54 protein-coding genes and 3 tRNA genes (1 of these 57 only partly in view) are annotated in these 55,614 nt (G+C 66.2%); 30 read left to right on the forward strand and 27 right to left on the reverse strand.

What is annotated here, in order from left to right:
- The 3 genes from AX018_RS08945 to gudD all read left to right on the forward strand — a co-directional run.
- Window positions 1-306: dihydrodipicolinate synthase family protein (locus AX018_RS08945; protein ID WP_211322405.1), on the forward strand; the 306-nt coding region annotated here is incomplete at its 5' end.
- 56 nt (window positions 307-362) lie between these two features.
- Window positions 363-1,349: a Bug family tripartite tricarboxylate transporter substrate binding protein gene (locus AX018_RS08950; protein ID WP_111876954.1), complete on the forward strand. Its 987-nt coding sequence runs from the start codon at window positions 363-365 to the stop codon at window positions 1,347-1,349.
- A gap of 240 nt (window positions 1,350-1,589) precedes the next feature.
- Window positions 1,590-2,945 carry a glucarate dehydratase gene (gene gudD / locus AX018_RS08960; RefSeq protein WP_111876955.1) on the forward strand — a complete coding sequence of 452 codons (1,356 nt, stop codon included), beginning with the start codon at window positions 1,590-1,592 and terminating at the stop codon, window positions 2,943-2,945.
- A 182-nt stretch (window positions 2,946-3,127) separates the two neighbouring features.
- Here the strand turns inward: gudD and pdxR are convergent, their stop codons facing one another.
- Complete coding sequence (gene pdxR, locus AX018_RS08965; RefSeq protein WP_111876956.1) at window positions 3,128-4,597, reverse strand: MocR-like pyridoxine biosynthesis transcription factor PdxR; 1,470 nt, start codon at window positions 4,595-4,597, stop codon at window positions 3,128-3,130.
- A 109-nt stretch (window positions 4,598-4,706) separates the two neighbouring features.
- Between pdxR and gabT the strand changes: the two genes are divergently transcribed.
- From gabT to yjjJ, 7 genes are all read left to right on the forward strand, one after another.
- Complete coding sequence (gene gabT / locus AX018_RS08970; protein ID WP_111876957.1) at window positions 4,707-5,975, forward strand: 4-aminobutyrate--2-oxoglutarate transaminase; 1,269 nt, start codon at window positions 4,707-4,709, stop codon at window positions 5,973-5,975.
- Window positions 5,976-5,986: 11 nt separating this feature from the next.
- Entirely contained in the window at window positions 5,987-7,096 is a 1,110-nt protein-coding gene (locus tag AX018_RS08975; RefSeq protein WP_111876958.1) for an ABC transporter ATP-binding protein, read from the forward strand.
- A 125-nt stretch (window positions 7,097-7,221) separates the two neighbouring features.
- Window positions 7,222-8,214, forward strand: a complete 993-nt coding sequence (locus AX018_RS08980) for an ABC transporter substrate-binding protein (RefSeq protein WP_415841977.1) — start codon at window positions 7,222-7,224, stop codon at window positions 8,212-8,214.
- Between the two features lie 40 nt (window positions 8,215-8,254).
- On the forward strand, window positions 8,255-9,532 hold the full coding sequence (locus AX018_RS08985; RefSeq protein ID WP_111877032.1) for an ABC transporter permease: 1,278 nt from the start codon (window positions 8,255-8,257) through the stop codon (window positions 9,530-9,532).
- Window positions 9,533-9,538: 6 nt separating this feature from the next.
- Window positions 9,539-10,384, forward strand: coding sequence for an ABC transporter permease (locus AX018_RS08990; protein ID WP_415841974.1), 846 nt, complete (start codon window positions 9,539-9,541; stop codon window positions 10,382-10,384).
- A gap of 121 nt (window positions 10,385-10,505) precedes the next feature.
- Window positions 10,506-11,966 carry an NADP-dependent succinate-semialdehyde dehydrogenase gene (gabD, locus tag AX018_RS08995; protein WP_111876960.1) on the forward strand — a complete coding sequence of 487 codons (1,461 nt, stop codon included), beginning with the start codon at window positions 10,506-10,508 and terminating at the stop codon, window positions 11,964-11,966.
- A 176-nt stretch (window positions 11,967-12,142) separates the two neighbouring features.
- A complete protein-coding gene (yjjJ, locus tag AX018_RS09000) occupies window positions 12,143-13,486 on the forward strand; it encodes a type II toxin-antitoxin system HipA family toxin YjjJ (RefSeq protein ID WP_111876961.1) in 1,344 nt (447 codons plus the stop codon).
- A 57-nt stretch (window positions 13,487-13,543) separates the two neighbouring features.
- On the opposite strand, the gene AX018_RS09005 is transcribed toward yjjJ, so the two are convergent.
- The 9 genes from AX018_RS09005 to AX018_RS09045 form a co-directional block, all read right to left on the reverse strand.
- Window positions 13,544-14,149, reverse strand: a complete 606-nt coding sequence (locus tag AX018_RS09005; protein WP_111876962.1) for a hypothetical protein — start codon at window positions 14,147-14,149, stop codon at window positions 13,544-13,546.
- Window positions 14,150-14,192: 43 nt separating this feature from the next.
- Window positions 14,193-15,614 (reverse strand): amidase, encoded by a 1,422-nt coding sequence (locus AX018_RS09010; RefSeq protein ID WP_111876963.1) that lies wholly within the window; start codon window positions 15,612-15,614, stop codon window positions 14,193-14,195.
- On the reverse strand, window positions 15,611-17,104 hold the full coding sequence (locus tag AX018_RS09015) for an ABC transporter substrate-binding protein (protein ID WP_111876964.1): 1,494 nt from the start codon (window positions 17,102-17,104) through the stop codon (window positions 15,611-15,613). The genes AX018_RS09010 and AX018_RS09015 overlap by 4 nt, the downstream gene beginning before the upstream one ends.
- 152 nt (window positions 17,105-17,256) lie before the next feature.
- Window positions 17,257-18,516 (reverse strand): type II toxin-antitoxin system HipA family toxin, encoded by a 1,260-nt coding sequence (locus tag AX018_RS09020; RefSeq protein ID WP_111876965.1) that lies wholly within the window; start codon window positions 18,514-18,516, stop codon window positions 17,257-17,259.
- Window positions 18,513-19,085, reverse strand: a complete 573-nt coding sequence (locus AX018_RS25640) for a helix-turn-helix transcriptional regulator (protein WP_245951488.1) — start codon at window positions 19,083-19,085, stop codon at window positions 18,513-18,515. Before AX018_RS25640 ends, AX018_RS09020 begins: the two co-directional genes overlap by 4 nt.
- Before the next feature lie 221 nt (window positions 19,086-19,306).
- Window positions 19,307-20,185, reverse strand: coding sequence for an ATP-binding cassette domain-containing protein (locus AX018_RS09030; RefSeq protein WP_111876966.1), 879 nt, complete (start codon window positions 20,183-20,185; stop codon window positions 19,307-19,309).
- Window positions 20,182-21,240 (reverse strand): ABC transporter ATP-binding protein, encoded by a 1,059-nt coding sequence (locus AX018_RS09035; protein ID WP_111876967.1) that lies wholly within the window; start codon window positions 21,238-21,240, stop codon window positions 20,182-20,184. The genes AX018_RS09030 and AX018_RS09035 overlap by 4 nt, the downstream gene beginning before the upstream one ends.
- Window positions 21,241-21,249: 9 nt before the next feature.
- Window positions 21,250-22,116: an ABC transporter permease gene (locus AX018_RS09040; protein ID WP_111876968.1), complete on the reverse strand. Its 867-nt coding sequence runs from the start codon at window positions 22,114-22,116 to the stop codon at window positions 21,250-21,252.
- Between the two features lies 1 nt (window position 22,117).
- Window positions 22,118-23,080, reverse strand: coding sequence for an ABC transporter permease (locus AX018_RS09045; protein ID WP_111877034.1), 963 nt, complete (start codon window positions 23,078-23,080; stop codon window positions 22,118-22,120).
- A gap of 187 nt (window positions 23,081-23,267) precedes the next feature.
- Between AX018_RS09045 and AX018_RS09050 the strand changes: the two genes are divergently transcribed.
- Window positions 23,268-23,537, forward strand: coding sequence for a YfhL family 4Fe-4S dicluster ferredoxin (locus AX018_RS09050; RefSeq protein ID WP_111877035.1), 270 nt, complete (start codon window positions 23,268-23,270; stop codon window positions 23,535-23,537).
- Window positions 23,538-23,655: 118 nt separating this feature from the next.
- On the opposite strand, the gene pth is transcribed toward AX018_RS09050, so the two are convergent.
- The 7 genes from pth to AX018_RS09085 all read right to left on the reverse strand — a co-directional run bounded on the left by pth (window position 23,656) and on the right by AX018_RS09085 (window position 29,551).
- Entirely contained in the window at window positions 23,656-24,288 is a 633-nt protein-coding gene (gene pth / locus AX018_RS09055) for an aminoacyl-tRNA hydrolase (protein ID WP_111876969.1), read from the reverse strand.
- Window positions 24,289-24,426: 138 nt separating this feature from the next.
- Window positions 24,427-25,062, reverse strand: coding sequence for a 50S ribosomal protein L25/general stress protein Ctc (locus tag AX018_RS09060; protein WP_111876970.1), 636 nt, complete (start codon window positions 25,060-25,062; stop codon window positions 24,427-24,429).
- A 167-nt stretch (window positions 25,063-25,229) separates the two neighbouring features.
- Window positions 25,230-26,189 carry a ribose-phosphate pyrophosphokinase gene (locus tag AX018_RS09065; protein WP_111876971.1) on the reverse strand — a complete coding sequence of 320 codons (960 nt, stop codon included), beginning with the start codon at window positions 26,187-26,189 and terminating at the stop codon, window positions 25,230-25,232.
- A gap of 47 nt (window positions 26,190-26,236) precedes the next feature.
- Window positions 26,237-26,313: transfer RNA gene (locus AX018_RS09070), tRNA-Gln, on the reverse strand.
- Between the two features lie 25 nt (window positions 26,314-26,338).
- On the reverse strand, window positions 26,339-27,205 hold the full coding sequence (ispE, locus tag AX018_RS09075; protein WP_111876972.1) for a 4-(cytidine 5'-diphospho)-2-C-methyl-D-erythritol kinase: 867 nt from the start codon (window positions 27,203-27,205) through the stop codon (window positions 26,339-26,341).
- A 10-nt stretch (window positions 27,206-27,215) separates the two neighbouring features.
- Window positions 27,216-27,749: a lipoprotein insertase outer membrane protein LolB gene (locus AX018_RS09080; protein ID WP_111876973.1), complete on the reverse strand. Its 534-nt coding sequence runs from the start codon at window positions 27,747-27,749 to the stop codon at window positions 27,216-27,218.
- Entirely contained in the window at window positions 27,749-29,551 is a 1,803-nt protein-coding gene (locus tag AX018_RS09085) for a tetratricopeptide repeat protein (RefSeq protein ID WP_111876974.1), read from the reverse strand. Before AX018_RS09085 ends, AX018_RS09080 begins: the two co-directional genes overlap by 1 nt.
- A gap of 29 nt (window positions 29,552-29,580) precedes the next feature.
- Here AX018_RS09085 and mutM point away from each other — a divergent pair, with 29 nt between their 5' ends.
- The 3 genes from mutM (at window position 29,581) to mutY (ending at window position 33,523) form a co-directional block, all read left to right on the forward strand.
- Window positions 29,581-30,396 carry a bifunctional DNA-formamidopyrimidine glycosylase/DNA-(apurinic or apyrimidinic site) lyase gene (mutM, locus tag AX018_RS09090; protein WP_111876975.1) on the forward strand — a complete coding sequence of 272 codons (816 nt, stop codon included), beginning with the start codon at window positions 29,581-29,583 and terminating at the stop codon, window positions 30,394-30,396.
- Window positions 30,397-30,476: 80 nt separating this feature from the next.
- Entirely contained in the window at window positions 30,477-32,438 is a 1,962-nt protein-coding gene (locus tag AX018_RS09095; protein WP_111876976.1) for a dynamin family protein, read from the forward strand.
- The gene (gene mutY, locus AX018_RS09100) at window positions 32,435-33,523 is read left to right on the forward strand and encodes an A/G-specific adenine glycosylase (RefSeq protein WP_111876977.1); all 1,089 of its coding nucleotides are present in this window, start codon (window positions 32,435-32,437) and stop codon (window positions 33,521-33,523) included. Before AX018_RS09095 ends, mutY begins: the two co-directional genes overlap by 4 nt.
- On the opposite strand, the gene rapZ is transcribed toward mutY, so the two are convergent.
- Genes rapZ through AX018_RS09120 form a run of 4 tightly spaced genes read right to left on the reverse strand, consistent with a single transcriptional unit; the run spans window position 33,520 to window position 37,268 of the window.
- Entirely contained in the window at window positions 33,520-34,383 is an 864-nt protein-coding gene (gene rapZ, locus AX018_RS09105) for an RNase adapter RapZ (protein WP_111877036.1), read from the reverse strand. The genes mutY and rapZ overlap by 4 nt on opposite strands.
- 2 nt (window positions 34,384-34,385) lie before the next feature.
- A complete protein-coding gene (gene recN / locus AX018_RS09110) occupies window positions 34,386-36,059 on the reverse strand; it encodes a DNA repair protein RecN (protein ID WP_111876978.1) in 1,674 nt (557 codons plus the stop codon).
- Window positions 36,060-36,061: 2 nt separating this feature from the next.
- Window positions 36,062-36,958 (reverse strand): NAD kinase, encoded by an 897-nt coding sequence (locus AX018_RS09115; protein WP_111876979.1) that lies wholly within the window; start codon window positions 36,956-36,958, stop codon window positions 36,062-36,064.
- Between the two features lie 16 nt (window positions 36,959-36,974).
- Complete coding sequence (locus AX018_RS09120) at window positions 36,975-37,268, reverse strand: helix-turn-helix domain-containing protein (RefSeq protein ID WP_111876980.1); 294 nt, start codon at window positions 37,266-37,268, stop codon at window positions 36,975-36,977.
- A 93-nt stretch (window positions 37,269-37,361) separates the two neighbouring features.
- Here AX018_RS09120 and AX018_RS24725 point away from each other — a divergent pair, with 93 nt between their 5' ends.
- The 12 genes from AX018_RS24725 to greB all read left to right on the forward strand — a co-directional run bounded on the left by AX018_RS24725 (window position 37,362) and on the right by greB (window position 46,868).
- Entirely contained in the window at window positions 37,362-37,790 is a 429-nt protein-coding gene (locus AX018_RS24725; protein WP_146749270.1) for a hypothetical protein, read from the forward strand.
- Window positions 37,791-38,101: 311 nt separating this feature from the next.
- Complete coding sequence (locus AX018_RS09125) at window positions 38,102-38,428, forward strand: hypothetical protein (protein ID WP_111876981.1); 327 nt, start codon at window positions 38,102-38,104, stop codon at window positions 38,426-38,428.
- Window positions 38,429-39,038: 610 nt separating this feature from the next.
- Entirely contained in the window at window positions 39,039-39,299 is a 261-nt protein-coding gene (locus tag AX018_RS09130; protein ID WP_111876982.1) for a major capsid protein, read from the forward strand.
- A gap of 1,649 nt (window positions 39,300-40,948) precedes the next feature.
- On the forward strand, window positions 40,949-41,134 hold the full coding sequence (locus AX018_RS25210; RefSeq protein ID WP_170146219.1) for a virulence factor TspB C-terminal domain-related protein: 186 nt from the start codon (window positions 40,949-40,951) through the stop codon (window positions 41,132-41,134).
- 4 nt (window positions 41,135-41,138) lie between these two features.
- On the forward strand, window positions 41,139-41,438 hold the full coding sequence (locus AX018_RS09140; protein WP_111876983.1) for a DUF2523 domain-containing protein: 300 nt from the start codon (window positions 41,139-41,141) through the stop codon (window positions 41,436-41,438).
- Window positions 41,439-41,443: 5 nt separating this feature from the next.
- On the forward strand, window positions 41,444-42,652 hold the full coding sequence (locus AX018_RS09145; RefSeq protein WP_170146220.1) for a zonular occludens toxin domain-containing protein: 1,209 nt from the start codon (window positions 41,444-41,446) through the stop codon (window positions 42,650-42,652).
- Window positions 42,653-43,012: 360 nt separating this feature from the next.
- Window positions 43,013-43,906 carry a rolling circle replication-associated protein gene (locus AX018_RS09150; RefSeq protein ID WP_146749271.1) on the forward strand — a complete coding sequence of 298 codons (894 nt, stop codon included), beginning with the start codon at window positions 43,013-43,015 and terminating at the stop codon, window positions 43,904-43,906.
- 435 nt (window positions 43,907-44,341) lie between these two features.
- Complete coding sequence (locus tag AX018_RS09155) at window positions 44,342-44,881, forward strand: recombinase family protein (RefSeq protein WP_245951489.1); 540 nt, start codon at window positions 44,342-44,344, stop codon at window positions 44,879-44,881.
- Between the two features lie 9 nt (window positions 44,882-44,890).
- On the forward strand, window positions 44,891-45,895 hold the full coding sequence (gene hrcA / locus AX018_RS09160; protein ID WP_111876987.1) for a heat-inducible transcriptional repressor HrcA: 1,005 nt from the start codon (window positions 44,891-44,893) through the stop codon (window positions 45,893-45,895).
- Between the two features lie 21 nt (window positions 45,896-45,916).
- Window positions 45,917-45,993, forward strand: a tRNA-Ile gene (locus tag AX018_RS09165).
- Between the two features lie 148 nt (window positions 45,994-46,141).
- Window positions 46,142-46,218, forward strand: a tRNA-Arg gene (locus AX018_RS09170).
- 80 nt (window positions 46,219-46,298) lie between these two features.
- Window positions 46,299-46,868 carry a transcription elongation factor GreB gene (greB, locus tag AX018_RS09175; protein ID WP_111876988.1) on the forward strand — a complete coding sequence of 190 codons (570 nt, stop codon included), beginning with the start codon at window positions 46,299-46,301 and terminating at the stop codon, window positions 46,866-46,868.
- 54 nt (window positions 46,869-46,922) lie between these two features.
- Here greB and AX018_RS09180 read toward each other — a convergent pair whose 3' ends face one another.
- The 6 genes from AX018_RS09180 to AX018_RS09200 form a co-directional block, all read right to left on the reverse strand.
- Window positions 46,923-49,190 (reverse strand): RelA/SpoT family protein, encoded by a 2,268-nt coding sequence (locus AX018_RS09180; protein WP_111876989.1) that lies wholly within the window; start codon window positions 49,188-49,190, stop codon window positions 46,923-46,925.
- Window positions 49,191-49,290: 100 nt separating this feature from the next.
- Entirely contained in the window at window positions 49,291-49,494 is a 204-nt protein-coding gene (gene rpoZ / locus AX018_RS09185; RefSeq protein ID WP_011796632.1) for a DNA-directed RNA polymerase subunit omega, read from the reverse strand.
- Window positions 49,495-49,512: 18 nt separating this feature from the next.
- Window positions 49,513-50,133 (reverse strand): guanylate kinase, encoded by a 621-nt coding sequence (gmk, locus tag AX018_RS09190; protein WP_111876990.1) that lies wholly within the window; start codon window positions 50,131-50,133, stop codon window positions 49,513-49,515.
- A 43-nt stretch (window positions 50,134-50,176) separates the two neighbouring features.
- Complete coding sequence (locus AX018_RS24730; protein ID WP_146749272.1) at window positions 50,177-50,386, reverse strand: hypothetical protein; 210 nt, start codon at window positions 50,384-50,386, stop codon at window positions 50,177-50,179.
- Window positions 50,373-51,245, reverse strand: a complete 873-nt coding sequence (locus AX018_RS09195; protein ID WP_111876991.1) for a nucleotidyl transferase AbiEii/AbiGii toxin family protein — start codon at window positions 51,243-51,245, stop codon at window positions 50,373-50,375. The genes AX018_RS24730 and AX018_RS09195 overlap by 14 nt, the downstream gene beginning before the upstream one ends.
- Window positions 51,242-51,862, reverse strand: coding sequence for a type IV toxin-antitoxin system AbiEi family antitoxin domain-containing protein (locus AX018_RS09200; protein WP_111876992.1), 621 nt, complete (start codon window positions 51,860-51,862; stop codon window positions 51,242-51,244). The genes AX018_RS09195 and AX018_RS09200 overlap by 4 nt, the downstream gene beginning before the upstream one ends.
- Before the next feature lie 79 nt (window positions 51,863-51,941).
- Here AX018_RS09200 and AX018_RS09205 point away from each other — a divergent pair, with 79 nt between their 5' ends.
- The 4 genes from AX018_RS09205 to AX018_RS09220 form a co-directional block, all read left to right on the forward strand.
- Complete coding sequence (locus tag AX018_RS09205) at window positions 51,942-53,321, forward strand: hypothetical protein (protein WP_111876993.1); 1,380 nt, start codon at window positions 51,942-51,944, stop codon at window positions 53,319-53,321.
- Window positions 53,322-53,332: 11 nt separating this feature from the next.
- Window positions 53,333-54,598, forward strand: coding sequence for a hypothetical protein (locus tag AX018_RS09210; protein WP_146749273.1), 1,266 nt, complete (start codon window positions 53,333-53,335; stop codon window positions 54,596-54,598).
- 518 nt (window positions 54,599-55,116) lie between these two features.
- Window positions 55,117-55,362 carry a helix-turn-helix transcriptional regulator gene (locus AX018_RS09215; protein ID WP_111876995.1) on the forward strand — a complete coding sequence of 82 codons (246 nt, stop codon included), beginning with the start codon at window positions 55,117-55,119 and terminating at the stop codon, window positions 55,360-55,362.
- Between the two features lie 173 nt (window positions 55,363-55,535).
- Window positions 55,536-55,614, forward strand: partial view of a type IV toxin-antitoxin system AbiEi family antitoxin gene (locus AX018_RS09220; RefSeq protein ID WP_111876996.1) — the 5' end (the start) only. 1,010 nt of this gene lie beyond the right edge of the window; only the first 79 of its 1,089 coding nucleotides appear in the window; it begins with the start codon at window positions 55,536-55,538; the stop codon falls past the right edge of the window.

A 55,614-nucleotide genomic window follows, 5' to 3' on the forward strand; every position in this document is an offset into this window, starting at 1 on the left:
TACAAGGCGCTGGGCACGCCGGTGTATTCGTCGGCGGTGTTCAACTTCATCCCGAAGACGGCGATGGACTTCTACCACGCGGTGGCGGCGGACGACCAGGCCACGCAGCACCGGCTGCTGCGCGATTTCTTCATGCCGTACCTGGAGCTGCGCAACCGGGTGCAGGGCTATGCGGTGAGCATCGTGAAGGCGGGCGCGAAGATCGTGGGCCACGACGCGGGGCTGGTGCGCGCGCCGCTCAGCGACCTCAAGCCCGCCGAGATGGACGACCTCAAGGCGCTCATCGACAAGCTTGGCCCGCAATGACCCGGGGGCCTTCCGCGGCCCACCCCGATCCACAGAAAAAACCTAGGAGACAAGCCATGCCCCGAAACCTCTGGCGCGCGCTGGGCGCCGCCCTTTCCCTGACCGCCTCGCTGGGCGCCGTGCCCCAGGCCCATGCCCAGGGCGCCTGGCCCGACAAGCCGGTCACCATCGTCGTGCCGTTCCCGGCGGGCGGCTCCACCGACATGGTGGCGCGCGCCATGGCCCAGTTCATGGGCGACAAGCTGGGCCAGAACTTCGTGGTGGACAACCGCCCCGGCGCCACCGGCACCATCGGCGCGGGTTTCGTGAAGCGCTCCGCGCCCGACGGCTACACGCTGCTGGTGTCGTCGCTGGGGGCCTTCGTGGTCACGCCGCACCTGCAAAAGACCGTGCCCTACGACGCCACCAAGGACTTCGACTACCTCTCCGTGCCCGTGCAGGCGCCCAACGTGCTCGTGGCCAACGTGGCGCAGACGGCCCGCACGGTGCCCGATGTGATCGCGCTGCTCAAGGCGCAGCCCGGCAAGGTGAGCTTCGCGAGTTCGGGCAACGGCTCCTCCGACCATCTGGCGGCCGAGGTGTTCTGGCAGCAAAGCGGCACGCAGGGCCTGCACATCCCCTACAAGGGCGGCGCGCCGGCCATCAACGACCTGCTGGGCAACCAGGTGGAGTTCTCGTTCCAGAACGTGAACGCCGTGCTGCCGCACATCCGCGCGGGCAAGCTGCACGCGATCGCCGTGACGGGCGCCAAGCGCTCGCCCGTGCTGCCCGACGTGCCCACGCTGGCCGAGGCCGGCGTGGCGGGTGCCGAGGTGTATTCGTGGCAGGGCCTGGCCGCGCCCAAGGGCCTGCCCGCCGCCGTGAAGGAAAAGATCGCGGCCGCTGCCATCGCGTCGATGAAGGACCCCGCCGTGCGCAAGCGCATGGAAGAGCAGGGCCTGGAGATCGTCGCGAGCACGCCGGCCGAGTTCACGGCCTTCCAGGCGCGCGAGTGGACCCGCTGGAAGCAGCTCATCGACACCCGCAAGATCACGGCTGATTGATGGACGGCACCCCCCTGAGCGGCTTCGCCGCTTCCCCCCGCTCTCGCCGTGCTGCGCACGGCGGGCAGGGGGACGACGCCGGTGGCCCGGCAAAGCCGGTTCCACGGCGTCCGCTGGCTTGGCCTGCTCCGCGGCCATCGGACGGGGGAGGGAGCGCTGGTTTCATGGCTATGCACTCTTGACATCGCACCGCATCCGGGAACGGGCGCAGCGGACTTTCCTTCTTCTCATTTTTTCACCATGACCTCTTCCGAGAACCTCCAGGCCCCCGGGGCCACGCCCGTCATCACCGACCTGCGCGTCGTGCCCGTGGCGGGCCACGACAGCATGCTGCTGAACCTGAGCGGCGCGCATGGGCCGTTCTTCACGCGCAACCTGCTGATCCTGCGCGACAGCGCGGGCCGCACCGGCGTGGGCGAGGTGCCCGGCGGCGAGAAGATCCGCCAGACGCTCGAAGACGCGCGCCCGCTGATCGTGGGGCAGGGGGTGGGCAACCACCGGGCGGTGCTGAACGCCATGCGCGCGCGCTTCGCCGACCGCGACAGCGGCGGCCGGGGCCAGCAGACGTTCGACCTGCGCGTGACCATCCATGCGCTGACGGCCGTGGAGTCGTGCTTCCTGGACCTGCTGGGCCAGCACCTGGGCGTGCCCGTGGCCGCGCTGCTCGGCGATGGGCAGCAGCGCGAGGCCGTGCAGGTGCTGGGCTACCTGTTCTACGTGGGCGACCGCCGCAAGACCGGCCTGGCCTACCGCGACGAATCCGGCGCGGCGGACGACTGGTTCCGCCTGCGCAACGAGGAAGCGCTCACGCCCGAGGCCATCGTGCGCCTGGCCGAGGCCACGCACGCGCGCTACGGCTTCGTGGATTTCAAGCTCAAGGGCGGCGTGCTGCGCGGCGAGGACGAGGTGCTGGCGATCCGCGCGCTGCACGAGCGCTTTCCGCAGGCGCGCGTCACGCTCGACCCCAACGGCGGCTGGCTGCTCAAGGACGCGGTGCGCATCACGCGCGATCTGCACGGCGTGATGGCCTATGCCGAGGACCCGTGCGGCGCCGAGGGCGTCTATTCGGGCCGCGAGGTGATGGCCGAGTTCCGCCGCGCCACGGGCCTGCCCACGGCCACCAACATGGTCGCCACCGACTGGCGCGAGATGTCGCACAGCCTGTCGCTGCAGTCGGTGGACATCCCGCTGGCCGACCCGCATTTCTGGACCATGGCCGGCTCGGTGCGCGTGGCGCAGGTGTGCGAGGCCTTCGGCCTCACCTGGGGCTCGCATTCCAACAACCACTTCGACGTCTCGCTCGCCATGTTCACCCACGTGGCGGCCGCCGCGCCCGGCAAGGTCACGGCCATCGACACGCACTGGATCTGGCAGGACGGCGAGCACCTCACGCGGGAGCCCTACCGCATCGAAGGCGGCCAGATCCAGGTGCCGAAGCGCCCGGGCCTGGGCCTGGAGCTGGACATGGACGCGGTGGAAGCCGCGCACCGCCTCTACCTGCAGCACGGCCTGGGCGCGCGCGACGACGCGGTGGCGATGCAGTACCTCGTGCCGGGCTGGCGCTTCGACAACAAGCGGCCTTGTATGGTGCGGTAACCCCCTGAGTCGCCTTCGGCGCCTTCCCCCTGAAGGGGGACAACGCCGGTGGCCGGGCGGAGCCCGCTCCACGGCGTTCGCTGGCGTGGCCTGCTCCGCGGCCATCGGAGGGGCGGGGCCGCACGGGTTCGTGGGCCGCAGATGATGCGCGTGTCGGAGGCGCGGAAGCGACGCCCTTTTTTTTATTCCCCGATGGCGCGGGCCAGCAGGCCGAAGGCGGGGGCGATGCGCGCGTCGGGCACGCAGCCGTAACCCATGAGCAGGCCGGCGCGGCTCTGGCGGGCGACGGCGTAGTAGGTGCTGAGCGGCTTGGCGAGGATGCCCAGGTCCGCCGCCCGCGCGCACACGGCCCAGTCGTCGCGCAGGTGCGGCAGCTCCAGCACCAGGTGCAGGCCCGCCTCGTCGCCCAGGATGGGCAGCGCATCGCCATAGTGGCGGTGGATGGCCTCGATCAGCAGCTCGCGCCGCTGCGCGTACAGGCCGCGCATGCGGCGGATGTGCGAAGCGAGGTAGCCCTCGTCGATGAACTCCGCCAGCACGGCGTGCAGCATCATCTGGCCCTCGCGGTACAGCTCCGCGATGCCCTGCGCGAACAGGTCGGCCATGGCCCCCGGCACCAGCATGTAGCCCACGCGCAGGCCCGGGAACAGCACCTTGCTGAAGCTGCCCACGTAGATCACCTGCCCATAGGTGTCCAGCCCCTGCAGTGACGCCAGCGGCCGGATGCCGAAGCGGAATTCGCTGTCGTAGTCGTCCTCGATGATCCAGCAGCCGTGCTGGCGCGCGTATTCCAGCAGCATGCGGCGGCGCGCGAGGCTCATCACGCAGCCCAGCGGGTATTGGTGCGAGGGCGTGCAGATGATGATGCGCGGCGGCCGCGCGAGGTGGCGCGGCGCGGGGTTCATGCCCTCGGCGTCCACCGGGATCGGCACGGGCTTGAGCCCAGAGGACAGCAGCAGGTTGCGCACGCCCCAGTAGCAGGGCTCCTCCACCCACGCCTCGTCGCCCACGTCGCACAGCAGGCGGATGGAGAGGTCCACCGATTGGTGGATGCCGTTGGTGACGATGACCTGCTCCGTCTGGCAGTTGGCCGCGCGCGACACGCGCAGGTAGTCGGCGAGCGCGCGGCGCAGCGGCCGGTAGCCGCCGCCCTGGGCGTAGGTCATGAGTTCGGGCCGGTGCTGGCGCCACACGCGGTTGTGCAGGCGGTTCCATGCCTTGAGCGGGAATTCGGTCACGTCGGGCACGCCGGGCATGAAGGCGCCCCACTGGTGCCGGCCCACGCCGGCCATCTCGATGGTGCGGCGCCCGCGCTTGGACAGGCGCTGGTGGTCGCGCTGCACGCGCCGGCCGCCGCGCACGTCGCCGTCCAGCACGCGCTCGGGGCTGGTGTCGGCCACGTAGGTGCCGCTGCCGCTCTGCGCATGCACGTAGCCCTCGGCCAGCAGTTGCTCATAGACGTGCAGCACGGTGTTGCGGGCGATGCCCAGCGCCTGGCCCAGCGCGCGCGAGGAGGGCAGCTTGGCGCCCGCGGGCACCTGCCCCGACAGGATCGCCTGCTGGAAGAGGCGGTAGAGCCGGAGGTACGCCGGCTCGGGCGAGGTTTCTTCGAGCCGCGACTGCAGCCACTCGGAAAGGATGTCGGTATTCAGGATTTACCCCTACGAAGTGGTTCCATGAAATTTCACTGAATGGCTCTTCAGTGTAGGGCCGTGACTGCTGATACTGCGATCCAACCGAGAACCGCATCCAGGAGATTCCATGAGCAACCAGTCCCTTCAGGAACGCAGAGCCGCCGCCACGCCGCGCGGGGTGGGCGTGATGTGTTCGTTCTACGCCGACAAGGCCGTCAATGCCGAGCTGTGGGACGTGGAAGGCCGCCGCGTGATCGATTTCGCGGCGGGCATCGCGGTGCTCAACACGGGCCACCGCCATCCCAAGGTGGTCGCCGCCATCGAGCAGCAGCTCCAGCGCTTCACGCACACGGCCTACCAGATCGTGCCCTACGAATCGTACGTGGCGCTGGCCGAGCGCATCAACCGCCTCTCCCCCGGTACGCACGCCAAGAAGACGGCGTTCTTCTCCACGGGCGCCGAGGCCGTGGAGAACGCGGTGAAGATCGCGCGCGCCGCCACCGGCCGCCCTGGCGTGATCGCCTTCAGCGGCGCCTTCCACGGCCGCACGCTGATGACCATGGCGCTCACGGGCAAGGTGGCGCCCTACAAGCTGGGCTTCGGCCCCTTCCCGGGCGACGTGCACCACCTGCCGTTCCCCAACGCGCTGCACGGTGTGTCGGAGGCGCAGGCCCTGGCCGCGCTGCAGGGCCTCTTCAAGGCCGACATCGAGCCGCGCCGCGTGGCGGCCATCATCATCGAGCCGGTGCAGGGCGAGGGCGGCTTCAACCCCGTGCCACCGGGCTTCATGCACGCGCTGCGGCAGGTGTGCGACGAGCACGGCATCCTGCTCGTCGCCGACGAGGTGCAGACCGGCTTCGCGCGCACCGGCAAGGTGTTCGCGATGGAGCACTTCGACGTGCTGCCCGACCTCACCACCTTCGCCAAGAGCCTCGCGGGCGGCATGCCGCTGTCGGGCGTGTGCGGCCGCGCCGAGGTGATGGACGCGCCCGCGCCCGGCGGCCTGGGCGGCACCTACGCGGGCAATCCGCTGGCCGTGGCGGCCGCGCACGCGGTGCTCGACGCCATCGAGGAAGAGGGCCTGTGCGAGCGCGCCGACGCGCTGGGCGGCCGGCTGCGCGAGCGCCTGCAGGGCCTGCGCGCCGCGGTGCCGCGCATCGCGGAGGTGCGCGGCCTGGGGGGCATGATCGCGGTGGAGTTCAGCGACCCCGCCACCGGCCAGCCCGACGCGGCCTTCGCCCAGCGCGTGCAGGCGCGCGCGCTGGAGCGCGGCCTGCTGCTGCTCAGCTGCGGCGTGCACGGCAACGTGATCCGCTTCCTGTTCCCGCTCACGATCGGGGATGCGCTCTTCGATGAGGCGCTCGACGTGCTGGAGGCCGCGTTGCGCGGCGAGTGAGGAGCCCGCCCATGCCGAGCGATGACGACAACCCGGTCCTGGTCAGCTTCCGGGGCGTGAAGAAGACCTATGACGGCGAGCACCTCGTCGTCAAGCACCTCGACCTGGACATCCACCGGGGCGAGTTCCTGACGCTGCTGGGCCCCTCGGGCTCGGGCAAGACCACCTGCCTCATGATGCTCGCGGGCTTCGAGTTCCCCACGGGCGGCGAGATCCGGCTGGGCGGCCAGTTGCTCAACCGCGTGCCACCGCACCGCCGCGACATCGGCATGGTGTTCCAGAACTACGCGCTCTTCCCGCACATGACGGTGGCGCAGAACGTGGGCTACCCGCTCAGCGTGCGCGGCGTGAAGGGCGCGGAGCGCCAGCGCCGCGTGCACGAGGCGCTGGAGATGGTGCGCATGCAGGATTTCGGCGCGCGCTACCCGGCCCAGCTCTCGGGCGGCCAGCAGCAGCGCATCGCGCTGGCGCGGGCCCTGGTCTTCAAGCCCCGGCTGGTGCTGATGGACGAGCCGCTGGGCGCGCTCGACAAGCAGTTGCGCGAGCACATGCAGATCGAGCTGAAGGCGCTGCACCGCCAGCTCGGCCTCACCTTCGTCTATGTGACGCACGACCAGGGCGAGGCGCTCACGATGAGCGACCGCGTGGCCGTGTTCGACCAGGGCGTGATCCAGCAGATCGACCCCGTGGGGGCGCTCTACGAGACGCCGCGCAATCCGTTCGTCGCGGGCTTCATCGGCGACAGCAACCGGCTGCGCGGCAGCGCGGGCGCGGGGGAGGGCGGCCGCTGCCGCTTCGAGATGCCCGGCGGCCAGTGGGTGGCGGGCGTGGGCGTGGACGCCGTGGCCCCGGGCCAGCCCGTGGTGGCCAGCATCCGTCCCGAGCGCATGCGCCTCGTGGCCGACGAGGCGCCGTCCCCCGCGCATGCCAACCGCCTGCGCGCCCGCGCGGCCGGCGTCATCTACTTCGGCGACCACGTGCGCCTGCAGTGCGACCTGGAGCAGCAGGCGCAGTGCTTCGTGAAGGTGCCGCTCGACACGCCCGCGCTCGCACGGCTCGCGCCGGGTCAGGACGTCACGCTGGAGTTCGCGCCCGAGCACCTGCGCGTCTTCGCGGCCTGATCCTGCCGCGCGCCCCTGGCCCATCCCTGCGCGCCTCGTTCCGTTTCCCCCTCACCCGTTCCTTCCTCACTGAAAGGCATCCCATGCGACACCTCCGCACCCTCTGCGCCACGGCCGCCCTGTCCATGCTGGCGCTCGGCGCCCACGCCCGCGACCTCACGGTCGTCAACTTCGGCGGCGCCAACGGCAACGCCCAGAAAGTGGCCTTCGTCCAGCCTTTCGAGAAATCCACCGGCCACCGCATCGTGGGCGTGGAATACAACGGCGAGCAGGCCAAGGTGAAGGCTATGGTGGAGGCGCGCAAGGTCACCTGGGACCTGGTGGAGGTGGAGACGGGCGACCTGGCGCGCGGCTGCGACGAGGGCCTCTACGAGAAGATCGACTGGTCCAAGGTGGGCCCGAAGGCCGACTTCATCCCCGAGGCCGTGCAGGAATGCGGCGTGGGCATTTTCGTGTGGTCCACGGCGCTGGCCTACGATGCATCGCGCCTGAAGACCGCGCCCACGGGCTGGAAGGATTTCTGGGACGTGAAGAAATTCCCCGGCAAGCGCGGCATGCGCAAGACCGCGCTCTACAACCTCGAATTCGCCCTCATGGCCGACGGCGTGCCCGCGAAGGAGGTGTACAAGCTGCTGGCCACCAAGGCCGGCGTGGACCGCGCGTTCCGCAAGCTCGACGAGATCAAGCCCCACATCCAGTGGTGGGAGGCCGGCGCGCAGCCGCCGCAGTTCCTCGTGGCCGGCGACGTGGTGATGTCCACCGCGTTCAGCGGCCGCATCGACGCCGCGCAGCGCGAGGGCAAGAAGCTGGCCGTGGTGTGGGACGGCAGCATCTACGACCTCGACTACTGGGCCATCCCCAAGGGCGCGCCCAACAAGGATCTGGCGCTGCAGTACGTGGCCCACAGCGTGGGCCCCGCCGCGCAGGCCGCCTATGCGAAGGAGATCGCCTACGGCCCCGTGAACGTGCAGGCCCCCGCGAAGCTGGACGCCAGGACCCTGGCCGGGCTGCCCAACGCGCCCGCCAACACCACCAACGCCGTGCTCATGAACGGCAGCTTCTGGACCGACCATGGCGAGGAGCTGCAGCAGCGCTTCGCCGCCTGGGCCGCGCGCTGACCGGAGCCCCCCCGCCGTGCCCGCCGCGATCGCGATGACCATGACGACCTCCCTGGAGACCGCGCCCCCGCCGGCGCCCGGCGATGCGGCGCAGGAGACACGGCGCCTGAAGGCCGCGCTGCGCCGCGCCGAGCGCCGCCGCAAGGCCTGGGCGCTGGCGCTGATCGCGCCGCTGGCGCTCTTCCTGCTGGCCGTCTTCGCCGTGCCCATCGGCGCGCTGCTGCAGCGCGCGGTGGACAACCCCGAGGTGCCCGCCGCGCTGCCGCGCACGGTGCAGGCCCTGGCCGGCTGGGACCGCGCGGCGCTGCCGGGCGAGGGTGCCTACGCCGCGCTGGCCGCCGACCTGCAGGCCGCGCGCTCGGGCGACGGCGTGGGCAGCCTCGCGCGGCGGCTCAACCAGGAGATCAGCGGCTTCCGCTCGCTGGTCACCAAGACGGCGCGGGCGCTGCCGGGCGAAGGCGCGGGCGGGGCGGCATCGCGCGAGGCGCTGCTGGCCATCGACGCGCGCTGGGGCGAACTGCCGTACTGGCAGGCCATCGCGGCCAACGGCGGGCGCTTCACCGATGCCTACCTGCTCGCCGCGCTGGACCACCAGCGCGACGCGCAGGGCCATATCCAGCCCGCACCGGCCGATTCGGCCATCTACCTGGACATCTTCGGCCGCACGCTGTGGATCGGCGCGCTGGCCACGCTGCTGTGCCTGGTGATCGCCTTCCCGCTCGCCTACTGGGCTAGCACGCTGCCCGCGCGCGGCGCCAACCTGGTGATGATCGCCGTGCTGATCCCGTTCTGGACCTCGGTGCTGGTGCGCATCGCCGCGTGGATCGTGCTGCTGCAGCAGTCCGGGCTGGTGAACGCGGGTCTGCAGTCGCTGGGCCTCGTGGACGGGCCGCTCGCGCTGCTGTTCAACCGCACGGGCGTGCTCATCGCGATGGTGCACATCATGCTGCCCTTCATGATCCTGCCGCTCTACAGCGTGATGAAGGCCATCCCGTCCACCTACCAGCGCGCGGCCGTCTCGCTGGGCAGCCATCCGTTCGCGGCGTTCTGGCGCGTCTATGTGCCGCAGACCTACGCGGGCATCGCGGCCGGCGTGCTGCTGGTCTTCATCACCGCCATCGGCTACTACATCACGCCCGCGCTGCTCGGCGGCCCGGGCGACCAGATGGTGAGCTACTACATCGCCTATTTCACCAACCAGACCGTGAACTGGGGCATGGCCTGCGCGCTGGGCGCGCTGCTGCTCGCGGCCACGCTGGTGCTCTACGCGCTCTACCAGCGCATCGCCCAGCCCGGCGCATCCGCGGCCGTGAGGTGACCCGCCATGAAGCCCCTGATCCTGCGCCTGCTGCCCACCTTCGCCCCCTGCACCTCGCTGGCCGAGCGGGTGTGGCACGTCGCGCTGCGCCTCTTCTGCGCGCTGGTGCTGCTCTACCTGGTGCTGCCCGTGCTGGCGATCGTGCCGCTGTCGTTCAGCGACAGCAGCTTCCTGGCCTACCCCATCCACGGTTTCTCGCTGCGCTGGTACCGGCAGCTCTTCGAGGCCGAGGAATGGCTGCGCGCCGCGCGCAACAGCTTCATCGTCGCGCCGGCCGCGACGCTCATCGCCACCGTGCTGGGCACGCTCGCGGCCACGGGGCTCGCGCAGGCCGAGTTCCGCGGCAAGGGCCTGCTGATGGCGGTGCTGATCTCGCCCATGGTGGTGCCGGTGATCGTGGTGGGCGTGGGCATGTACCTGTTCTTCGCGCCGCTGGGCCTGTCGGACAGCTACACCGCGCTGATCCTCGCGCACGCGGCGCTGGGCGCGCCCTTCGTGGTGACCACGGTGCTGGCCACGTTGCAGGGCTTCAACCACAACCTGGTGCGCGCCAGCCTTTCGCTGGGCGCGGGGCGGGTCGCCACGTTCTTCCGCGTCACGCTGCCGCTGATCGCGCCGGGCGTGATCAGCGGGGCGCTCTTCGCCTTCGCGACCAGTTTCGACGAGGTGGTGGTGACGCTGTTCCTCGCGGGCGCCGAGCAGGTCACGCTGCCGCGCCAGATGTTCACCGGCATTCGCGAGAACATCAGCCCCACCATCGCCGCGCTGGCGACCATCCTCACGCTGCTCTCGACCGCGCTGCTGCTCACGCTCGAATGGCTGCGCGGCCGCACGCGCCAGCGCGCCGACTGACTGGCCGGCCGGCTGCGCGCATTCGCGCCGATGTCCTGCAGCCGGCCCGCTCCGGGCCGGCCAGCATGAGCCCCTTGCGGCCATGGCACCGCCATGGACAGTTTTCCCAGGAGACCCTTGCATGCTGAATCTCAAGAACCCCGGCCTGCTGCGTGAGCAGGCCTATGTGGATGGCCGCTGGGTGGGCGCCGACGACGGCGGCACCATCGCGGTGACCAACCCCGCCACCGGCGAGACCGTCGCCCGCGTGCCGCGCATGGGCGCGGCCGAGACCCGCCGCGCCATCGAGGCCGCGAACCGCGCCTGGGCCCCCTGGCGCCGGCGCACCGCCAAGGAGCGCGCCGCCATCCTGCGCCGCTGGAACGACCTCATGCTGGCGAACGCCGACGACCTCGCCGCGATTATGACGGCCGAGCAGGGCAAGCCGCTGGCCGAGGCGAAGGGCGAGATCGCCTACGCCGCCTCGTTCATCGAATGGTTCGCGGAAGAGGGCAAGCGCGTGCAGGGCGACACGCTGGCCTCGCCGGCGGCCGACAAGCGCATCGTGGTGCTGAAAGAGCCCATCGGCGTCTGCGCGGCCATCGCGCCGTGGAATTTTCCGGCCGCGATGATCACGCGCAAGGCCGGCCCGGCGCTGGCCGCCGGCTGCCCCATGGTGCTCAAGCCCGCGAGCGCCACGCCGCTCTCGGCGCTGGCGCTCGCGGTGCTGGCCGAGGAGGCCGGCGTGCCGCCCGGCGTGTTCAGCGTGGTCACGGGCGGGTCGAAGGAGATCGGCGGCGAGCTGACGGCCAACCCGCTCGTGCGCAAGCTCACCTTTACCGGCTCCACCGAGATCGGCCGCGAGCTGATGCGCCAGAGCGCGGACACCATCAAGAAGCTCTCGCTGGAGCTGGGCGGCAACGCGCCCTTCATCGTGTTCGACGACGCTGACCTGGACGAGGCCGTGAAGGGCGCCATCGCCTCCAAGTTCCGCAACGCCGGCCAGACCTGCGTGTGCGCGAACCGCCTCTACGTGCAGGACGGCGTGTACGACGCCTTCGCGGAAAAGCTCGCCGCCGCCGTCGCGCGGCTGAAGGTGGGCAACGGCATGGACGCGGGCGTGGAGCAGGGCCCGCTCATCGACCAGGCCGCCGTGGACAAAGTGCGCGAGCACTTGCAGGACGCCGTGGACCTGGGCGCCCGGGTGCTGGCGGGCGGCAAGCCGCACGCGCTGGGCGGCACCTTCTTCGAGCCCACGGTGCTGGCCGACGCCACGCCGAAGATGCTGCTCGCGCGCGAGGAAACCTTCGGCCCCGTCGCGCCGCTCTTTCGCTTCTCCACCGACGAGGACGTGATCGCGCAGGCCAACGACACCGAGTTCGGCCTGGCCAGCTACTTCTTCAGCCGCGACATCCAGCGCGTGTGGAAGGTGGCCGAGGCGCTCGAATACGGCATCGTGGGCATCAACACCGGCCTGATCTCCAACGAGGTGGGCCCGTTCGGCGGCGTGAAGCAGTCGGGCCTGGGCCGCGAGGGCTCGCACTACGGTATCGACGACTACCTGGTCATCAAGTACCTGTGCCTGGGGGGCATGGCGGCCTGAGGTGCATTTTGCTCATCTTGTGATAGCAAGATATCGAGCAAATACGGCGACTTGGAGCTGAAAAGGCATCCAAACCGCTCCGTGGGATGCGGAGCGGGCGTGGGGGGCGACCCCTGGCAGGCCGAATTCCGGGGCGGGTGAATAGAATATCCATTCAAGTATCTATTCATGAATCTATGCAAGACCGTTCCGATGCGTTGCGTCTCGCGCTGCGCCGGGGCCCCGTGGCGGCCCGCGCACTGGCCGAGCGCCTGGGCGTGAGCCAGCCGACAGTGTCCCGCGCGCTCGCCGCCCTGGGTGACGAGGTGGTGCGCCTGGGCTCCGCGCGATCCATTCAATACGTGCTGCGCGATCTGTCGCGGGGCTACCCGGCCGTGCCGGTGCACCGCGTTGACGCGCAGGGGCGCACCCGCTGGCTGGGCGATCTGGTCCCCGTGCATCCCGGCGGCCATGTTATGCGCCAAGCCGATGGCGTGGCGCTGCACAGCGACGGCTTGCCGTGGTGGCTGTTCGATATGCGCCCCCAGGGCTACCTCGGGCGCGCGTTCCTGCTGCGGCATGGTGGGGCACTGGGGCTTCCCTCCCGGTTGTCGGACTGGACGGATGCCGATGCGATGCGCGCGCTCCTCGCCCATGGAGCTGATCCCGTCGGCAATCTGTTGCTGGGCGAGGCGGCGTTGGGCCATTTCGTCCACGGGCCCGTTCCCGAGCCGATCCCCGAGGCGGACAAGGCGGCCACCTATGCGGCCCTCGCCGGGGCGGCGGCGCGTGGTGAGGCCCCGGGGTCGTCCGCTGGTGGCGAGCAGCCTAAGTTCACAGCCTATGCCGCCACCTCCGCCGGTCCCCGGCACATGCTGGTGAAATTCACGGAAGCCGAGCCCGGCCCGGTCAGCGAGCGCTGGCGCGATCTGCTCCTGGCAGAGCACCTGGCGCTGAGGGTGCTGAACGAAGCGGGCCTGCCGGCGTCCTGCACCGCCGTGCTCGACCACGCGGGGCAGCGGTTCCTGGAAGTGGAGCGCTTCGACCGCGCGGGGGCGATGGGGCGCATCGGCCTGTTCTCGCTGGCCGCGCTCGATGCCGAGTTCGTGGGCCAGGGCAGTGGTGGCTGGCCGTCCATCGTGCGCGCGCTTGCCGGGCAGCGCTGCGTGCAACCGCAGGCCGTCGAGGACGCCGGCCGGTTGTGGGCATTCGGCACGCTGATCGGCAATACCGACATGCATGCCGGCAACCTGTCTTTCATTTCGGAACATGGCCGCCCCTACGCATTGGCCCCGGCCTACGACATGACCCCCATGGCCTTTGCCCCGCGCAGCGGAGGCGGGCTGCCGGCCGCGATCCCCGAGGCCGTCATCCGGCCCGAGGTGCCGTCCCGGCTCTGGCGGGAGGCGGAGCAACTCGCGCGCCGCTATCTCGCCGCGCTGTGCGGAGCGCCGGGTTTCAGCGATCGGTTCGCCGCCTGCGTCGATGCGCTGGAGGCGCACATCGAAACGGCCTCCACCCGCATCGGGCGGCTCGCATAGCGCGCCGCCTCATAGGGCTTCGCCATCAAAAAGATCACTGGGGGGTGTTGCTTTGCTTCAACCCTCCACCAGCGCCAGGTACGCCTGCCGCGTCTCGGGCGAGACCGAGTCCACGAGCTGCTGGTGCGGCGTCTGGTGGCGCGCCAGCATGCGCGCCGAGGCGATGGCCTTGGACTTGCAGAACCAGTGGCAGGTGTGCTGCATGAGGAAGAGTTCGGCCGTGAGCGTGTAGGCCTTGTCGCGCGGCGACAGGCCCGCCTCGTTGCGCACGCCGCGCGCGATGCCCTGGGCGTGCACCGCCAGCACCTGGCGCACGTCGAACGCCGCGTCGGGAAAGAGCTGCAGCGCGAAGGGCAGGGCCACGGGGATGCGGCTCACGCGCGCCTGCCGCGCGTCCACGCGCGAGAAGTCGGCCGCGAAGCGCTGGAACTGCTCCGTGAGCTGTGCCTCGGTGGTGGTGAGCAGGCTCCAGATCTGCTCGCGCCGCGGCTCGTCCTTCTCGCCCAGGGCGCGCAGGTAGCCCTCGGCCAGGTTCTCCATCAACTGCTCGATCTGGTAGTGGGAGAGGTGCCGCGCCAGCAGGGCGATGCGGCGGCGCTGCTGGCGCGTGTTCAGCATGTGCAGGCCGGCGGCGATCAGGAGCGCCAGGATCAGAGTGTCCATTCGGATGAGTGATGAAGAAAATGAAAGTGAAGGGAGGGCGGCGTCAGGGCGCGGGTGGCGCGGGCCACGGCGGCAGCGGGTCGCGGATCTGCTCGAACGCACGCGCCATGCGCAGCACCCCCAGGTCGTCGAAGCGCGGCCCGGCGATCTGCAGGCCGATGGGCAGCCCCGAGACCGTGTGGCCGCAGGGCACGGAGATGGCCGGCTGCTCGGACATGTTGAACGGCACCGTGAACGCGATGTGCTCCAGCGGCCGCAGCGGGTCGTTGGTGGGCGAGGGCAGCTCGGCCGGAAAGGCCGGCATGGGCGCCACGGGCGAGAGCACGTAGTCGAATAGTGCGCAGGCGCGCACGGTGGCCACGCGCGTGGCGTGGAACTGCTGGCTGGCGTGGAACACCTCGGCGCCCGAGAGGCCCGCCGCGCTCTCGGCCCAGGCGCGGATGTAGGGCAGCACGCGCCCGCACCGCGTGGCGGGCAGCGCGCGCAGGTCGGCCAGCGAGCGCATGCGCCAGAAGTGGTCCATGCCGTCCAGCATGCCGCGCGTGAGGAAGGGCTCCATGGGCACGATGGCGGCGCCCGCGGCCTCCAGGCGCCGCGCCGCGCGCTCGATGGCCGCGCGCACCCCGGGCTCCACGGGCAGGCCGCAACCGGCGTCCAGCAGCAGGCCCAGGCGCTTGCCGCGCAGGTGCTCCGGCGCGGCATCGAACGCATCCCAGTCGATGGCCTGCGGTGGCAGCGACATGCTGTCGCGTGCGTCGGGCCGGCTCAGCACCGCCATCATCAGCGCGGCGTCGGCCACCGTGCGGGCCATGGGGCCGGCCGCGCGGCCGGTGTAGGGCGGATCGATGGGGACGCGGCCCAGGCTGGGCTTGAGGCTGACGATGCCGCACCACGAGGCGGGCAGGCGCAGCGAGCCGCCGATGTCGGTGCCCAGGTGCAGCGGGCCGTAGCCCGCCGCGGCCGCCGCGCCGCCGCCGGCGCTCGATCCGCCCGGGCCCTTGGAGAGGTCCCACGGGTTGCGCGCCAGCGGGTGGAGGGAGGACAGCCCCGAGGAGAGCATGCCGTAGTCGGGCATGGTGGTCTTGGCGATGAACACCGCCCCGGCTTCGCGCAGCCGCGCGGCGGGCGGGGCGTCGGCCTCGGCGGGCGACAGCTCGGTGGCGGCCGTGCCCAGCGGCACCGGGTCGCCGCGCGTGGCGATGTTTTCCTTCACCGTGGCGGGCACGCCATCGAGCGGCCCCAGCGGCGCGCCGCGCCGCCAGCGCGCCTCGCTCTCGCGCGCCTGCGCGAGCGCGGCCTCGGGCCGCAGCAGGTAGGTGGCGCACAGGTGGGGCTCCCAGCGCGCGACGTGGTCCAGCACCGCCTGCGTGGCCTCCACCGGCGAGAGCGTGCGCGCGCGGTAGGCCGCGAGCAGCGCGTGTGCCGGCCAGTCGTGCAGCGGCAGGTGGGCGTCTGCGGCCGTCATGCCCACGACAGCGCCGAGAGGTCGTTCACGAAGATGGGCATGTCCTTCCAGAGCCCGCGCAGGTTCTTGCGCGCCACCGTGGCCCACTGCGCCTGGTAGAGGAAGGCGTGCACGCAGTCCTCGGCCAGCAGGCGCTGGGCGTCGCCCAGCAGGCGCGCGCGGTCGGCGGGGTTGCCGGCATTGCGGATCTGCTCGAAGAGCGCGTTGAATTGCGGCGACTGGTAGCCCCAGTAGTAGTCGGGCTTGGCAAAGTTGCCCAGGTCGAACGGCTCCACGTGCGCGATCAGCGTGAGGTCGTAGTTCTTGTTGGTGTAGGTGCCGCTCAGCCACTGCGCCCATTCCACGTTCTGCAGCTTGAGGGCGATGCCCACCTTGGCGAGCTGCGCGGCGATCACCTCGCCGCCCTGGCGCGCGTAGGGCGTGGGCGGCAGCGTCACGGTGAGTTCGAGCGGCGTCTTCACGCCGGCCTCGGCCAGCAGGCGTTTCGCCTTCTCGGGGTCGTAGGGGTTGATGCCGGTGGTGTCCACGTAGCCGAAGGCGCCCGGCACGTAGTGGCTGCCGATGGGCACGCCCAGCCCGTCGGCGCCGCCCTGGATCACGGCCTTGCGGTCGATGGCCGCGGCGATGGCGCGGCGCACGCGCACGTCCTGCAGCGGCTTGCGCTGGTGGTTGATGGCCAGGATGGTCTTGGCGCGCGAGCCGCTCACGATCACCTGGAAGCGCGGGTCGGCCTTGAATTGCGGCACGCTGCGCGGCGCCACGCGCGGGAAGGCGTCCACGTCGCCCGCCATCAGCGCCGCCACCTGCGCGGCCGGGTCGGAGATGAAGCGGAACACCGCGCGGCGGATCTTCGCCGCGCCGGGCGCGCGGTAGCCGTCCCAGGCCGTGAGCGTGACCGAGGCGCCCTTGCTCCAGGCCGCGAGCTGGTAGGGGCCGGTGCCCACGGGCTTCGTGGCGTTCGTCTCGGCGCTCGTGGGCTCCACGATGGCCGAGGTGGCCTGGCCCAGCACGAAGAGCAGGTCCGGGTCGATCTCCTTGTTGAGCACCACGACGGTGTGCTCGTCCACCACCTGCGTGGTGAGGTTGGCGAAGGTGCGCTTGTCCTTGTTGGTGCTCTTCTCGCCGGCCGCGCGGTCGAACGAGAACTTCACCGCCGCGGCGTTGAAGGGCGCGCCGTTGTGGAACTTCACGCCCCGGCGCAGCCTGAAGGTGTAGGTGCGCAGGTCGGGCGAGACCTCCCAGCTCTCGGCCAGCAGGGGCGATGTGCTGCCGTCGGCGTTGATCTTGGTGAGCGTCTCGAACACGTTGTAGAGCGTGATCTCGCCGATGGCCGAGGCCGCGCCCGCCGTGGGGTCGAGCCCCGGCGGCTCCAGCGTCATCGCCAGCACGATGCCGTCCTTGCGGCCCTGGGCCAGGGCAGGGAACGGCATGGCCAGCGGCACGGCGGTGGCCGCTGCGGCGGCGAGGAGGGAGCGGCGGTCGAGGGGCATGGGCGGGGTGTCTCCAGGCGGGTGGCAGGGGAGCGGGGGAGGGGCGGGCGCCGCGCTGCGCGGACCCTGAGAAAGCGTCCTGTTCGCTCCTGCGGGGGAATGGGTGTGTTTGTACACCACGTGCCCCCCTGCCGGGCATGCGCGCAGCGGCTTCAGCAGAAGTCCTGCCGCTGCCGCCTCAGCGCGTCCCGGTCGATGCTGGCGCGCAGCAGCTCCATGTCCGACGGACAGACGCCCTGCGCGGTGAAATGCGCCGCCCATCCGTCCACGGTGCGCGCCACCTGCCGGACCAGCTCGGTGGCGCGCCGGGGCCGGATGCCGAACTCGTTCAGTTCCGTGAGCGCATTGTCCAGGCTCGATTCCGCCCCGGCCGTTCCCACCGAGAGGGCCTGGTAGCCCAGGTTCTGCAGCGTGGGCACCACGTCGTAGGCGGGGGTCAGTTCGTAGTACCCGTCGAAGCCCAGGCGCAGGCTGTGGTTGCGCTCGTGGTCGTCGGTGTTGTCCACCAGGATGTTGAACACCATGCGCTTGAACAGCTCCTCGCGCATGGCGGCCTGCCGGTCGGGGTGGCCCAGGCGCAGCAGCACGGTGGCGAGGGCGCCGTAGCTCTCGTCCAGGCGCGCGGCCCGCAGGACGGTCCTGGCCGACAGACAATGCAGGCGGTAGGCGCCCGTGCGGTCGAAGCGCCGCACGGTCAGCACGTGGCGCGCCCGACCGTGGCGCGGCGCGAGGGGCAGCACGCCGGTGGCGGCCACCTGGATGCCGGCCCGGGCGGCCAGGGTCATGGTGGCGTGCTCGACGAGGGGCGTGTCCACCGCGTCGTCCAGCTCGCCGAACTTGACCACGCACGGCCCGTCATCGGTGTGCAGCAGGGCCTTGGGCCGGGCGCCGCCCAGTGTCGCGCCGGGCTGGAGCAGGCGCTGCATTTCCGCCGTGACGGGCGCCTGGGCCTGCACGTCGTCGATGGCGGCGCTCAGCCGTTCCAGGTCGCGCAGCTGCGGGTAGGGGCCCAGGGCGCGCGGGATGTAGCGCTCCGCCGAGACCGAGACGCCCAGCGCGCCGAAGCGGTCGTCGCCCGCGAACAGCAGCATCTCCAGGATCGACAGGCGCGCCGGGCGGTCGATGTGGCGGATGATGCGCTCGCCCCAGCGGTCGGGGCGGGCGTCGTCGATCGCGCCCGGGGCGCTGCCTTTCTCGCCCGCCGTGAACACCTGGCCGGGCACGATCGGCAGGTCCTCGCTCAGCGGAAAGTGCCACCACGGCGCGCCATAGGTGAAGGTCGCGCAGTCCGGCACCAGCGGCGAGAGCCGCAGCTCGCCCACCAGGGTGGGCCGCAGGGGATCGACCAGGGCCCAGACATGGAGCCGGTCCTGCGGCACGTAGGTGCGTGGGTTCACGCCGGTGTCCGTCATGTCGGTGGCGGCTCGTCCGGCCGGTGGAGCAGCGCGGCGAGGCCCGCGGCGTTGTCGTTGGCGAGGCGGGCCGCGGAGTTCTTCGAACGCGCAGCGGGGGCGCGGGCGGGCGCGGAGCCCTCGCGCACGGTGGCCGGCGGTGCCGGTGGGGCCGCAGGCGTGTATGCGCCCTGGCTTGCCCTCGTTGCCGGTGGGGCGGGCTCCCGCAGTGGCGCGGGCGGCGCCGGGGCTTTCGGGGGGCGCCTGGGCGCTGCCAGCTTGCGGCCGGCACGCGCCTTCGCCACCTCGCGCTCCAGCGCCGCATGGTCGCTGGCCGGAGCGATGAGGTCCGCCAGCCCCTCGGCCTGGTTGACCAGCCACAGGCACATCACGTAGGAGGCCATGGCCACGGACGGGTCGCCGCGCTCGATGCGGGCCATGGTCGGCTGGGACACGCCCAGCTTCTTCGCCCACTGCGCCTGCGTCTCCCCGCGCCGCTTGCGCGCGATGGTGATGTTCTGCGCGAGCTGCTCAATCTGCCGCAGAACGGCCTGGGGATAGTCCGCAGGGTGGGTGTTTTGCCGTGGCATGCATAGATATTAGTGGTTTGTGATTTTTATGTAAATCTATGAATTGAATCATGGCACTCTCGGTGAATCCGGGCCTGACGTGCTCCTGGGCGCGAAGGCATGGCCGGAGCAGGCAGGCTGCAGGCTGATTCATAGATATCTATAAATTAGAAATTCCATGAGATCTATGACGGGATTTCTGGCCGACCCGGGCGCCATCGGTGGAGTGGCACCGGGCCGCATCACCCCGCCGTGCCGGAGCGTCCCGCCCTCGGCACCGCGCGCGGCACGGCCGCCACGAGTTCCCGCGTGTACGGATGCGCCGGCGCCCGGAAGAGCGCGTCCGGCGCGCCCCGCTCCACGATCCGCCCCTGCCGCAGCACCACCACCTCGTCGCACAGGTGCCGCACCACGGCCAGGTCGTGGCTGATGAGCAGGTAGCTGATGCCGGCCTGCTCCCGCAGGTCGCGCAGCAGGTTCAGCACCTGGGCCTGCACCGAGACGTCGAGCGCGCTCACGGGCTCGTCGGCCACCACCAGGGCGGGGCGGGTGACGATGGCGCGGGCGATGGCGATGCGCTGGCGCTGGCCGCCGGAGAATTCGTGCGGGTATTTGCCGGCATCGCCCGGGCGCAGGCCCACCTGGGCGAGCACCTCGGCCACGCGCTCGCGCTGGGCGGGGCGGGGCAGGCGCTCCAGTGTCGCCAGGGGCTCGGCCACGATGCGCTCCACGGTCAGGCGCGGGTCCAGCGAGCCGTAGGGGTCCTGGAACACCATCTGGAAATCGCGCCGCGCCGCCCGCAGCCCGGCGGGGTCCAGCGAGTGCAGGTCGCGCCCGCGCAGGCGCACCGTGCCGGCCGTGGGCGTGTCCAGCGCCATCACCAGCCGCGCCAGCGTGGACTTGCCCGAGCCCGATTCGCCCACCACGCCCAGGCTGCGGCCCGCCGCCAGGGCGAGGTCTACGCCATCGAGCGCGCGCAGGCGCGGCGCGGGGCCCCATGGGCGCTCGCGCGGCAGCGGGTAGTCGCGCACCAGGCCGCGCACGTCGAGCAAGAGGGGGTTTTCAGGGCCTGGGGGGCTCCATGTCGCCGTGTTTGCTGAATAGTTTGCTATATATTTCATAGCGTATCGCGGGATTGTGCGTCGGCATCCCGGGCCACGGCGTCCAGGCGGATGCAGCGCGCGAGGTGCCCCGGCCCCACGGCCACCGGCTCCGGCAGGGCCGCGCCGCAGTCCGGGACGGCGAACGCGCAGCGGTCCGTGAACGGGCAGCCCGGCGGCAGGTCGGCGATCTCGGGCACCGTGCCGGCGATGGTGGGCAGGCGCGCGCGGGCCGCGCCGGCGCCGGGGGCGCCGCCATCGTCCAGCCACTGCGGCCGCGCGGCGAACAGCCCGCGCGTGTAGGGGTGGGCGCGGTGCCCGAACACGGCCTGCACCGGGCCGCTCTCCGCCACGCCGCCGCCGTACATCACCAGCATGCGGTCCACGTTCTGCGCGATCACGCCCAGGTCGTGCGAGATCAGCACCAGGGCCATGCCGCGCTCGGCCACTAGGCCGGCGATCAGCTCCAGGATCTGCCGCTGCACCGTCACGTCGAGCGCCGTGGTGGGCTCGTCGGCGATCAGCACGTCGGGCCCGCAGGCCAGCGCCATCGCGATCGTGACGCGCTGGCGCTGCCCGCCTGAGAACTGGTGCGGGTAGGCATCGAAGCGCCGCGCCGCCTGCGCGATGCCCACGCGGTCCAGCAGCGCCACGGCCTGCGCGCGGGCCTGCGCGTGCGAAAGGCCCAGGTGCCGGCGCAGCGGCTCGGCCACCTGCGCGCCGATGGTGTGCACGGGGTTGAGCGCGGTCATCGGCTCCTGGAACACCATGGCGATGCGCCGCCCGCGCAGCCGCGCGAGGGCCGCGTCGGGCTGGCCGAGCAGCTCCGCGCCATCGAAGCGCACGCTGCCGCCGGCCCGCGCGCCCTCGGGCAGCAGGCCCATCAGCGCCAGCGCGGTCAGCGACTTGCCGCAGCCCGACTCGCCCACCAGCCCCAGCGCCTCGCCGCGCGCCAGCGTGAAGGACACGTCGCGCACCGCGCGCGCCAGGCCCCGGCGCGTGGGCAGGTCCACGCACAGGCCGCGCACGTCGATCAGGGCGTCGCGGGGCGGGGAGGGGGGCGGCGTGCTCGTCATGGCCTGCGTTCAGCGGCGGCGCGCAAGGCGCGGGTCGAGCAGGTCGCGCAGCCCGTCGCCCAGCAGGTTCAGCCCCAGCACCGCCAGCGCGATGGCCAGCCCCGGCCACACGGCCAGCAGCGGCGCCTGGAACATCAGCGTCTGCGCCTCGCTCAGCATGCGCCCCCACGAGGGCTGCGGCGGCTGCGTGCCCAGCCCCAGGTAGGAGAGCGCCGCCTCGGCCAGGATCGCGAGCGCGAACTGGATCGTGGCCTGCACGATCAGCGCCGTCGCGATGTTGGGCAGCACGTGCTCCAGCGTGATGCGCCACGGCCCCTTGCCGCAGGCGCGCGCGGCCAGCACGTATTCGCGCGCCCACACCGCCCGGGCCGAGGCCCGTGCCACGCGCGCGAAGGTCGGGATGTTGAAGATGCCGATGGCGATGATCGAATTCACCACGCCCGCACCCCAGGCGGCCGTGAGCATGACGGCCGAGAGGATGGCGGGGAAGGCGAAGGTGAAATCCGCCAGCCGCATGACCGCCTCCTCCACCCAGCCGCGCCGCGCCGCGGCCAGCAGCCCCAGCGCCGTGCCGGCCGTGAGGCCGATGCCCACCGCGATCACGCCCACCAGGATCGAATTGCGCGCGCCTACCAGCAGCAGCGAGGCCACGTCGCGCCCGAACGCGTCCGTGCCCAGCCAGTGCGCCGCGCCGGGCGGCAGCAGCCGGGCGCCCAGGTCCATGTCGTAGGGCGAGCCCGGCGTCCACACGAAGGACAGCCCCGCCGCCAGCGCCAGCAGCAGCGACAGCGCCGCGCCGATCGCGAAGCTCGGGTGGCGCAGCGCGTGGCGCAGGCCGTCGCCGGGGCGGGGGAGCGGTGGGGCGTTCACGGCCATGTCAGAGGCCTCCGGCCTTCACGCGCGGGTCGATGGCGGCATAGAGCAGGTCCACCACGCCGTTGACCACGATCACCATCGCCGCGAGCAGCATCACGCAGTTGCGCACCACGATCAGGTCGCGGTTGGCGATCGACTGGAAGATCAGCCGGCCCAGGCCCGGCAGGTAGAACACGTTCTCCACCACGATCGTGCCGGCCAGCAGGTTCGCGAACTGCAGCCCCATCACCGTCACCACGGGGATCATCGCGTTGCGCAGCACGTGCCCCCAGAGCGCCGCGCGCCGCGTGAGGCCCTTGGCGCGCGCCGTGCGCACGAAATCCTCGCGCAGCACCTCCAGCACCGCCGAGCGCGTGATGCGCGCCAGGATCGCCGCCTGCACCACCGCCAGCGAGATGGCAGGCAGCAGCAGCGCCTGCAGGGCCGGCAGCAGTCCACCCCCGGAGGCCTCCGTCCAGCCCGGGAACCCCCCGGCCGAGAACCACTGCAGCTTCACCGAAAACAGCAGGATCAGCAGGATGGCGAACCAGAAGTTGGGAATCGCGATGCCGATCTGCGCCAGCCCCATCACCCCCACGTCGCCCCAGCGCCGGTGGTGCGAGGCTGCGTACACGCCCGCGGCCAGCGCCAGCACCGTGGTGATCGCCATCGCCATCAGCGCCAGCGGCACGGTGAGCGACAGGCGCTCCAGCACCAGATCGCTCACCGGCGTGCCGTAGGCGTGGCTCTCGCCCAGGTCGCCCGTGAGCAGGCCGCCCACCCAGTGCATGTAGCGCGCCGGCAGGGGCGCATCCAGCCCCAGCCGCGCGGCCAGGGCCGCCACGGCCTCGGGCGAGGCGTCGGGGCCCATCATCACCTGCGCCGCGTTGCCGGGCAGGATCTCCAGCACGAGGAAGACGACCACGGACGCCCCGGCCAGTGTGGCCGCGAGCGTGAACAGTCGTCGGAGCAGGTACATTCCCATGGGGCGGGCGGGGGGCGTCTTTGTTGTCGTGGTCCCGGGCGGGGCGGTGGCCGGCGCCATGGACGGCCGAAGGGCGCAGCATAGCGGCAAAGCCCCGGGCGCGGCCCCTGGCGCGGCAGGGGGATGGGCCGCGGGGATAATCGGCCCCCATGACGCCCGCTTTCCGCACCGCCGCCAGGAGATGCCCATGGCCCTGATGATCACCGACGAGTGCATCAACTGCGACGTGTGCGAGCCCGAATGCCCCAACCACGCCATCTACCTGGGCGAGGCCACCTACGAGATCGACCCCGCCAAGTGCACCGAATGCGTGGGCCATTTCGACGAGCCGCAGTGCGTGCAGATCTGCCCCGTGGCCTGCATTCCCGTCCACCCGGGCCACGTGGAAAGCCGGGAAACCCTCTACCAGAAGTACCAGCGCCTCACGGCCGTGGCCGCGCAGGAAGAAAAACCCTGACCCGGGTTGCCGCAGGCCTGAGAACGTGAACCTGTTCTTGTGGACGCCTGTCCATGACCTTGCGGGGACGCATCAGCGTGTTTTGGCGGCCATGTCGCCGTCCCTGCTCATCTTCTTGCTATTGTTTTGGTAGCGAATCCGCCGCCAGCCCTTCGGGTCGCGGCGGCTTGGGGCGGGGCGGCTTGGTCGTGTGCACCAGCAGCGTGGCCTTGTCCATGTCCCCGGCCAGCATCGCCGCATGGGCCTTGAGCGAATGCGCGATGCTTTCCTCGATCTGCGCGCGATGGTCGGGCGAAGGCTTCTTGAGCACCCAGTGCGGCACCTCGGCCTTCACGCCCGGATGGCCGATGCCGATGCGCAGCCGCCAGTAGTCCGGCGATCCGAGCTGCGCATGGATGTCGCGCAGCCCGTTGTGGCCGGCATGGCTGCCGCCGCGCTTGAGCTTCACCTGGCCGGGCACGATGTCCAGCTCGTCGTGCGCCACCAGGATCTCATCCGGCTGGATCTTGAAGAACCGCGCCAGCGCCGCCACCGACTTGCCCGAGAGGTTCATGTACGTCTGCGGCTGCAACAGCCAAACGCTCTGCCCGTTCACGCTGGCGCGCGCCACCAGGCCATGGTAGGCGCGCTCGGGCACCAGGTGCACCTTCAGCTCGCGGGCCAGCCCGTCGATCCACCAGAAGCCCGCGTTGTGCCGCGTTGCGTCGTAATCCGGCCCGGGATTGCCCAGGCCCACAAACAGTTTGATCATGGTGCGCGCGATTATCGGAGCAAGGCCGGGCGGGGCCTCTGGCCGGGCCCCGCCAAGCAAAACGGCCCACGCGCTGCGAAGCGGTGGGCCGTGGCGGCGATGCGGTCCCGAAGGGGGGCCGCAGCCGGGGCGAAAGAATTACTTCTTGCCCTTCTTGGCGGGAGCAGCGGGCGCTGCTGCTGCGGCGCCTTCGGCCGGAGCCTCGGGCTCGGCAGCCGGCACCACGACGGACACCAGCACGGGGTTCTGCTGGCTACCGCGCACCACGGCCGACACGCCACGGGGCAGCTTGATGTCCTTCAGGTGCAGCGAGCGGCCCTTTTCGAGCTTGCTCAGGTCCACGTTGATGAACTCGGGCAGGTCGGACGGCATGCAGGTCACGTCCAGTTCGTTCGCGACGGGGTTGACCATGCACTTGTCGATCTTCACGGCCGGGGATTCTTCCGCACCGGCGAAGTGCAGCGGCACCTTCATGTGCAGCTTGGTCTTCTCGTCCACGCGCTGGAAGTCGATGTGCAGCACGAGTTGCTTGAAGGGGTGGTATTGCACGTCGCGCAGCAGCACCTTGCTGGTCTTGCCGGCGAGTTCCATCTCCAGCACGCTGGAATGGAAGGATTCCTTCTTGAGGGCGTGCCACAGGGCGTTGTGGTCGATCTCGATCAGTTGGGGTTCGGCGGAACCGCCATAGACGATGCCAGGCGTCTTGCCCGAAATGCGCAGACGGCGGCTCGCACCCGTACCTTGCTTTGCGCGCTCAAAAGCGACGAAGTTCATGGTTCACTCCTGTAGGGGCCTGCCGCGACCAGCGGGCCCTTCGTTGAAAAAAGACCCGCGCCATGAAGGCTGCGGGCCTGTTGTGTTCCCGAAAGCACGAAGAACTGCCCGAGGGCGGTTCAGTGCCGGCGCATCCGCTGACAGCGGGCACGCCCGGAGGTGAGTCCTCAGTCCGAGAACAGGCTCATCACCGACTCGCCCTTGGCGATGCGCTGGATCGTCTCGGCGATCAGCGGCGCCACGGAGAGCTGGCGAATCTTGGTGCATCCCTTGCCGGTCTCGCTCAAGGGAATCGTGTTGGTCACCACCACCTCGTCGAGCGCGTCGCCCTGGGTGATGCGGTCGATGGCGGGGCCCGAGAAGATCGGGTGCGTGCAATAGGCGTACACCTTCTTGGCGCCGCGCTCCTTGAGCACCTCGGCCGCCTTCACGAGCGTGCCGGCGGTGTCGATCATGTCGTCCATGATCACGCAGTTGCGGCCTTCGATGTCACCGATCACGTGCATCACTTCGGAGACGTTCGCCTTCGGACGGCGCTTGTCGATGATGGCGAGATCGCAGCCCAGCTGCTTGGCGAGTGCGCGGGCACGCACCACGCCGCCCACGTCGGGGGAGACGACGATCAGGTCTTCGTAGTTCTTCTGGCGCAGATCGCCCAGCAGCACCGGCGAAGCGTAGATGTTGTCCACCGGGATGTCGAAGAAACCCTGGATCTGGTCGGCGTGCAGGTCCATCGTCAGCACGCGGGCCACGCCCACGGCCTGCAGCATGTTGGCGACCACCTTCGCGGAGATCGGCACGCGCGTGGAGCGCGGGCGGCGGTCCTGGCGGGCATAGCCGAAGTAGGGGATCACGGCGCTGATGCGCTCGGCCGAGGCGCGCTTGAGCGCATCGACCATGATCAGCAGTTCCATGAGGTTTTCGTTCGTCGGCGCGCAGGTGGACTGCACGACGAACACGTCGCGGGCGCGGACGTTTTGCTTGATTTCGACGGTGACTTCGCCATCGGAGAAGCGACCCACGTCGGCAGCGCCGAGATTGGTGCCGAGGTGCCGGGCGATTTCAGCTGCCATGCCAGGATTGGCATTGCCGGTGAAAACCATGAAGTCGGGGTGATTGGCTTGCATGAGAGACCCAGCAGTCTGAAAGAAAAAGCCCGTACGCTGAAAGTATTTGGCAGGGGAAGAAGGATTCGAACCTTCGCATGCCGGAATCAAAATCCGGTGCCTTAACCAGCTTGGCGACTCCCCTACACAGGTCAACTGCCTGACGGCAATTAACCGCAATCTTTATCTGCTGCCCATCCAGCAAGTGGATGAAGCCTCAGATTATCACATATTTTTGCCCTCCATTTGGCGGGTAGATCAAATAAATCGATCTCATGTGACATTTGCGCAAACACCGCACTTCCTGAGCCGGTCATGCGCGCCTTCATCCCTTTTTCTTCCAGCCACTGGATGGCTTTGGAAACCCCGGGACAGAGTGCTTCTGCGACCGGCTGCAGTACGTTCTTACCAAATTGGTATTGTGCTGCAGCAAAGCCTGAGATTGTAGCACGCTCCGAATTGCGTTCGAGAAAGGGCGACGCGAAAATCGACTTCGTATCCAGCCCCGCTTCGGGCTTGACCACCACGAACCTGGAATCGGGCAGGGCGTGTTCCTTCTCGAGCGGCACGATCGTCTCGCCGATTCCCTCGACCCAGGCATTCCTGCCGCGCAGGAAAAAGGGAACATCCGCGCCGAGCGACAGCCCGATGCGCTCCAGTGCCGCGCGATCCAGCCCCAGGTCCCAGAGGCGGTTCAGTGCCAACAGTGTCGTGGCGGCATCCGAGGAGCCGCCTCCCATGCCGGCCTGCGCGGGAATGAATTTCTCCAGCACGATGTGGGCTCCCTGGAGGCAGCCCGTGGCCTTCTGGAGTGCGCGGGCCGCGCGCACGCACAGATCGTCGGGGGGGAGCGGGCTGCCACCCAGGTCTTCGCGGCTGATGTGGCCATCGGAGCGCAGTTCGACATGCAGCGTATCGCACCAGTCGATCAGCATGAAGGCCGACTGCAGCAGGTGATACCCGTCGTGCCTGCGGCCGGTGATGTGCAGGAAAAGATTCAGTTTGGCCGGGGCCGGCAAATCATGGAGTGCGCGCATTCTGGCGGTTTCATCGATCCAGCGCGATGCGCAGCGTGGCCTGAGGTGGTGGGCTGTGGCGGTGGGCCACCAGCCTGCCGCGTTCGAGTCCATCCATATCGACATCCCAGCCCGGCGCATTCACGCGTTCACCCTGCAGCCAGGCGAACAGCGCGGCAACCGGCAGGGGGCTCCCCGTCAGTTCCTGCACCAGGGCATCCAGCGAAGGCGATTCGCGGCGTTCGTCCCCTTTTTTCAGCACGGCCAGGGTGGGCGTCCATTCCAGCGTGGCCAGTACATTCCCCAGGGGGTTGAGCAGGACGAGCTCACCCTGTTCCGCTCGGCCGCTCAACTCGAAGCCTGCATTCACGGGCGGGGTGGAGGAATCATCCACCTGCAGGGCCATTCTTCCGCTCCAGACGTGCGTGGATGCGGCACCGCTGGCGGAGGCGTCCATCCGGTGCGCGCGGGGGGGCTGTGCGCAACCGGCGGCGAAGAGGCCCATGGCCACCAGCGTCGCCGCGGCCACCCGTCCGCGGCGACGGGTTTTTGCCAGCGCCGGCATCACGGGTTGGCTTTCAGCCGCTTGAGGGTTTCCTGCAGTGTGGCGTTGTCCTTGTTCAGCCGCAGCCCTTCACGCCATACCTCGTTCGCGCGGCTGCGCTCGCCCAGCGTCCAGAGCACCTCGCCGAGATGGGCTGCGATTTCCGGGTCCGGCTGCCGCTTGAATGCTTCGCCCAGCAGCCGGGCTGCCTCCTCCTTGTTGCCCAGCCGGAACTCCACCCAGCCCAGGCTGTCCGTGATGAACGGGTCTTTGGGGGCGTATTCCAGGGCCTTGGAGATCAACTGCCTGGCCTCTTTCAGTCGAATGTCCCGTTCCGCGAAGGAATAACCCAGCGCGTTGTAGGCATGGTGGTAGTCGGGGCGCTGCTGGATGATCTTCCGCAGGAGCTTCTCCATGCCGTCGTAATCGCCGGCCTTTTCAGCCAGCATGGCCTGGTCGTAAACCAGGTCGTAGTCGTCCGGCGCCAGGGCGACCGCCCGGGCTTGCGTGTCGTATGCCTGCCGATATTGCTTCGCGTCACGAAGCAGTTGCACCTCGGCCAGCAGCTTCAGGCGCTCGTCTTGCGCGTTTTTGGCGGGCAATTGGCGGATGAGAGCGAGGGCTTCGGGCAGCTTGCCCTGCCGTGCCAGCAGGGACGCGCGGCGGGACTGGGCGCTTAGCAGCTCGGCGGCGTTCTCGATCTTGCCGAGCCAGGACTCCGCCTGCGCGAAATCGCCCCGTTTCTCGGCGATCTGGGCATGCAGCAGGTAGGCCTGGGTCATCGCGGCCTTGCGGGGGTCGCTGGCGGGATAGGCCTGCAGCAGCCGTTCAAACTGCTCCAGCGCGGCCTCGGCTTCCGTGAGGCGCTCTGCCTGGAGGTGCAGCGTGGCTTTGAGGAGCCAGGCTTCGGGCATCTCGGGCGCTTCGCGGGTGATGGCGTCGAGCTGGGTGCCGGCTTCCGCGTAGCGCTGTAGGCCCAGCAGAACGCGGGCGTAAGCCATGCGGATTTCCGGCTTGGGCTTGCCCGCGAGGTATCGGGCCACCAGCGGCTCGGCATCCGTTTCGCCCTCCTCGACGAGCTGGAGGGCCAGCAGTGCAGCGGTCTCCAGGGGAGCTTCCTGGGACTGTGCCTTCCGGGCAGCGTCCAGGGCGCCCTTGCGGTCGTCGGCGGCCAGCCGCATGCGTCCCACGGTTGTCCAGGCCATGGGGCCTGCGGCGGGATTCGTCAACTGGTCCGACAGCGCTTTCTCCACCACGGCTGCAGCGGCTACCTTGTCCGGTGCCCGGCCATACAGCTGGGGAATCGCCTGCAAGGTGAGCAGCCTGTCCTGGGCCGGTGACTGGGCCAGTTCCTGCTTCAGCAGGTCGGCGGTTTCCTCGACGCGGTTGAGCGCAATCAGGATCTGCAATACATAGCGGTTGGCTTCGCGGGACTGTGGCTGAGCCTCCTTCCAGGCCTTCGCGGCGGCCAGGGCGTACTCGCCGGAGCGGGACTGCAGGGCGATATCCGTGGCGCGGCGGTAGAGCTGCGCGTCTCCGCTGCGCCGTGCCGCCTCCAAGATGAGCGCGTAGCCGGTTCCGGGGTCTCCTTCGCTCGTGCTGAGCTCGCCCACCAGAATCTCGTAGAACAACTCCGCATCCAGCGCGGCACGTGTCTCGCTGTTGGGTGGCGCTTCTGGGCGGATGTCGTGGCGCACGGCATTGGCTGGCGCGGGAGGGGCGGCTGGCGCAGCCTGCGCAGGCACTATTGCAACGCACGCGGCATATACGAATGCCACGCTCCAGATTCGGTGAGATTGCTCCATCGAACCATAATAATCCATGGTCAACCCTATTCCCGGAGCGCATCGCCATGCCTGAGTTGCCAGAAGTGGAAGTCACGCGCCGCAGCGTGGCGGATGCCATGGCCGGGGCATTGATCGAATCCGTGTACCTGGGCAAGCCCTTGCGCTGGCCGTTGGGGTGTCCGCCAGAGTCTTTGCTGGGGCGCCAGGTGATGGCCGTGCGGCGCCGGGGCAAGTACCTGCTGATGGATCTGGACCAGGGGATGCTGCTGGTTCACCTGGGGATGTCCGGCAGTCTGCGTTTTGGCCGGGATCTCGGCCCGGCAGGCATTCATGACCATTTCCAGTTGGAAACCAGCCAGGGTACCCTGCGGCTGAAGGACCCCCGCCGGTTCGGGGCTGTGGTCTGGGTGTCTGCGGAAACCAGTTCCGAGGCCGTCAAGCTGCTGGGGCACTTGGGCGTGGAGCCGCTCGGCGATGCCTTCACCGTGGGCGGCTTCGCGGCTTCGCTCAAGGCAAGCCGGTTGCCGATCAAGCAGTTGTTGCTCGGGGGGCGCGTGGTCGTGGGGGTCGGCAATATCTATGCGTCGGAGGCGCTCTTCATGGCAGGCATCCGGCCCACGGCGCGGTCGTCATCGATCGGCCCCCTGCGGGTGGGGCGTCTGCATGAGTCGATACGCACGGTGCTGTCCCTGGCCGTGGAGCGGGGTGGCAGCACGTTGAGGGATTTTGCCAGCGCCGATGGAAGCACCGGGTACTTTCAGCTGGAGGCCCATGTCTATGGGCGCGAGGGGCTTCCTTGCCGGGCGTGCGGAACGCCGATCCGCAGCATTCGCCAGGGGCAGCGAAGCACGTACTATTGCACCCGTTGCCAGAGGCCCTGAGGCCCAGGCGCAGGCCTCACGGGGCTGATATATTTTGACGGCGCCCCCGTAGCCGGGGCGCATCCACCATCAGGAGCACCGTGGGACCTTCTTTCAACGAGCAATTCGACCAGCATGGCGCGTGGCGGCGTTCCTTCGCATTGCAACTGAAGCAGTTGAGCGAGTGGATGTCGTCCCATGCGCTGATGGACTCTGCCATCGAGGAGAAGCTGCGCAGACTGGAGAGCCAAGTCCGCAGCGACAAGGTCATGGTAGCTTTCGTTGCCGAGTTCTCCCGTGGAAAGTCCGAACTCATCAACGCCATTTTCTTCGCGGATTATGGGCGGCGCATCATGCCGGCAAGTGCAGGCCGCACGACGATGTGCCCCACGGAGCTTGGATACGATCCCGCGATTTCCAATTGCCTGCGCCTGTTGCCGATCGATACGCGGCTCCAGCCCCAGGGGCTCGCAGAATGGCGTCTCAGGCCAGACCACTGGACCGAGGTGGCCCTGAATGTGGGCGATGCGGGTCAGTTGGCCAGAGCCATCGAAAAGGTGTCCGAGGTTCGCCGGGTCACGCAGGACGATGCGCGTGCCCTGGGCTTCTGGCACGACGACCGGCCCCAGGACAATCCGGTTCCGGATGCGGGTGGACTGGTCGAGGTGCCGGCATGGCGCCACGCCATCATCAACATCCCCCACCCCCTGCTTCGGCAGGGCCTTGTGATCCTGGACACGCCGGGGTTGAATGCGGTAGGCGCGGAGCCTGAACTCACCATCAACCTGATTCCCCAGGCCCATGCGGTGGTCTTCATCCTGGGTGCGGACACTGGCGTCACACGATCCGATCTCGAGATATGGCGCGAACACGTGGCGCCGGCCGTCGGCAATGCCGACGCGCGGCTGGTGGTGCTCAACAAGATCGATACCCTCTGGGACACGCTGAATTTGCCCAGTCAGGTGCAAGATCAACTGGAGCGCCAGCGCCTTACGTCTTCAGACATGCTGGGTGTGGCACCGGAACAGGTCTTGCTGGTATCTGCCCAGAAGGGGCTGGTTTCCAAGATCAATTGTGACGATGTGCTGCTGGAGTCCAGCGGCTTGCCCCTGCTGGAGGATGCCTTGGCGCAAGGCGTCATGGGAAAGCGCCAGGCCATCCTGCGATCCGCAGTGGCCACGGGTATCGCAGCCCTTCGCACGGAGACATCCCGGACGATCAACATCCGCCGCCGGGATCTGGACGACCAGATGCTGGAGTTGCGCAGCTTGCGTGGCAAGAATGCGTCGGTGATCGAGTCCATGCGGGGGCGCATCGAGCAGGAGCAGCGGGAGTTCGATGCCAGTGCCGCCAAGATACAGGCCGTCAGGGCCGTTCACCTCAAGCTGTTGCGTGACATCTTCCATGATCTGGGCGCGCGATCGCTGAAGGCGGAAATGGCGGCGCTGGTGGAAACACTTCAGCAGAAAGGGCTGAAGCTCGGTATTCGCAAGGTGTATACCGATACCTTCGAGCGGTTGAGGGCCACCATGGACAAGGCCCAGGCCTCCGCGACCGAGATCCATGCCATGCTGGGCGGAACATTCCGCCAACTCAATGCGGACTTCGGTTTTTCCCTGCAGGTGCCAGCCACTCCGCAACTGGAGGCCTTCGTGACCGAGATCCAGCAGATCGAGGAGCGGCATTTGCAATACATCGGAATGGGCAATACCCTGCGCCTTGCGCAGTCCGAGTTCGTCCATCGGCTTGTCCGGGCGCTGGGCATGCGCTTGCGCACGGTGTTCGAGTCGGCCGCGAATGACCTGGAGCTGTGGAGCAAGTCCGCCACGGCGCAGCTCGATGCCCAGTTGCGGGAGCGCAAACGCAGTTTCGCCCGGCGGATCGAAGCGGTGGACCGCATTCAGCATGCAGCCAGCGGCTTGGCCGAACGCATCGCCGAAATCGAGCAGGCTGAGCAGGAGTTGATTCAACTGGAATCCCGACTCCATGAGCTGACCGAGCAGTTGGCGTCATTGCCTGGGAGCAATCCAGTGCAGTCCACCCCATCTTTGTTGTCCGCATGAGCCGCGTTTTTCTCGACATCGCCACGGACGTGGTGCATTGGCAGGCTGCGCATGGCCGCAATCATCTGCCCTGGCAACAGACCAGGGATCCCTATCGGGTCTGGCTTTCCGAGATCATGCTGCAGCAGACCCAGGTCAGCACAGTGCTCGACTACTACGCCCGTTTCCTGGAGCGTTTCCCCGATGTCGGGGCATTGGCGGCCGCGCTGGAGAGCGATGTGCTCGCCTCGTGGAGCGGCCTGGGCTATTACAGCCGGGCGCGCAATCTGCATCGTTGCGCGATTCAGGTCATGGAAGTGCACGGAGGGGCATTTCCTCGTTCGGCGGAAGCATTGGCTCAGTTACCGGGCATCGGGCGATCCACAGCCGGGGCCATTGCTGCCTTCTGTTTTTCGGAACGGGTTCCGATATTGGATGCCAACGTCCGTCGCGTCCTCACCCGTGTGCTGGGCTTTTCGGCAGATCTGGCTATCGCTCGCAATGAGCGTGATTTGTGGGATCGGGCCGAGGAACTGCTGCCCCGGCAGGACCTGCAGCAAGCCATGCCACGCTATACGCAGGGCTTGATGGATCTTGGGGCTTCCCTCTGCACGCCGCGCAAGCCAGCGTGCATTCTGTGCCCGCTCCACAAGAAATGCAGGGCGGCCTTGGAGGGGCGCCCTGAGGAATATCCGGTTCGCACCCGAAAACTGGTCAGACGCGCCGAGTCTTGGTGGCTCGCTCTTCCGTGTGATGGCGCCGGCCGCATCTGGCTTCAACGCCGTCCAGCCTCCGGCATCTGGGCGGGGCTTTACTGCCCACCCACGTTCGATAGCCGAGATGCATTGGTGGAGTGGCTGGAGCAGCACAATCCTGGTGGAGAGATGCAAGAACTGGAGGGCATATTTCATGCCCTCACACACCGAGATCTGCATCTGCATCCCGTCTTGTTGCCGTGGCCTGCCCACAGGGACGTCGATGTTGCGGACGGCTCGTGGTTCGACGCTGGCCAATGGCAGGGCCAAGGCCTGCCCGCGCCCATTCGCAAGCTGCTTGGTCAATTGGCAGGGCGTGCAGGAATGGCTGAGGCTGCTACGGCTGCCTAGAGTCCGTCCAGTTCGCGATGGCGGCGCAGCGTGGTCCAGCGCTTCGCAAAATATTCCGCAAGGCGTTCCACCAGATACACGGAGCGATGTTGTCCGCCGGTGCATCCGATGGCAACGGTGACATAGCTGCGATGATTTTGCGCCAGCGGCTCCAGCCAGTGTGAGAGGAATTGACTGATGTGCTCCCGCATCAATCCCACTTCGTCCTTGTGCTCCAGGTATTCCACCACAGGCCCGTCCTTGCCCGTGAGGTGGCGCAGCGCGGGTTCGTAGTGAGGGTTGGGGAGCATCCGGACATCGAAAACATAGTCGGCGTCCACGGGGACTCCGCGCTTGAAGGCAAAGGACTCGAAGACCAGTGTCAGTTGTCCCGGAAGCGTCGGCATCAGGCTCTTCACATAGCCCTGCAACTGCGCGGCGCGAATGGCGCTGGTGTCGATGACGTGGGATTGCTCGCGGAGCTCGGCGAGTAGTTCACGCTCCAGTTCGATCGTTTCGATGAGGGCGCGCTGCTCGCCATGCCAGTCATCCCTTGAAAGCGGATGGCGTCGGCGTGTCTCTGAAAAGCGGCGTATCAGCGTATCCGTGGTCGCATCCAGGAACAACGCATGGACTACCACCCCGTCTGCACGCAAGCGCCGCAACTGCTGGGGCACTAGCGGCAGGGCGGTGGCGCTGCGCACATCCATCGCGATGGCGACCCGATTGCCGTGGTGATGGTGCTCCAGGGCTACAAAAGCCGCTAGCAATTCAGGAGGAAGATTGTCTATGCAGTAGTAGCCGGCGTCCTCCAGTGCATGCAGCGCCACGGACTTGCCAGAGCCTGCCATGCCGGTGATCAGCACGATCTCCAATACCAGGCTCATGGTTTCCTTGCCTTCCCTGTCGGATGGCTGTTTTCCAGCATTTCCCGCGCGTGGGCCAACGTCGCGGGGGATGCCCGCTCTCCTCCCAGCATTCGGACCATTTCCTGTGTGCGTTGTTCACCACTGGCCTGCGTGACTGTGCTGACCGTGCCTTGCTTCTGGGAGCGTTTGGAGACGACCAAGTGGTGGTCGGCACAGGCCGCCACTTGCGGAAGGTGGGTGACAGCCAGAACCTGCCTGTCCTGACCCAGTCGTTGCATCAGCTTGCCCACGGTTTCCGCGACGGAGCCGCCCACGCCAGAGTCCACCTCGTCGAAGATGAGCGTCGGTGCTTCTCCGAGGCGGCTGGTTGTTACCGAAATCGCGAGTGAAATGCGCGACAACTCGCCGCCAGAAGCCACCTTGCCAATCGGCCGGGGCGATGCACCTTGATGCCCCGCCACGAGAAATGCCACGCTGTCCAGCCCATGGGGACCAGGGTCTCCGGAGGCGTCGATCGCGACCTCGAATTTCCCGCCCTTCATGCCCAAGCCTTGCATGGCTTCCGTGATGGCCCTGGCGAGTTCTGGTGCTGTCTTCTTGCGTTTGTGTGAAATGTCCCGTGCGGCTTTCATGTACGCGGCTTCAGCGGATCGGGTGCGCTCCGCGAGCGCTTCGATATCGGCTGCATCATCCAGGCGGGCCAGTTCTTGCTCCCAGGAAACCAGAAGATCCGGCATATCCTGTGGAGGTCGCTTGAAGCGACGGGACAGAGACATCCAGAGCCCCATGCGGACATCCAGCTCCTGCAGCCGATCCGGGTCCACATCGGTATGGCGAAGATAAGTCTGAAGAGAGTGCGCAACGTCGGAGGCTTGGGCTATGCAGGAGGCCAGAACATCCTGCATGGCCTTGAATTGCGGATCCAGGGACTCTTTGGCGGCAAGGGTTGCATGGGCACGGGCCAATTGGCTGTGTGCTCCCGACTCATCGTCTTCCAGGGTTGCCAAGGTTGACTGCGCCGCATCGATCAAGGCCTGCGCGTGCGACAGCCGTGTGTGGCGTGTGTTGAGTTCCTCCCATTCACCCTCGGATGGCGCCAGTTTTTGCAATTCAGTGATTTGCCATTGCAGCCTGTCGCGTTCCTGCTGGATATTGGCTTGGCTGGCAATAGCTGCATCCAATGCCTTGCGGTCGTCACGCCAGCGGTTCCACAGGGGCGTCAAACTTTCTGGACGGATTCCGCCATAGGCATCCAGCAAACTTCGGACGGCATCCACGCGCGTCAGGCTTTGCCATGCGTGCTGACCGTGTATATCCAGCAGATGCACGCCCAGTGTGCGCATCTGTGTGGCTGTGGCGGGCACTCCGTTGATCCATGCGCGGCTTTTGCCCTGAATGTCGATGGTGCGGCGGAGCAGCAGGCCATCCTCTCTCGGAATACCCGCCTCATCCAGCCAGACCGTGATGGACGGAGGGCAGTCGAATTCAGCGCACAGGTCGGTGCATGCAGTGCCTTCCCGCACCACGCCAGGGTCGGCCCTGCCACCCAGCAGCATTTGGAGAGCGTCAATCAGGATCGATTTGCCAGCCCCTGTCTCTCCTGTCAGTACGGTGAAGCCCCCGTGGAGGTCTAACTCCAGAACATCGACGATCACGAAATCCCGTAGTGCGATCCGCTTCAAGGCCATGTTCAGTACCCCCCTTCGTTCCAGCGCAGTTTCTTGCGCAGCGTGGCGAAGTAGTTCCAGCCTCGGGGATGTAGAAAGCGTGCACGGTAATCTGATCGCTGCACCAGAATCCTGTCGCCGTGCTGCAGTGAGGCCAGGGACTGCATGTCGAAATTGGCGCTGACGTCCCGGCCGCCGACCACTTCGACGGTGACTTCCATGCTGTCCGAAAGAACGATAGGCCGATTGGACAGCGTATGGGGTGCGATGGGGGCCAGCACCCAGCCTGGAATGGCCGGGTGGAGCATCGGGCCGCCGGCAGACAATGCGTAGGCGGTGGAACCTGTGGGTGACGCGATGATGAGTCCGTCTGCGCGCTGATTGGAGACAAAGTGCCCCCCTACCTCCACGCGAAGCTCCACCATGCCGGAAGTGGACCCTCGATTGACCACGACATCATTCATCGCGAGGGTTTCGAACATGCATTGCCCCTGGCGCATGACCCGCGCGCGCATCAGCGGCCGAAGGTCTTCTTCATACTCTCCGCGCAGCATCGGCTTGAGGACAGATGGATATTCGTCGAGCGGAATGTCTGTGATGAAGCCCAGCCTGCCCTGGTTGATACCGATCAGCGGCGTGCAGTACTCGGCCAGTTGGCGCCCGATGCCGAGCATGGTGCCGTCCCCGCCGACCACCAGACAAAGATCGCAGTCGAGGCCAATGCGCTCCACGGTCAGGGCGGGGTAATCCGTGAATCCTGTGTTCAGCGCTGTGTCCGATTCAAGGGCAACCTGGCATCCCTCGTCGGCGAGAAATCTGGCGATTCCATCCAGAGCCTCCCGTGAACTGTCTGACATTGAGGCAGAAGTAGGCGCTTGGTACTTGCCGACCAGCGCCACGCGTTGGAACCTGAGCTTCATTGAAGAAATTAGATCATTAAAGTGATCTGAGCTTTTCCATGCGTTTTAGCGCTGCCTCTAGGGCCTGCTTTGCTCGTTGTCCTTTGGTGGTGTCAAGGTTGATGCCTTCTAGGACTGCTTCCACTGCTGCCACTGCTGCGTCTTCTCCGGCTACTGATGCGAGTGCGGCTCGGTCTGGCGCCGAGCAGGGGCGTTTGCCGCTTTTCCATGCCGCGATGGTTGGTTGTTGCATGCCCAACAGTTGAGCTAGCTTGTATTCGCTTCCTGCTATGGATGCGGCTTTCTCGATTAAGTAATTCAATTGGGTCATGCTTAGCACTCCTGCTATAGTGGTGGCTAGTTAGCAATGTTGCTATGTATCGCAACCGTGCTAACTGGCACTTTACCACTCGTGGAGCTACCCATGTCCTTCAACACGCTTGAATTCAAGTTCTGTCCTCGTTGCGGGCAGCGTCTTTCGTACACCTCCTACGAAGGCTACTGCGCTTACAGCGATTGCCGCTGGAACAACGATGAGGCGACCGAAAGCACTCCCCCCGCCGAGTCCCTGCCTGATCCCAGCGTGGATGCTGGATTGGTAGCTCAGTCCAGCGTAGGCGGTGGGGAGTGCCCCTCTGAGGATCGGGTCCTCACGCTTGATGAGTGCCAAGAGCTTGAGCGTTTGTGGTGGGCCACTTGTGACGGTCATGGCTCTGTCAGTAAGGGCGGCTTCGTGCTTATGGCTCTCCAGCAGGCTGCTGACATGCGCGGCTACCTCTCCAACAGCGAACGTGTGGCCGCCTACGACCGGCTTTGCCGTCACGCTGGATACGCCATCGGCGCGGGGTGCTGACATGGCCTCAAAACCTAAAGCTCAATCAAGCTTTGTGTCCAGGGCTAACTTGGACATGCGTGACAAGCTGGTCAAGCGTGGCTTAACCGTGTCCTGGGGCGGCTTCCGTGGGGCGGTGCAGCGCGTCCGTACTGGTCGCTGTCTTGTGTGCTTCTGGCACCCTGATCGCCGTGATGTCCGCTGGCTCCCTTGCTCCAGCGTCCAGGTTGTACAGCCCTGACGGTCCTGCGGCATGCCCCGTAGGTATGCCGGAGCGTCGTCTCCATTACCGGCCCCTTCTGGCCTAACTACAGATTTAAAGGACTACTGCTATGGCTCTCACGTCTCTCATCCAGATTCTCAAAGTCAACGAACTGAGAAAGGGGGTCTCCCAGCGCACCGGCCGTCCTTACGAAATGCAGGATGCCGAGTGCGCGCTACTGGATGATGCTGGCGTGCTGCAGCAGGTCGGCGTCCTCCAGTTGGACAAGTCCATGATGGGCGAGAGTGCGCCTGAGCCGGGTGTGTATATGGCCTCCTTCGCCCTCGCTGCCAGCATGAAGGATCGCCGTATCGGAGCGGTGTTGACTGCTTTGCGGCCTTACAGCGCTGACAAGCGTCCTTCCGCTCCCAAGGCTCCTCCGGCTCCTGGGGCTTGACCATGAGTCCCGCTGAGCTTGCGGATGCCGTCTGGTGGGCCACCGTTGTCGGCGTCGTCTTTGGTGTCGGTGTTGGCCTCTTGCTGCGTGCCCTGCTCGATGGGCTCCGTGCGTGTCGCGATATCGATGCGATCCCCGAGAGTTCGTGCCTGCCTCGGGGTATGGGGCAAGGCCCCATGTGTGATCTGTGCCGCGCGACGTACCCGGCGCCATCGGGCGGGGAGTGCCCAGCGCGCCTGGGTAGCCATGCCAGCGGCTTTGGTGCATCCAACGATGGCGCCGGGCGCTGGATCAAGCGCGGCGACGATCCGCGCCCGGGCGGCTCAGCACTCCCCGGCGCTCATTCGCGCTTGAGAGACAACGTGCCGCAGGCACTCCAGGCCCGCGCTATGGGCGCTGATCGTGGCTGACCCCACTGTTATTCAGTGTTCCCAGTCGTGCACGGTCACGGTCGTGCACGAGCTCTCTTTTCCTCCCTTCACGACGTTGACGTTGCAGGAGGGGGGCCTTATTGCGATGGCCATCGTCGCAGTGTGGGCCGTGGGCTTCCTCTTTCGCGAGGTTGCTCGGGCCTTCTTCCCTGGTGGTGTTTCAACAAAGGACGACTGACATGCAAATCCTGCAAACCCTGCCCGTCAAGGGCTCCAAGCTCGCAGCGCTCGCCCGCGCCGCGAAAACTGCCGTCACCGGCGTGGCTGTCACGGCTGCTCTGTCCCTGCCCGCATTCGCGGCGGCCGAGCAACCGAACGTGGCCGAGGTCGTGGCCTACATCATCGCCGGCATCGTCACCCTCGCTCTCGTGGGTAATGCCGGCCTCATGGTCAAGGCTGCGACGGCCATCTTCGCGTGGATTCGCGGCGTGCTCCGTTGATGCGGTGACTCGTCCCCGGGCGGCCGACCGGGGGCCTTTGCCAATGCGTCGATGTGCGACGCATCGTCAAGGGGGGCGTATGGGCCTGTTTGTAATCGTCGCCATATTGGGTGCAGCATGGCTCATGTTTTCTGGCTGATCGTTGTGATCGTCGCTACCTTGGGTGCAGCATGGCTCGCGCTTGTCGGCTTTTAGCACTGGCGGTGTTGCTGGCGTTTGCTGGCGTTCTGCCGTCCTACGCGGCTACGACGGTCTACGTGATCGCGGGGGCGCCCGAAAAGGGGCGGTTCGCGACTGCGGCTGCGGCGTGTGCTGCGGTGCCGGTGGGTCTGACGATGAATGGCAATTCGTGCAATTCCACCTTGGCTCCTGACGGTCAGACGTGTTGGACCGGCTGCGGCACGGAGAACGCTGGTGATCGGCAGATCGTGCCGATGGTGATGCAGTGCGTTCCGGGCTCGTCCACTGGGGACTTGGATTACCCGGGTTCGAGGGGGGCGTTTCGCAGCTGCGTCGCGGGCTGTATCACCGACATGACTCCTAGCACTCCTGTGCTTGAGTGCTCGGGGGCAAGCACCAGCGCGTGTACGTACAAGACTCGCATGTCAGGTGTGCAGACGGGCGAGTCTTGCAACGCTGCGTCTGGCGATCCGCCGACGAGCAATCCTCCCCCTTGTCCCACTGGCATGTCCGGCGGCTACGTCAACGGTCTTGAGGCTTGTGTCCCTAGCTCTAGCAGTGGGTCCGGCTCGGGGTCTGGTAGTGGGTCCGGTACGGGTACTGGCTCGGGCTCTGGATCTGGATCTGGATCTGGATCTGGATCGGGTAACGGTGGTGACGGCAGCGGTAACGGGGGCAGTGGCTCTGGTGGTTCTGGCACTGGCGGTGCTGGTAGCGGTGCTGGTAACGGTACGGGCACTGGCACTGGTGGTGGTGCCGGGTCTGGTGCTGGTGGTGGCACTGGTGGCGGCACTGGCACGGGTACCGGTACTGGTACAGGCACTGGCACGGGTGGTGCGGGTACTGGCTCGGGTGGCACAGGCACCGGCACTGGCACTGGCACTGGCACTGGCACTGGCACTGGCACCGGCACCGGCACCGGCACCGGCACCGGCACCGGCACTGGCACTGGCACCGGCACCGGCACCGGCACCGGCACCGGCACCGGCACTGGCACTGGCACCGGCACCGGCACCGGCACCGGCACTGGCACCGGCACCGGCACCGGCACCGGCACTGGCACCGGCACTGGCACTGGCACTGGCACTGGCACAGGCACGGGCACTGGCACTGGCACTGGCACGGGCACAGGCACAGGCACAGGCACTGGCACTGGCACTGGCACCGGCACCGGCACAGGCACCGGCACAGGCACCGGCACCGGCACCGGCACCGGCACGGGTAGTGGCTCGGGCACTTGCACGGGCGATAACTGCGGCGACGGGCAGGACTCGTCCTTTGGCGGCTCTTGTGGTGCGTGGACGTGCGATGGCGATGCGATCTTGTGTGCGATCAGCAAAGAGCAACACCAGCGCAATTGCCAACTATTCGAGGATGCAGCCCAGTCACAGGAGGCCAAACTTTACGGGGAGTCAAAGGGCAAGACTGGTGATCAAACAAAGGACTTGCCAGGCAATGAGACTGTCTCTATGGCCCAGCGTTACGACTCAACGAATTTGCTCTCTGGCTCCTGCGTTAGCGATGTGACGTTTGATGTTGTCGGTAAGCCTTTCACGCTCCAGTTGTCTCGTGTTTGCCCACATCTCGAAATGATCCGTCTGCTGTTGATGGGCTTCGGTGCGGTGCTTTGGCTTGTGATCGTTTTCCGGGGGTGACTACATGCCTGTCTTTCTCGCCGCCTTGCTCGGCGGCCTTATTAACATAGCGGGCACGCTCGCTGGTCGGGTGCTGCTCTCGCTCGGGATGAGCGTGGTGACTATCACGGGTGTGTCTGCGACCCTTGCGTGGGCCCGGTCCAACGTCGTGTCGTCGTTCGCTGGTATGCCGGGGCAGATTGTTGGGATGCTGTCTGCAATGGGCTTGGGCTCGTTCCTGTCGATCGTCATAAGCGCGATCACCACTCGCATGTTGCTGCAGGGCCTGACGGGTGACGCGATTAAGAAGTGGGTTACGAAATGAGGCGCATGCGATCGCTGCGCCGGCAGCTAGGCTTCTTGTTCCTGACCACCGGCGCTAATGGCGCTGGCAAGACCTTGTTCACGTTGTACGACGTGCGCAAGCTCCAGCTTGAGACAAGCCGCCCTGTCTTCTTCCACGGCTTCACGGCGAAGCAGCCATTGTTGGATTTCGGGTGGAAGGAGTTTGCGCCCGAGCACTGGGAAGACTGTCCCGACGGGTCCATCTTGGTGATGGACGAGTGTCATCTGAAGATGCCCTTGCGTGGTGTCGGCAAGCCTCCTGAGTGGATTGAGCGCATTCCGGTGACCCATCGCAAGCGTGGCATGGATATCTTCATGATCACGCAACACCCGCTGAACATGGATGCGTTCCTCCGGCGTGTGATCGCTAGCCCTGGATGGCACCGCCACTTCAAGGCCTCGTTCATGGGCGACAGTAGCAACGAGCTCAAATGGACGTCTGTCAACGATCAGCCTCAGAAGCCCGGAAGCGGTAAGAGTGGGGAAATCAAGTCTCGGCCGTTCCCGCGCGAGGTCTACGCGTGGTACGAATCAGCATCCTTGCATACCGCGAAGAAGGGCGTCCCCGCGAAAGTGTGGTGGGGCGTTGGCGCCCTCCTGGCTGCTATTGCGTCCGTCATTGCCGTGGTGTGGATGCTGACTACCCAAGCGTCCGGGGCTGTGGGTGAGCGGTCCACGTTGGTCAAGCAAGCGGAGCAAGCTGGCGGTGTCGGTGCTGCCCCAGCTATCCAGCGCGCCGCGGTTGGTACTGGTGGTGCTGGTGGTGGGGCGGGCCGGGGCCAGTCAATGACCAAGGCCGAGTATCTGGATCAGCGCACGCCACGCATTGAAGGCTTCCCGCACACCGCTGCGGTTTATGACGGCGTGACCGCTCCTACCGAGGCTCCCTACCCCGCAGCGTGCATGTCCATGGGTACAGCCTGCAAGTGCTACACGCAACAGGCCACCTTGATGCAGGTGCCTGCGGACGTGTGTCGGCAGATCGTGGCGCATGGTTACTTTGTCGATTGGCGTAAGCAGGACCCACCCATGGCCAGGGTTGATCAAGTTGCCTTGGCCTCTCCGACTGCTGCGCCTCAGCCGGTGGTCATCAACATGCCTGTGCAGGCTCCTCCGCACGCCCAGCAGCGTCCTGGGTGGGCCGAGTCCCTTGCCCTCCGCAACAGCCAGGTCCGGAGCACGTATGAGCGGTGATAGCGGCGCGTAGCGGCGGCCCCGTCGCAAGCGACAGCGTAGCGTAGGGGCCGCGCGCAGCGCGGCCTAGATTTATCAATGAGACATATCTCGACCGATGCAAGAAATCCACGTCTACCGGCCTGCTTACCGTCTTCCGTGCGCAGCACGGTTGGTGGTTGGTGTTGGTGCCCCTCTTGTGTGGGAGTGGCCTGACGGTGAGTGGTGCTGGTTGGATGAGCTGTGGCGCTGGGAGTGGCGGCACAAGCAAGGCGGCTGGATCGCGACGTTTGTCTGATCCAAAAAATTGCCCCCGCGCGGACTGCAATCCACCGGGGGCCGACAGCAAGATCAATGGGAGGTGCTGTGGACCGATATGTAGTGCACAAGGGTGTTTACTGTCAAGTTTTTGAGCAGGGCTGGAGGGTCAAAGAGTGGCGCGCGCCGGAAACGGGGCAGGTCGAGTTGATGGCGTGGCCTCGGAAAATCTACGTGCCCTTGGGCGATTGGGACGATCCTGATTTGCGCGCTCCTGAGATCGATCAGTCTGGCACTGAACTCGAAAAGGAGCGTGAGGCTGAGCGTAAGCGTCTTGCCCTGGAGCGCAGTGCCGCGAGGGCAAAGCGTACTTGTCGGTACAAGATCAAGTCTGCTGGTGTCGCCTCGCTGCTCACGTGCACGTACCGGGACAACATGTGTGATTTCGACCGCGTGCGGGCCGACTGGGCGGCGATGCTGCGCAAGCTGCGCAGGGCCATTCCGGGCTTCCGTGCCGTGTACTCTTTCGAGAAGCAATCACGCGGTGCGTGGCATGTCCATGCGGCTATCGACAAACTGCCGGTGTACTTGGACACAGTGGATGGTCGTGTTCGGTCCTGGGACTATCTGCGCAGGCTGTGGCAGTCGGTGGTTGGCAAGGACAACGGCAACATTGATGTTGATGGCCATCGGCGCACGCGCCACGGTCTGCCCGGCAAGTATCACAAGACCAGCGAGTCTCTCGCCAAGCTCGCCGGCTACGTGTCCAAGTATCTGACCAAGGATCACGCTGACGGTGTTGAGGGCCGCAACAGGTGGGGCAGCACGCAAGGCATCGAGGTTGCTAAGCCGGTCACGTATGACATGCCTGAGATGAGCTTGGCCGAGCTGGTGGCACTGGCCTTCGGTGTGCCTGATGGGCACCGTATTGCCGCGCATAAGGTGGGTCGGTGGGGCAAGTTCTGGATGCTCTCCACGGAGCCCGGTAGCGAGACCGTAGAGGCCCCTGATACGTGATGTTTGCTGCTGCGATTCTGTGTTGGTATCGTCATGGGCTTATATGTCGCGGTTTAGGGGGGAGCATGTTGAAGGTTGTTGCCGGTGTTGTTGTTGTTGGCGTTGCCGTTGGTGCCGTTGCGGCTTTGTCTGGTCATCGTTGGTATGTGCAACGGCAGGCCACCGATACTCCTTCGGCGAGTGTCGTTGGCGGCTCTGAGTGGCTTGATTGCGGGGACGGTGGCGGGTGGAGGTGGCGAGATTGCAAATTCGCGCGTGAGGCGATGAGTCCAGCGTCTGCTACTGCGCCTCTTGAGGCGCCTGCCGCTGCCGGGTACATCGAGTGGTCTGGCGACCCGTCCTCTAGGCGTGTTGTGCCTCGCTAGCTGTTGGGGGTAGTCGATGGGGCGATTGGTCGGTTATGCACGGGTCAGCACCCGTGACCAGGAAACAGTTATGCAGTTGGCGGCTCTGCGTGCTGCTGGTGTGGGATTGGTCTATGAGGAGCAGGCGAGTGCCGTGCGACACCGGCCGGTTTGGGAGCAGTGCCTTGCTGCGCTGCGAGCTGGGGATGTGCTTGTGGTCTACAAGCTGGATCGTCTTGCGCGGTCTACGTCTCACTTCGTTACCACGTTTGACTTGCTCCGTGCCCGTGGGGTCGGCTTTCGCAGTCTCACCGAAGCTATTGAGACCGTCACCCCGCAAGGCAGGATGTACTTGCAGCTACTGGCCGTGTTCGCTGAGTTCGAAAGGGAACTGATCCGGGAGCGCTGCGTTGCTGGGCAGCGTGCCGCTCGTGCGGCTGGGAAGACTTGGGGGCGCAAAGCCCAGTTGACGCGCGAGGAGGTTGCTCAGGCTGTGCAGGCTTGGCGTGGTGGGTGGTACACCCAGGAGGTATTGGCGGACATGCTGGGTGTCGCGGTTGGTACTTTGCGGTACCACGTCCACCGGCATGAGGGGCGTGGTGCCCATGGTCCGTGGACCGCACATAAGTAAAATGATTTGATGCTCGACGACCGTGCCAAGCTGTTGCTCAAAGCGCTGATTGAGCGCTACATCGCTGACGGGCAGCCGGTCGGGTCTCGCACATTGTCGCGCGCGTCTGGACTGGATCTATCCCCAGCCACCATACGCAACGTCATGGCCGACCTCGAAGACATTGGCCTCATCGCCAGTCCGCATACGTCGGCAGGCCGCATTCCTACAGCCAAGGGCTATCGGCTTTTCGTGGATACGATGCTGACGGTCCAGAAAGAGCAACTCTGTTCTCCGGAACTCGCTCCGGACCAGCCCCAGAAAGTGATTGCCAACGCAGCACAGCTGTTGTCGAGCCTATCGCAGTTTGTAGGCGTGGTGATGGCTCCGCGCAGGCCGTCGGTATTCCGCCATATCGAGTTCCTCCGGCTCTCCGAGAGGCGCTTGCTGGTGATCATCGTTTCTCCGGACGGGGATGTGCAGAATCGGGTGATCTTTACGGAAGTGGATCACACCCAATCCCAACTGGCCGAGGCTGCCAATTTTCTCAACAGCCACTATTCGGGCCTTGCCATGGAGGAGGTGCGCGAGCGATTGAAGACCGAGGTGGACCAACTGCGATGGGAGATCGCCTCCCTGATGCAGGCCGCGGTGAGCATCGGGTCCGAGGCCATGGCGGCCTCGCAGGAGGAGGTCGTGATCTCGGGGGAGCGCAATCTGCTGGCGTTGAGCGACTTTTCCAACGACATGGGAAACCTGCGGCGCGCTTTCGACCTTTTCGAGCAGAAGACGCAGATACTGAGGCTGCTGGACGTGTCGAATCGTGCGGAGGGCGTGCGAATCTTCATTGGCGGGGAGAGCCAGGTGGTTCCTTTCGAGGAGCTCTCTGTTGTCAGTGCACCCTATGAGGTGGACGGGCAGGTGGTGGGCACACTGGGAGTCATCGGGCCTACGCGCATGCCCTATGACCGCATGATTCAGATCGTGGACATCACATCCAAGCTGGTCACCAATGCCCTGAGTCATAGGCGCTAGCACATACAATTGCTGCAGATGGGGGCGTTAGCTCAGTTGGTTAGAGCAGAGGACTCATAATCCTTTGGTCGTCGGTTCAAGTCCGCCACGCCCTACCAACGCGATTGCTGCAACTTTTCTCTTTGAGTGAAGATTTCTTGTATTACAATGGCGTTTTGCTTCTAGCGCAATTGATTGAAATTCAAGAAATTGCAAGAAGCAAATTTTTGAAGAGTAGCAAAAAAGTGTGCTATAATTCAAAGCTTAGCGGCTGTAGCTCAGCTGGATAGAGTACTTGGCTACGAACCAAGGGGTCGTGGGTTCGATTCCTGCCAGCCGCACCAAATGGTAAGCCTCGTGATGTAAAAGTCACGAGGCTTTTTCCATTGGGTTCTTGTGTGTATTGCTCGTGTGGGAGTGATCGATGAGTAAAGCATTCACCAAAGAAGCCGAGGGTCCATCAACAGAAGATGAAGGGGAGTTTCCGTCGGCCCCTTTGCCGGCAAGGGGCAAGAACTACATCACTGCTGACGGGTATCGGCGGTTGCGTTCGGAATTGCTGAACCTGATGGATAACGAGCGGCCGAAGGTGGTTGAAGTGGTCCACTGGGCTGCCAGCAATGGAGATCGCTCGGAAAACGGTGACTACCTTTATGGCAAAAAGCGTCTGCGTGAGATTGATCGCCGGATCCGTTTCTTGACCAAACGCCTCGATATCGCGGAGGTTGTTGATCCTTCCATGCACGCGGGGAACGATCAGGTCTTTTTTGGCGCAACCGTAACTTACGTGGATGACGAGGCCGTGGAGCGCACGGTGACCATTCTCGGCATCGATGAGGTGGATAGCAGCCAATCCCAAGTCAGCTGGGTCTCTCCTGTGGCCAGGGCGCTTTTGAAGGCCAAGGAAGGTGATGAGGTGAAGCTTGGCACGCCGGGCGGTGTTCGCACGCTGGAGATTCTCAAGGTCGATTACCCCAAGAAAACTTCCACCTGAGGGCCGTGCGGGGAGGGGGGCGCCCCTCTTGGTCTGTGGCACGTCCGGGTAGAGTCAACTGCGTGGCAGCGTTCTGAATGCCCGCAGCACCGCGGGAGTGCGGCGCAGATTGCGCAGCGAGGCCTCCAAATGGGCTTGATCGCGAACGGCGACGACCAGCCGCAGGTCGGTCGTGTCCATCGCCTTTTCCTCGTCCATGTCGACATGCACGATGTCCGCCTCGGAAGTGGCCAGCTCTGCCGCAATGCGCGCCAGCATTCCCTTGCCGTTGGTAATCGTCACCACAATTCCGGTTTCGAACATGCGTGTTGGCTCGTCCGCCCAATCGACGGTGATGAAGCGCTCACTGTCCTTGTGCTGCAGCTTTCTGGCGACCCCGCATTGCATGTTGTGAACCACGAGGCCTTCTCCACGGCCCAGGTAGCCCACGATGGAGTCGCCAGGCACCGGGCGGCAACAGCTGGCGTACTGGACCGATGCGTTTTCACTGCCGTCCAGTGTGACGCCACCCTGTGAAAGGGTTTCGTGCGATGTGTAGCGCTCGCGTGTCAGCAGGAGTGCATCGGGGCGGTGGCCATGCTCCGTCATCAACACCATGAGCCGCTTGGCAACGATCCCTGCAATGCGCTTGCCCAGCCCGATATCTGTCATGAGCTCGGCTCGGGAGCGGTTTCCGGTAAAGCGCAGCAGCTTGTCCCACAGGGCCTGGTTTTCTTCTTCCGTGGGAAGTCGTTCCAGCCCTTCCGCCCTCAGGGCCTGGGTGAGCAATTTCTCGCCCAGGCCGGCCGATTCGGTGTGCGCAAGGGTTTTCAGGTAGTGCCTGATCTTGGAGCGGGCGCGGCCCGTGCGGACAAAACCCAGCCAGGCAGGATTGGGGGTCGAGACGGGGGCGGTGATGATCTCCACGACATCGCCATTTTTCAGTTCCGTCCGCAGTGGCACCTGTTCATTGTTGATCTTTGCGGCCGTGGCGCGGTCGCCTACGTTGCTGTGGATTGCGTATGCAAAGTCAACCACGGTGGCCCCTCGGGGCAGGGCCATGATCTGGCTCTTGGGTGTGAAGACGTAGACCGCGTCGGGGAACAGGTCCACTTTCACGTGGTCCCAGAATTCGGCTGCATCACGGGTCTCGTTCTGGATGTCCAGCAGCGACTGCAGCCATTTGGTGCCCAGGCGCTCCGCGGTGGAGCCTTCCGCATTCTGTGCCTTGTAAAGCCAGTGCGCGGCAACACCCGCCTCGGCGACAACGTGCATCTCCTCGGTGCGCATCTGGAACTCGATGTTGATTCCAGAAGGGCCGACCAGGGTGGTGTGCAGCGACTGATAGCCGTTGAGCTTCGCGATGGCGATGTGGTCCTTGAACTTGCCGGGAACCGGCTTGTACATCTGATGCAGGACGCCCAGTGCCGTATAGCAATCGATGACGGAGGAAACGATGACGCGGAAGCCGTAGATGTCGGTCACCTGCGCGAAGCTGAGGTGCTTGCTGTCCATCTTCTGGTAGATGGCGTAGAGCGTCTTCTCCCGGCCGGCGAGCCGTGCCTTGATGCCAACCCGGGCAAACGCGGCATCGACTTCGGTCTGCACTTTCTGGATGATGTCGCGGCGCCGGTTGCGTGCCTTGTTGACGGCTTTGGACAGCGTGGCATATCGCCAGGGGTGCAGATGCCGGAAAGCAAGATCCTGCAGTTCGCGGTAGGTCTGGTTCAGGCCGAGCCGATGGGCGATCGGGGCGTAGATCTCCAGCGTCTCGGAGGCGATGCGGGCCCACTTGCTGCGCGGCATGTCGGAGAGCGTGCGCATGTTGTGCGTGCGGTCCGCCAGCTTGATGAGGATGACCCGGACGTCGCGCGCCATCGCAAGCAGCATCTTGCGAAACGATTCGGCTTGGTTTTCCTCGCGGGTATTGAACTGGAGCTTGTCGAGCTTGGTGAGTCCATCGACCAATTCCGCCACCTGGAGCCCGAACCGGTCGATGAGGTCCGACTTGGTGACGCCGCAGTCTTCCATGGCGTCGTGCAGCAGGGCCGCCATGAGGGCTTGCGCATCGAGCTTCCACGTCGCGCATTGGGCTGCGACCGCGATCGGGTGGGTGATGTAGGGCTCGCCGCTGTTGCGTAACTGCCCGAGATGGGCTTCATCGGCGAACCGATAGGCTTGCCGGACGTGTTCGATGCTCGCGGCATCGAGATAGTCCAGGTTCTCGGTGAGCGCGGTAAAGCTGGCAGCCGCTGCATTGGCCGCAGCTGCGGACGTGCCTGCCGAAGGGTTGTCGCCGGGGCGCGGCTCCTGGGCGGAAGGTTTGTTCAAGACCGCGTTCATACCTGAAATGTAGCGCGCCTCTCCTGGACGTGACCGACGGCAAAAAAAAGCACCGCCTGGCGGTGCTGTTGGATTGCGCACCCCGCAGAGTGCAGGGGGATCAGCCCGGGACCTTCTTGAGCATCTCCAGTCCGATCTTGCCTTCGGCGATTTCGCGCAGGGCGGTGACGGCGGGTTTGTTGCGGCTTTCGATCTTCGGCGCGTGGCCCTGGCTCAGCATGCGAGCGCGGTACGTGGCGGCCAGCACGAGCTGGAAGCGATTCGGGATGTGCTCGAGGCAATCTTCAACGGTAATGCGGGCCATGCGGATTCTCCAGGCAATCTAGGCGATATTGAGGGATTCGAAGGTGTCGGCCCGGGCGCGGCGCTGGGCTGCATACTTGAGCCGCTGGGCGTGAACGACGGTTTTCAGGTCGAAAAGCGCACGCTCGAAGAGTTCGTTGATTATAACGAAGTCAAATTTGGAGGCCTGTGCCATCTCCTGTGCGGCATTCTTGAGCCGCAATTCGATCACATCCGGGGCATCTTCCCCCCGGCGTTCGAGCCGTGAGCGCAGTTCCTCCCAGCTGGGGGGAAGGATGAAGATCAGCACGGCATTGGAGAAGGCCTGCTTGACCTGCATGGCGCCCTGGAAATCGATCTCCAGGATGACGTCCGAGCCCTGGGCGATGCGCTCTTCGATGCCCTTGCGCGATGTCCCGTAGCGCTGGCCGTGGACGTGGGCCCATTCGATGAAGCCGTTGGCGGCCACCATCGCATCGAACTCCTGGGTCGATGCGAAGAAGTATTCGCGGCCATGCTTTTCCTGGCCGCGCGGCGGACGGGTCGTGTGGGAGATCGAGGGCTGAACGTGCGAGTCCAACTCCAGCAATGCCTTGACCAGACTCGACTTCCCTGCGCCGCTCGGCGCTGCCACTACGAAGAGATTGCCGGGGTAGTCCATATGGAATGTGCGCACGTTGCTATCAAAACAGGAAAATTATCGCTCACTCGATGTTCTGCACCTGAAGCTCGGGATCGATTCCAAGCAGTTGATTTTTCAAGGGAATCATCTCTGCAGCACCAATAAACCCGCCTATAAAACCGCCATCAAACGTGACATTTGATGGCACCGCATGAACGGGTTGTCGTACGGCCCAGACAAGATCAAGCGGGTTGATTCTAGCGAGCGGATTCGAGGGTTCACTGCGCGTCATCGAAGATCTTGCGCGCTCGATCCAGCGAATCGTCAAGCTTGAGAGCGAGGTCTCTGACGATGTTCGAAAGCGGCTTCGGCGCGATCTCGTTTTTGAGCAGAAATGCCTTCCATATGGCCTGGCGAGTTGGATCATTCGCAAACTCATCGGACAGTCCGATCGGCGACTTGGCGGGTACATCCATGCCTCGACGCGAGAAGGTTTCGGCGATTGCGGTTGCGAGCAAGGCCGGGTCCAAGGTCTCGCGAGCAAGCATGACCCAGAGGTCGAGGTAGTCCTTCATGCGAGTGTTCAGCATGCCCAGCAGTGCGATGGCGTGCAGCTTCTCTGCTATGACGCTGTAGACCGGGTAGGTGCGCAACTGCGGGGCAGGAAAATCCGTGATCAGGACCGGATAGGAAGCGTGCACAGGCCCCGGCGTTACCGCGTCGCCGAATCCGATGTCCACCTGCACCTTGCACCTCGCTCGTGCGATCTCGGCAGTGAGGACGATCCGCGCGCCGGCGTAGCCCGCGTCCTTGCGTATCTCCTGCGCGGTCACGGTAGCGGGATCGAAGACGATGCCGTCGCCGGCTTCGATGGAGGCGATCTCCCGAAACGTCTGCTCAAGGGACGCCAGATCACTGGCACCGAAGCCCAGCAGATCCACGTCGCGCGTGGGCCGGTGCGGCATGTCGTACCAGAGGGCGAACAACAGCGCGCCCTTGAGCAGGAAGTTGTCGGCGTGCGCGGAGCGGCTCATGCGGTACAGCAGGCGCTCGAGCGCGTACCGGACCAACACGCCGTTGAAGTCCGAGCCTTCGGCCTTCGCCAGGTTCAGCAGACGTGCCCGAACCGAGGCTGCGAGGCCCTTGCTCACGTGATCGCCTCCAGGTAGGGACGCATCACGTTGGCGACGCGGCAGATCTTTGCGTAGTGCCACAGGTCGTCGACCGAGGCCTTCTTCTGGGCCAGGGCGTCCTTCAGAGCCTCCAGGGCGACGTCCAGGCCGATCTTGTTGCGGTGTTTGAAGCAGTCGGCCACGGTCTTGGCGACGTTGTAGACACGCAGCTGCACCTGATCACGCTCGAAGACCTCGACGCCCTCGGCGTAGCTCGCACCGGTGAACTGGACCATCTTGATCGGGGGATGCTCGATGCGAGGGACGTGGCTGCCGCGCGGCATGGCGATCCAGACCCGGCGCGGCAGCTGTGTTGTCAACTCATGGAACTGCAGCGCGGTGAGCACGCAGAACACCGCCTGTGGTGCCTTGATCGCGACCGAGGCGAGGCCCTCAAACTCCGAAACGTCGGTCCCGGGCAGGCGATACAGGCCACGCCCAACTCGTTCCAGTTGCCCTCGGGCGGCGAGCCGGCTGAGCACGACCCGCGGCGCGCCGAGCACATCCAGATCGCCCGCGCGCAGCAGTCCCTTGGTCCGCGCGAGCTCGAGGACGCGCTGTGGATGAGATCGCGGCGGTGCGTGTGTTTCATTCATACGTCAGATAATTATAATCGACGGCGAAAAGGAACGTACGGCAAGCCACCGCACCCTCTGACGCCTGACCGCCTCCGACATGCCCATCTTCACGCGCCGCCGTCTACAGGCCATGCTGAACGATCTGGCCCCGCGCCTGGACGAGGCGAAGGGGAAGGATCTGCTGCGGCGACTCGAGAACAAGCGGGTGGAGCAGGCGTTGCCTGCGGAGATGGAACTCGCGCTGCTGTGGGGCTTGCTTCAGCTTGGCGATGTCGAAGTTGAGCCGGAGTGGTTCGCGCTCGGGCGCCTGCCGGATGCCTATTCCGAGCTGCTCTTTGCGCCGCAACCTGCCGCGATCGAGATCGCGGCCATCTCCGATGCCGGCCTGGCACAGGAAGACGAGATGAGGCGCACGGCGAGCCTGCTGTGCGAAGCGGCGAACAGGATCCGCCGCGGTGAGGGGCATCACCTGTACTTCCACTTCGGCGAGGAGAGCGGCTACACGCCTGAGGGGTACGTGCGCAGACGAAAGGTTGATCCCGAATTCAAGGTGACGGATGACATTGCCGCCGAGTTGCGGGCGTGGATGACCTCTGCCGGCAGCGCGGCCCAGCGAGCACCTCTTCGAGTCACCGTCGGCAGGACCGATCTGGTGGTCACGTGGAATGAGTGCAAGCAGTCCCGCCACTCCAACTTCTTCTCGACGATGCCGGCCGAGGCGTACTCGCTGACCGACAACCCGGTGCACTCAACCCTCAAGGCAAAGGCCGATCAGTTGAGGAGTGCGGATTTCCAGGGCGTCCGGTGCTTGCTGCTGGCGGACGTCGGAAGCAGGCTGCTCCGCAATCCGAATGAGAGCATGCACAGCCCCGGCGCGGTCACCGGACGGCAGATCATCGACAGCTTCCTCGCGCAGCCAAGGTGCGGTCTCGACGTGGTTTGCGTCTTCTCGCCTCGACGAGAGAGGGACTTCATGTCGATCTCGCGCAAGCCACTCACTTGGCAGGTGAGTGCCTTCGTCCGCCCGGGGGTCGAGGTAACGATGAGCGGACTCGAAAGACTGGCCTCGGTGCTGCCGCGTCCACGGTTCGAGGGCTACCAGGCCCGCTCATTGCAGCAGCAGGCGGCATACGGGCCAGACAGTCGCGGGTGGTGCGTCGGCACCAACATCACGAGTGGAAGAACGAAAATGACGATCAGCATCTCTGCACGTGCGCTTCTTAAACTGTTGGCTGGACGGCTGACGCAGGACCACTTTCAGCACGCGATCGGCATGGACGATGCGAGAGGTCGTGCGAACCTGTTCAAGCTTTGTCTCGATCGCGGCGAGATCATCTCTGCGGTCCGGCTTGAACCCGGTGGGGTCGACGAAGACGACGATCGTTTCGTCATCGAGTTCTCGAAGGACCCATCCGCCTCGGCGTTGTCCATCGGACCTACCGAGGGCGGTGCCACCCCCTCGACCGGTGCGCCGTGACGGAGGGCGCGATGAGCAACGGCGCCATCACACGCACCGATCTGTACCGGCAGGTATGGGAGACGCCACTCAGCCGACTGGCACCTGAGCTCGGCTTGTCCGACAACGGCTTGCGCAAGCTCTGCAAGCGCCACGACATCCCCATCCCTGCTCGCGGCTACTGGGCTCGTGCCGCCGCAGGGCAGGCCGTCAAATCAACGAAGCTGCCCCGGCCAGACGACAACGAACTCGTATGGGAGCCGCCCACGCCCCGCGAAGCAAAGCGCCGCGAGACGGCTCGAGCACAGGCATCGCTTTCGCAGAGCACGGTGCGCGAAGCCAGGTCTGCCGTCGAAGTTCTGCCCACCGAGATCCGACCAACGCTCGATGGGTGCGACCACCTGGTTCGGAACACGGCGCGCTTCTTCACCGCGTTGGCCGCGAAAGTCGAAAAGCGCAAGACAGAGCTGGAGAAGGCCCGAGGGCGGCATTCCGGGCGGCCGCAACTGCTATTTCTTGCACCGCAGAGGACACTGAACGGCCGGTTCGCTCCGGACGAACCGGGATGCCTTCGCATCGTCGCGACCCTGAAGAACATTGATTGGATCTTGCGTTTCCACGATGCGCTGATCCGCGCGCTGAAGTCGCAGGGCTGCAAAGTGGAGGTGCGCGAATGGAACAGGTCTCACCTGGTGGAGATTCACGGCAGCGGCGAACAAATCGGCCTGTCGTTCGCCGAGGAGTTCGAGACGCGCGTCCGCAAGGATCCGCAGCGTCCATGGGATGACAAAGAGTACGTTGCCAAGGACACCTACAAACTCAAGATCGAACGGCCTCTCGGGTCTCCCAAGGCCTGGGTCGGCAACCAAGCGCGGTTGGCCGAGTTGCTGTCGGCAATCGCACGCGACATCGCCGCCATGCTGGCCGCCCAGGTAGAGGTGCGCAAGGTTCGTGAGGCCGAAGAGGCGGAGCGCAAGGTCGCCGCAGAGAAGCGGGCGGAGGCGAGTCGCGTGTGGTTCGCGGCGCAGAAGTTGATCGCCGATCGAAAGGCGGCCCGACACGCGCAAATCGATCGAGCGCGGGCCGCGGGCAAGGCCTACGACGAGTTCTTGAGCTTACGGCGTGTGGTGGCCGAGATGGAGGCGCGTGTTCAGGCGGAGACCGACGAAGCCGTGCGCGAATGGCTGACTCTTGTGCGCGGCAGTTTGTCCGACCCGATCGAGAACCTCATGCACGCCATTCGTACAGAGGCAGCGGGTGGCGAAAGGCCGTTGTGGTGGCCCGATGCCGACCGATGACTCCGAGGGATTTGCGCAGATTCAAGTGCCGAGTGGCGCTGGAGGCCGTGGGCTCTGGGTTGGCTTTGCGACCCAGAAAGCGTTCAGGCCGGGCGATCTATGCAGGTCACCCGCCACGATGCCATTGCGGCAGTGACCGGAAAGACCCGTACGGCCGAGCGCATGATGGTTGAAGCAGTTCATATGTAGCTAAAGAACGGTTTCAGCGGTCTTTCGACTGGCCCGGCACGGCGACTTGCTAGGGTCTGCTGCACAGCAGACCATGGAGCTACACCACGATATGACCACGAGCGTCCGGAAAGCGATGTGATCGGGAGTTCAGCGTTCGCACACGAACCCCTTTCTGGGAACGCCACGATGCGCTGAAGTGTTCCGTTTGTTCGTCATACGTCGATGCTCAACGTTGATACGGAACAAGTTCAGTGGGCCTGCTACCACGAGCGCAAACGTGGCAACCACGGCGTCGCTACCACAGTCCGAACGCAGGTCGCTCGTCTTCTGATGCGCAGAATGGCGAGATGACTACTGTTTTCCCAAAGGCTTCGGCCCAAAACTATCCATCTCATCCCGTCCCCTCGCTGCCGCCGACTGGCTTTGTCAGGCAGGCACAGGTTCTTGCTTTCATCCCGATTTCGAGGTCGACGTGGTGGCGCCAAGTTGCAGCTAAGACGTTCCCCGCGCCGGTGAAGCTGACGCCGGGCATCACCGCTTGGCGGGCCGAAGACATCAGGCTGTGGATCGAGAACAGGAGCGGAGCGGCCTGAACCGTTCGAGTCGACTCACGCCTGTGCTTAGGCTAGTTGGCTGACGTCAGATTTCACTCTGAATAGCCGTTCCAGCCGCCGCTGAAATCGCCATTTCGGATGAAATTCTTGCTAAATTTCATCCCATCAGCTAGATTCAGCGGGTGCTGAAATCTATTAGTCCGGTGAAACCCATGAGCCCGCTTGAGGTCGAGCAAGCCTGGCCAAGCCTGCTTCAGGGGCTGCTGGAAGCCTCACCGATCGTCAAGAACG

The organism is Paracidovorax anthurii (assembly GCF_003269065.1).
GTDB lineage: Bacteria > Pseudomonadota > Gammaproteobacteria > Burkholderiales > Burkholderiaceae_C > Paracidovorax > Paracidovorax anthurii.

What these genes read in the sequence shown, in the direction of transcription:
- AX018_RS08950 (WP_111876954.1), top strand. Translation starts at nt 363, where the DNA reads ATGCCCCGAAACCTCTGGCGCGCGCTGGGCGCCGCCCTTTCCCTGACC.
- gudD (WP_111876955.1), top strand. Translation starts at nt 1,590, where the DNA reads ATGACCTCTTCCGAGAACCTCCAGGCCCCCGGGGCCACGCCCGTCATC.
- gabT (WP_111876957.1), top strand. Translation starts at nt 4,707, where the DNA reads ATGAGCAACCAGTCCCTTCAGGAACGCAGAGCCGCCGCCACGCCGCGC.
- AX018_RS08975 (WP_111876958.1), top strand. Translation starts at nt 5,987, where the DNA reads ATGCCGAGCGATGACGACAACCCGGTCCTGGTCAGCTTCCGGGGCGTG.
- AX018_RS08980 (WP_415841977.1), top strand. Translation starts at nt 7,222, where the DNA reads ATGCTGGCGCTCGGCGCCCACGCCCGCGACCTCACGGTCGTCAACTTC.
- AX018_RS08985 (WP_111877032.1), top strand. Translation starts at nt 8,255, where the DNA reads ATGACGACCTCCCTGGAGACCGCGCCCCCGCCGGCGCCCGGCGATGCG.
- AX018_RS08990 (WP_415841974.1), top strand. Translation starts at nt 9,539, where the DNA reads ATGAAGCCCCTGATCCTGCGCCTGCTGCCCACCTTCGCCCCCTGCACC.
- gabD (WP_111876960.1), top strand. Translation starts at nt 10,506, where the DNA reads ATGCTGAATCTCAAGAACCCCGGCCTGCTGCGTGAGCAGGCCTATGTG.
- yjjJ (WP_111876961.1), top strand. Translation starts at nt 12,143, where the DNA reads ATGCAAGACCGTTCCGATGCGTTGCGTCTCGCGCTGCGCCGGGGCCCC.
- AX018_RS09005 (WP_111876962.1), bottom strand. Translation starts at nt 14,149, where the DNA reads ATGGACACTCTGATCCTGGCGCTCCTGATCGCCGCCGGCCTGCACATG.
- AX018_RS09010 (WP_111876963.1), bottom strand. Translation starts at nt 15,614, where the DNA reads ATGACGGCCGCAGACGCCCACCTGCCGCTGCACGACTGGCCGGCACAC.
- AX018_RS09015 (WP_111876964.1), bottom strand. Translation starts at nt 17,104, where the DNA reads ATGCCCCTCGACCGCCGCTCCCTCCTCGCCGCCGCAGCGGCCACCGCC.
- AX018_RS09020 (WP_111876965.1), bottom strand. Translation starts at nt 18,516, where the DNA reads ATGACGGACACCGGCGTGAACCCACGCACCTACGTGCCGCAGGACCGG.
- AX018_RS25640 (WP_245951488.1), bottom strand. Translation starts at nt 19,085, where the DNA reads ATGCCACGGCAAAACACCCACCCTGCGGACTATCCCCAGGCCGTTCTG.
- AX018_RS09030 (WP_111876966.1), bottom strand. Translation starts at nt 20,185, where the DNA reads ATGAAATATATAGCAAACTATTCAGCAAACACGGCGACATGGAGCCCC.
- AX018_RS09035 (WP_111876967.1), bottom strand. Translation starts at nt 21,240, where the DNA reads ATGACGAGCACGCCGCCCCCCTCCCCGCCCCGCGACGCCCTGATCGAC.
- AX018_RS09040 (WP_111876968.1), bottom strand. Translation starts at nt 22,116, where the DNA reads ATGGCCGTGAACGCCCCACCGCTCCCCCGCCCCGGCGACGGCCTGCGC.
- AX018_RS09045 (WP_111877034.1), bottom strand. Translation starts at nt 23,080, where the DNA reads ATGGGAATGTACCTGCTCCGACGACTGTTCACGCTCGCGGCCACACTG.
- AX018_RS09050 (WP_111877035.1), top strand. Translation starts at nt 23,268, where the DNA reads ATGGCCCTGATGATCACCGACGAGTGCATCAACTGCGACGTGTGCGAG.
- pth (WP_111876969.1), bottom strand. Translation starts at nt 24,288, where the DNA reads ATGATCAAACTGTTTGTGGGCCTGGGCAATCCCGGGCCGGATTACGAC.
- AX018_RS09060 (WP_111876970.1), bottom strand. Translation starts at nt 25,062, where the DNA reads ATGAACTTCGTCGCTTTTGAGCGCGCAAAGCAAGGTACGGGTGCGAGC.
- AX018_RS09065 (WP_111876971.1), bottom strand. Translation starts at nt 26,189, where the DNA reads ATGCAAGCCAATCACCCCGACTTCATGGTTTTCACCGGCAATGCCAAT.
- ispE (WP_111876972.1), bottom strand. Translation starts at nt 27,205, where the DNA reads ATGCGCGCACTCCATGATTTGCCGGCCCCGGCCAAACTGAATCTTTTC.
- AX018_RS09080 (WP_111876973.1), bottom strand. Translation starts at nt 27,749, where the DNA reads ATGCCGGCGCTGGCAAAAACCCGTCGCCGCGGACGGGTGGCCGCGGCG.
- AX018_RS09085 (WP_111876974.1), bottom strand. Translation starts at nt 29,551, where the DNA reads ATGGATTATTATGGTTCGATGGAGCAATCTCACCGAATCTGGAGCGTG.
- mutM (WP_111876975.1), top strand. Translation starts at nt 29,581, where the DNA reads ATGCCTGAGTTGCCAGAAGTGGAAGTCACGCGCCGCAGCGTGGCGGAT.
- mutY (WP_111876977.1), top strand. Translation starts at nt 32,435, where the DNA reads ATGAGCCGCGTTTTTCTCGACATCGCCACGGACGTGGTGCATTGGCAG.
- recN (WP_111876978.1), bottom strand. Translation starts at nt 36,059, where the DNA reads ATGGCCTTGAAGCGGATCGCACTACGGGATTTCGTGATCGTCGATGTT.
- AX018_RS09115 (WP_111876979.1), bottom strand. Translation starts at nt 36,958, where the DNA reads ATGAAGCTCAGGTTCCAACGCGTGGCGCTGGTCGGCAAGTACCAAGCG.
- AX018_RS09120 (WP_111876980.1), bottom strand. Translation starts at nt 37,268, where the DNA reads ATGACCCAATTGAATTACTTAATCGAGAAAGCCGCATCCATAGCAGGA.
- AX018_RS24725 (WP_146749270.1), top strand. Translation starts at nt 37,362, where the DNA reads ATGTCCTTCAACACGCTTGAATTCAAGTTCTGTCCTCGTTGCGGGCAG.
- AX018_RS09125 (WP_111876981.1), top strand. Translation starts at nt 38,102, where the DNA reads ATGGCTCTCACGTCTCTCATCCAGATTCTCAAAGTCAACGAACTGAGA.
- AX018_RS09130 (WP_111876982.1), top strand. Translation starts at nt 39,039, where the DNA reads ATGCAAATCCTGCAAACCCTGCCCGTCAAGGGCTCCAAGCTCGCAGCG.
- AX018_RS25210 (WP_170146219.1), top strand. Translation starts at nt 40,949, where the DNA reads ATGGCCCAGCGTTACGACTCAACGAATTTGCTCTCTGGCTCCTGCGTT.
- AX018_RS09140 (WP_111876983.1), top strand. Translation starts at nt 41,139, where the DNA reads ATGCCTGTCTTTCTCGCCGCCTTGCTCGGCGGCCTTATTAACATAGCG.
- AX018_RS09145 (WP_170146220.1), top strand. Translation starts at nt 41,444, where the DNA reads ATGCGATCGCTGCGCCGGCAGCTAGGCTTCTTGTTCCTGACCACCGGC.
- AX018_RS09155 (WP_245951489.1), top strand. Translation starts at nt 44,342, where the DNA reads ATGCAGTTGGCGGCTCTGCGTGCTGCTGGTGTGGGATTGGTCTATGAG.
- hrcA (WP_111876987.1), top strand. Translation starts at nt 44,891, where the DNA reads ATGCTCGACGACCGTGCCAAGCTGTTGCTCAAAGCGCTGATTGAGCGC.
- greB (WP_111876988.1), top strand. Translation starts at nt 46,299, where the DNA reads ATGAGTAAAGCATTCACCAAAGAAGCCGAGGGTCCATCAACAGAAGAT.
- AX018_RS09180 (WP_111876989.1), bottom strand. Translation starts at nt 49,190, where the DNA reads ATGAACGCGGTCTTGAACAAACCTTCCGCCCAGGAGCCGCGCCCCGGC.
- rpoZ (WP_011796632.1), bottom strand. Translation starts at nt 49,494, where the DNA reads ATGGCCCGCATTACCGTTGAAGATTGCCTCGAGCACATCCCGAATCGC.
- gmk (WP_111876990.1), bottom strand. Translation starts at nt 50,133, where the DNA reads ATGGACTACCCCGGCAATCTCTTCGTAGTGGCAGCGCCGAGCGGCGCA.
- AX018_RS24730 (WP_146749272.1), bottom strand. Translation starts at nt 50,386, where the DNA reads ATGACGCGCAGTGAACCCTCGAATCCGCTCGCTAGAATCAACCCGCTT.
- AX018_RS09200 (WP_111876992.1), bottom strand. Translation starts at nt 51,862, where the DNA reads ATGAATGAAACACACGCACCGCCGCGATCTCATCCACAGCGCGTCCTC.
- AX018_RS09205 (WP_111876993.1), top strand. Translation starts at nt 51,942, where the DNA reads ATGCCCATCTTCACGCGCCGCCGTCTACAGGCCATGCTGAACGATCTG.
- AX018_RS09210 (WP_146749273.1), top strand. Translation starts at nt 53,333, where the DNA reads ATGAGCAACGGCGCCATCACACGCACCGATCTGTACCGGCAGGTATGG.
- AX018_RS09215 (WP_111876995.1), top strand. Translation starts at nt 55,117, where the DNA reads ATGACTACTGTTTTCCCAAAGGCTTCGGCCCAAAACTATCCATCTCAT.